The sequence below is a fragment of the Limimaricola soesokkakensis genome, assembly GCF_900172345.1.
Classification (GTDB): domain Bacteria; phylum Pseudomonadota; class Alphaproteobacteria; order Rhodobacterales; family Rhodobacteraceae; genus Limimaricola; species Limimaricola soesokkakensis.
This window is the reverse complement of the sequence record NZ_FWFY01000002.1, coordinates 217,850-273,797: the sequence shown is the minus strand read 5'-3', so window position 1 is coordinate 273,797 and position 55,948 is coordinate 217,850. Positions and strand designations below refer to the sequence as shown.

At 67.6% G+C, this 55,948-nt stretch carries 55 protein-coding genes, 1 tRNA gene and 2 pseudogenes (2 of these 58 cut by a window edge); 31 read left to right on the top strand and 27 right to left on the bottom strand.

The window, feature by feature from the left end:
- From LOS8367_RS04075 to LOS8367_RS04050, 6 genes and pseudogenes are all read left to right on the top strand, one after another.
- Positions 1-498: the 3' end of an NADP-dependent malic enzyme gene (locus LOS8367_RS04075; protein WP_085895170.1), read on the top strand. Its footprint begins 1,764 nt before the window's first position; 498 of the gene's 2,262 nt are visible here — the last part of the coding sequence; its start codon lies off the left edge, out of view; it ends in the stop codon at positions 496-498.
- Complete coding sequence (locus tag LOS8367_RS04070) at positions 495-1,367, top strand: ribokinase (protein WP_085895169.1); 873 nt, start codon at positions 495-497, stop codon at positions 1,365-1,367. The genes LOS8367_RS04075 and LOS8367_RS04070 overlap by 4 nt, the downstream gene beginning before the upstream one ends.
- Positions 1,368-1,386: 19 nt before the next feature.
- On the top strand, positions 1,387-2,157 hold the full coding sequence (locus tag LOS8367_RS04065) for a sulfite exporter TauE/SafE family protein (protein WP_085895168.1): 771 nt from the start codon (positions 1,387-1,389) through the stop codon (positions 2,155-2,157).
- Between the two features lie 74 nt (positions 2,158-2,231).
- A complete protein-coding gene (locus tag LOS8367_RS04060) occupies positions 2,232-3,020 on the top strand; it encodes a hypothetical protein (RefSeq protein WP_085895167.1) in 789 nt (262 codons plus the stop codon).
- Between the two features lie 85 nt (positions 3,021-3,105).
- A complete protein-coding gene (locus LOS8367_RS04055) occupies positions 3,106-3,936 on the top strand; it encodes a flagellar motor protein MotB (RefSeq protein ID WP_085895166.1) in 831 nt (276 codons plus the stop codon).
- A 69-nt stretch (positions 3,937-4,005) separates the two neighbouring features.
- Positions 4,006-5,298 (top strand): annotated as a pseudogene (locus LOS8367_RS04050) (flagellar hook protein FlgE); the annotation flags it as partial.
- Here LOS8367_RS04050 and LOS8367_RS19455 read toward each other — a convergent pair.
- The 3 genes and pseudogenes from LOS8367_RS19455 to LOS8367_RS04040 all read right to left on the bottom strand — a co-directional run.
- Positions 5,238-5,399: pseudogene (locus LOS8367_RS19455) on the bottom strand (flagellin N-terminal helical domain-containing protein); the annotation flags it as partial. The pseudogenes LOS8367_RS04050 and LOS8367_RS19455 overlap by 61 nt on opposite strands.
- A 221-nt stretch (positions 5,400-5,620) precedes the next feature.
- The gene (locus LOS8367_RS04045) at positions 5,621-5,965 is read right to left on the bottom strand and encodes a flagellar biosynthesis protein FlgN (protein ID WP_133056286.1); all 345 of its coding nucleotides are present in this window, start codon (positions 5,963-5,965) and stop codon (positions 5,621-5,623) included.
- Positions 5,962-6,210 carry a rod-binding protein gene (locus LOS8367_RS04040; protein ID WP_242665497.1) on the bottom strand — a complete coding sequence of 83 codons (249 nt, stop codon included), beginning with the start codon at positions 6,208-6,210 and terminating at the stop codon, positions 5,962-5,964. Before LOS8367_RS04040 ends, LOS8367_RS04045 begins: the two co-directional genes overlap by 4 nt.
- A gap of 814 nt (positions 6,211-7,024) precedes the next feature.
- On the opposite strand from LOS8367_RS04040, the gene fliK reads away from it, so the two are divergent.
- Positions 7,025-7,546, top strand: coding sequence for a flagellar hook-length control protein FliK (gene fliK / locus LOS8367_RS18980; protein ID WP_165761380.1), 522 nt, complete (start codon positions 7,025-7,027; stop codon positions 7,544-7,546).
- A gap of 11 nt (positions 7,547-7,557) precedes the next feature.
- Positions 7,558-8,220, top strand: a complete 663-nt coding sequence (locus tag LOS8367_RS04030; RefSeq protein WP_085895161.1) for a flagellar hook capping FlgD N-terminal domain-containing protein — start codon at positions 7,558-7,560, stop codon at positions 8,218-8,220.
- On the opposite strand, the gene ubiB is transcribed toward LOS8367_RS04030, so the two are convergent.
- Together ubiB and ubiE are read right to left on the bottom strand one after the other, a co-directional pair.
- Entirely contained in the window at positions 8,217-9,743 is a 1,527-nt protein-coding gene (gene ubiB / locus LOS8367_RS04025) for a 2-polyprenylphenol 6-hydroxylase (protein WP_085895462.1), read from the bottom strand. The genes LOS8367_RS04030 and ubiB overlap by 4 nt on opposite strands.
- Complete coding sequence (gene ubiE / locus LOS8367_RS04020; protein ID WP_085895160.1) at positions 9,740-10,537, bottom strand: bifunctional demethylmenaquinone methyltransferase/2-methoxy-6-polyprenyl-1,4-benzoquinol methylase UbiE; 798 nt, start codon at positions 10,535-10,537, stop codon at positions 9,740-9,742. The genes ubiB and ubiE overlap by 4 nt, the downstream gene beginning before the upstream one ends.
- Positions 10,538-10,567: 30 nt before the next feature.
- Here ubiE and mutM point away from each other — a divergent pair, with 30 nt between their 5' ends.
- From mutM to gyrB, 9 genes are all read left to right on the top strand, one after another.
- A complete protein-coding gene (mutM, locus tag LOS8367_RS04015) occupies positions 10,568-11,419 on the top strand; it encodes a bifunctional DNA-formamidopyrimidine glycosylase/DNA-(apurinic or apyrimidinic site) lyase (protein WP_085895159.1) in 852 nt (283 codons plus the stop codon).
- 54 nt (positions 11,420-11,473) lie between these two features.
- Positions 11,474-12,250, top strand: coding sequence for an enoyl-CoA hydratase-related protein (locus tag LOS8367_RS04010; RefSeq protein ID WP_085895158.1), 777 nt, complete (start codon positions 11,474-11,476; stop codon positions 12,248-12,250).
- Positions 12,251-12,346: 96 nt separating this feature from the next.
- Positions 12,347-12,613 (top strand): 30S ribosomal protein S20, encoded by a 267-nt coding sequence (gene rpsT / locus LOS8367_RS04005; RefSeq protein WP_085895157.1) that lies wholly within the window; start codon positions 12,347-12,349, stop codon positions 12,611-12,613.
- 704 nt (positions 12,614-13,317) lie between these two features.
- Positions 13,318-14,685, top strand: a complete 1,368-nt coding sequence (gene dnaA / locus LOS8367_RS04000) for a chromosomal replication initiator protein DnaA (protein ID WP_242665496.1) — start codon at positions 13,318-13,320, stop codon at positions 14,683-14,685.
- A 119-nt stretch (positions 14,686-14,804) separates the two neighbouring features.
- Complete coding sequence (gene dnaN / locus LOS8367_RS03995; RefSeq protein ID WP_085895156.1) at positions 14,805-15,923, top strand: DNA polymerase III subunit beta; 1,119 nt, start codon at positions 14,805-14,807, stop codon at positions 15,921-15,923.
- Positions 15,924-15,972: 49 nt separating this feature from the next.
- Positions 15,973-17,073, top strand: a complete 1,101-nt coding sequence (gene recF, locus LOS8367_RS03990) for a DNA replication/repair protein RecF (protein ID WP_085895155.1) — start codon at positions 15,973-15,975, stop codon at positions 17,071-17,073.
- On the top strand, positions 17,070-17,504 hold the full coding sequence (locus LOS8367_RS03985) for a VOC family protein (protein WP_085895154.1): 435 nt from the start codon (positions 17,070-17,072) through the stop codon (positions 17,502-17,504). Before recF ends, LOS8367_RS03985 begins: the two co-directional genes overlap by 4 nt.
- Positions 17,501-18,121 (top strand): LysE family translocator, encoded by a 621-nt coding sequence (locus LOS8367_RS03980; protein WP_085895153.1) that lies wholly within the window; start codon positions 17,501-17,503, stop codon positions 18,119-18,121. The genes LOS8367_RS03985 and LOS8367_RS03980 overlap by 4 nt, the downstream gene beginning before the upstream one ends.
- A 79-nt stretch (positions 18,122-18,200) precedes the next feature.
- Entirely contained in the window at positions 18,201-20,615 is a 2,415-nt protein-coding gene (gyrB, locus tag LOS8367_RS03975; RefSeq protein ID WP_085895152.1) for a DNA topoisomerase (ATP-hydrolyzing) subunit B, read from the top strand.
- 196 nt (positions 20,616-20,811) lie between these two features.
- On the opposite strand, the gene LOS8367_RS03970 is transcribed toward gyrB, so the two are convergent.
- The 6 genes from LOS8367_RS03970 to LOS8367_RS03945 form a co-directional block, all read right to left on the bottom strand.
- The gene (locus LOS8367_RS03970; protein ID WP_085895151.1) at positions 20,812-21,225 is read right to left on the bottom strand and encodes a response regulator; all 414 of its coding nucleotides are present in this window, start codon (positions 21,223-21,225) and stop codon (positions 20,812-20,814) included.
- Between the two features lie 18 nt (positions 21,226-21,243).
- A complete protein-coding gene (locus tag LOS8367_RS03965) occupies positions 21,244-24,294 on the bottom strand; it encodes a GAF domain-containing protein (RefSeq protein WP_242665507.1) in 3,051 nt (1,016 codons plus the stop codon).
- 194 nt (positions 24,295-24,488) lie between these two features.
- Entirely contained in the window at positions 24,489-25,472 is a 984-nt protein-coding gene (locus tag LOS8367_RS03960; protein WP_085895149.1) for a glycosyltransferase family 2 protein, read from the bottom strand.
- Positions 25,469-26,026, bottom strand: a complete 558-nt coding sequence (locus LOS8367_RS03955; RefSeq protein WP_085895148.1) for a class I SAM-dependent methyltransferase — start codon at positions 26,024-26,026, stop codon at positions 25,469-25,471. The genes LOS8367_RS03960 and LOS8367_RS03955 overlap by 4 nt, the downstream gene beginning before the upstream one ends.
- Positions 26,023-26,733, bottom strand: a complete 711-nt coding sequence (locus LOS8367_RS03950; protein WP_085895147.1) for a PIG-L deacetylase family protein — start codon at positions 26,731-26,733, stop codon at positions 26,023-26,025. The genes LOS8367_RS03955 and LOS8367_RS03950 overlap by 4 nt, the downstream gene beginning before the upstream one ends.
- Positions 26,726-27,955, bottom strand: coding sequence for an acyl-CoA dehydrogenase family protein (locus LOS8367_RS03945; RefSeq protein WP_242665495.1), 1,230 nt, complete (start codon positions 27,953-27,955; stop codon positions 26,726-26,728). The genes LOS8367_RS03950 and LOS8367_RS03945 overlap by 8 nt, the downstream gene beginning before the upstream one ends.
- 317 nt (positions 27,956-28,272) lie before the next feature.
- Here LOS8367_RS03945 and LOS8367_RS03940 point away from each other — a divergent pair, with 317 nt between their 5' ends.
- From LOS8367_RS03940 to LOS8367_RS03920, 5 genes are all read left to right on the top strand, one after another.
- Positions 28,273-28,758, top strand: a complete 486-nt coding sequence (locus LOS8367_RS03940; RefSeq protein WP_242665494.1) for a DUF421 domain-containing protein — start codon at positions 28,273-28,275, stop codon at positions 28,756-28,758.
- A 519-nt stretch (positions 28,759-29,277) separates the two neighbouring features.
- On the top strand, positions 29,278-30,363 hold the full coding sequence (locus LOS8367_RS03935) for a PAS domain-containing protein (protein WP_085895146.1): 1,086 nt from the start codon (positions 29,278-29,280) through the stop codon (positions 30,361-30,363).
- A 16-nt stretch (positions 30,364-30,379) separates the two neighbouring features.
- On the top strand, positions 30,380-30,769 hold the full coding sequence (locus LOS8367_RS03930; RefSeq protein ID WP_165761379.1) for a response regulator: 390 nt from the start codon (positions 30,380-30,382) through the stop codon (positions 30,767-30,769).
- 388 nt (positions 30,770-31,157) lie between these two features.
- Positions 31,158-31,433, top strand: coding sequence for a hypothetical protein (locus LOS8367_RS03925; RefSeq protein WP_133056283.1), 276 nt, complete (start codon positions 31,158-31,160; stop codon positions 31,431-31,433).
- 29 nt (positions 31,434-31,462) lie between these two features.
- Positions 31,463-31,723: a hypothetical protein gene (locus tag LOS8367_RS03920; RefSeq protein ID WP_085895143.1), complete on the top strand. Its 261-nt coding sequence runs from the start codon at positions 31,463-31,465 to the stop codon at positions 31,721-31,723.
- 53 nt (positions 31,724-31,776) lie between these two features.
- On the opposite strand, the gene LOS8367_RS03915 is transcribed toward LOS8367_RS03920, so the two are convergent.
- The 8 genes from LOS8367_RS03915 to leuC all read right to left on the bottom strand — a co-directional run bounded on the left by LOS8367_RS03915 (position 31,777) and on the right by leuC (position 39,766).
- Complete coding sequence (locus LOS8367_RS03915; protein WP_085895142.1) at positions 31,777-32,799, bottom strand: aspartate-semialdehyde dehydrogenase; 1,023 nt, start codon at positions 32,797-32,799, stop codon at positions 31,777-31,779.
- Between the two features lie 98 nt (positions 32,800-32,897).
- Positions 32,898-32,974 (bottom strand) — tRNA-Pro (locus LOS8367_RS03910).
- 53 nt (positions 32,975-33,027) lie between these two features.
- Positions 33,028-33,993, bottom strand: coding sequence for a DMT family transporter (locus LOS8367_RS03905; RefSeq protein ID WP_085895141.1), 966 nt, complete (start codon positions 33,991-33,993; stop codon positions 33,028-33,030).
- Between the two features lie 114 nt (positions 33,994-34,107).
- Positions 34,108-35,214, bottom strand: coding sequence for a 3-isopropylmalate dehydrogenase (leuB, locus tag LOS8367_RS03900; RefSeq protein ID WP_085895140.1), 1,107 nt, complete (start codon positions 35,212-35,214; stop codon positions 34,108-34,110).
- Positions 35,215-35,437: 223 nt separating this feature from the next.
- On the bottom strand, positions 35,438-36,550 hold the full coding sequence (locus tag LOS8367_RS03895; protein WP_085895139.1) for an endonuclease/exonuclease/phosphatase family protein: 1,113 nt from the start codon (positions 36,548-36,550) through the stop codon (positions 35,438-35,440).
- Positions 36,547-37,338: a hypothetical protein gene (locus tag LOS8367_RS03890; RefSeq protein WP_242665506.1), complete on the bottom strand. Its 792-nt coding sequence runs from the start codon at positions 37,336-37,338 to the stop codon at positions 36,547-36,549. The genes LOS8367_RS03895 and LOS8367_RS03890 overlap by 4 nt, the downstream gene beginning before the upstream one ends.
- Before the next feature lie 419 nt (positions 37,339-37,757).
- Positions 37,758-38,363: a 3-isopropylmalate dehydratase small subunit gene (gene leuD / locus LOS8367_RS03885; RefSeq protein ID WP_085895137.1), complete on the bottom strand. Its 606-nt coding sequence runs from the start codon at positions 38,361-38,363 to the stop codon at positions 37,758-37,760.
- Positions 38,363-39,766, bottom strand: a complete 1,404-nt coding sequence (leuC, locus tag LOS8367_RS03880) for a 3-isopropylmalate dehydratase large subunit (RefSeq protein ID WP_085895136.1) — start codon at positions 39,764-39,766, stop codon at positions 38,363-38,365. The genes leuD and leuC overlap by 1 nt, the downstream gene beginning before the upstream one ends.
- A 283-nt stretch (positions 39,767-40,049) precedes the next feature.
- On the opposite strand from leuC, the gene LOS8367_RS03875 reads away from it, so the two are divergent.
- From LOS8367_RS03875 to LOS8367_RS03835, 9 genes are all read left to right on the top strand, one after another.
- Complete coding sequence (locus LOS8367_RS03875; RefSeq protein WP_085895135.1) at positions 40,050-41,474, top strand: mechanosensitive ion channel family protein; 1,425 nt, start codon at positions 40,050-40,052, stop codon at positions 41,472-41,474.
- A 158-nt stretch (positions 41,475-41,632) separates the two neighbouring features.
- Positions 41,633-41,998 carry a ribosome silencing factor gene (rsfS, locus tag LOS8367_RS03870; protein ID WP_085895134.1) on the top strand — a complete coding sequence of 122 codons (366 nt, stop codon included), beginning with the start codon at positions 41,633-41,635 and terminating at the stop codon, positions 41,996-41,998.
- Entirely contained in the window at positions 41,998-42,468 is a 471-nt protein-coding gene (gene rlmH / locus LOS8367_RS03865) for a 23S rRNA (pseudouridine(1915)-N(3))-methyltransferase RlmH (protein ID WP_085895458.1), read from the top strand. Before rsfS ends, rlmH begins: the two co-directional genes overlap by 1 nt.
- A 97-nt stretch (positions 42,469-42,565) precedes the next feature.
- The gene (gene gpmI / locus LOS8367_RS03860) at positions 42,566-44,080 is read left to right on the top strand and encodes a 2,3-bisphosphoglycerate-independent phosphoglycerate mutase (protein WP_085895133.1); all 1,515 of its coding nucleotides are present in this window, start codon (positions 42,566-42,568) and stop codon (positions 44,078-44,080) included.
- Positions 44,077-45,195 (top strand): murein hydrolase activator EnvC family protein, encoded by a 1,119-nt coding sequence (locus LOS8367_RS03855; protein ID WP_085895132.1) that lies wholly within the window; start codon positions 44,077-44,079, stop codon positions 45,193-45,195. Before gpmI ends, LOS8367_RS03855 begins: the two co-directional genes overlap by 4 nt.
- A gap of 52 nt (positions 45,196-45,247) precedes the next feature.
- Positions 45,248-46,633 carry a S41 family peptidase gene (locus LOS8367_RS03850; protein ID WP_085895131.1) on the top strand — a complete coding sequence of 462 codons (1,386 nt, stop codon included), beginning with the start codon at positions 45,248-45,250 and terminating at the stop codon, positions 46,631-46,633.
- Positions 46,630-47,112, top strand: coding sequence for an RNA pyrophosphohydrolase (locus LOS8367_RS03845; RefSeq protein ID WP_085895130.1), 483 nt, complete (start codon positions 46,630-46,632; stop codon positions 47,110-47,112). The genes LOS8367_RS03850 and LOS8367_RS03845 overlap by 4 nt, the downstream gene beginning before the upstream one ends.
- A 23-nt stretch (positions 47,113-47,135) precedes the next feature.
- Positions 47,136-47,594: a hypothetical protein gene (locus tag LOS8367_RS03840; protein WP_085895129.1), complete on the top strand. Its 459-nt coding sequence runs from the start codon at positions 47,136-47,138 to the stop codon at positions 47,592-47,594.
- Complete coding sequence (locus LOS8367_RS03835) at positions 47,591-48,115, top strand: GNAT family N-acetyltransferase (RefSeq protein WP_085895128.1); 525 nt, start codon at positions 47,591-47,593, stop codon at positions 48,113-48,115. The genes LOS8367_RS03840 and LOS8367_RS03835 overlap by 4 nt, the downstream gene beginning before the upstream one ends.
- A gap of 13 nt (positions 48,116-48,128) precedes the next feature.
- Here LOS8367_RS03835 and LOS8367_RS03830 read toward each other — a convergent pair whose 3' ends face one another.
- The 8 genes from LOS8367_RS03830 to LOS8367_RS03795 form a co-directional block, all read right to left on the bottom strand.
- Positions 48,129-49,385: a lytic murein transglycosylase gene (locus tag LOS8367_RS03830; protein WP_370163143.1), complete on the bottom strand. Its 1,257-nt coding sequence runs from the start codon at positions 49,383-49,385 to the stop codon at positions 48,129-48,131.
- Positions 49,386-49,492: 107 nt separating this feature from the next.
- The gene (locus tag LOS8367_RS03825) at positions 49,493-51,007 is read right to left on the bottom strand and encodes an FAD-dependent oxidoreductase (protein WP_085895126.1); all 1,515 of its coding nucleotides are present in this window, start codon (positions 51,005-51,007) and stop codon (positions 49,493-49,495) included.
- Positions 51,008-51,086: 79 nt separating this feature from the next.
- Positions 51,087-53,351 (bottom strand): ribonuclease R, encoded by a 2,265-nt coding sequence (rnr, locus tag LOS8367_RS03820; protein WP_085895125.1) that lies wholly within the window; start codon positions 53,349-53,351, stop codon positions 51,087-51,089.
- Positions 53,352-53,404: 53 nt separating this feature from the next.
- Positions 53,405-53,833, bottom strand: a complete 429-nt coding sequence (locus LOS8367_RS03815; RefSeq protein WP_085895124.1) for a GNAT family N-acetyltransferase — start codon at positions 53,831-53,833, stop codon at positions 53,405-53,407.
- On the bottom strand, positions 53,830-54,978 hold the full coding sequence (gene dapE, locus LOS8367_RS03810) for a succinyl-diaminopimelate desuccinylase (RefSeq protein ID WP_085895123.1): 1,149 nt from the start codon (positions 54,976-54,978) through the stop codon (positions 53,830-53,832). Before dapE ends, LOS8367_RS03815 begins: the two co-directional genes overlap by 4 nt.
- 59 nt (positions 54,979-55,037) lie before the next feature.
- On the bottom strand, positions 55,038-55,403 hold the full coding sequence (locus tag LOS8367_RS03805) for a DUF8846 family protein (protein WP_085895122.1): 366 nt from the start codon (positions 55,401-55,403) through the stop codon (positions 55,038-55,040).
- Positions 55,404-55,507: 104 nt separating this feature from the next.
- Positions 55,508-55,765, bottom strand: a complete 258-nt coding sequence (locus LOS8367_RS03800; protein ID WP_085895457.1) for a GlsB/YeaQ/YmgE family stress response membrane protein — start codon at positions 55,763-55,765, stop codon at positions 55,508-55,510.
- Between the two features lie 90 nt (positions 55,766-55,855).
- Positions 55,856-55,948: the 3' end of a sodium:calcium antiporter gene (locus LOS8367_RS03795; protein WP_085895121.1), read on the bottom strand. 936 nt of this gene lie beyond the right edge of the window; 93 of the gene's 1,029 nt are visible here — the last part of the coding sequence; its start codon lies off the right edge, out of view; its stop codon occupies positions 55,856-55,858.

Below are 55,948 nucleotides of genomic sequence, written 5' to 3'. Positions count from 1 at the left end.
CGGATCGTGCTGATCGCCGACACGCTGGTGCATGAATGGCCCGACGAGGAGGATCTCGCCGACATCGCGACGCAGGGCGCGCAGGTGGCGCGTGAACTCGGGTTGGAGCCGCGCGTGGCCTTCGTCAGCTTCTCGACCTTCGGCTACCCGGTTTCCGAGCGCGCGACCAAGATGCATGCCGCCGCAGGCGTACTCGACCGGCGCAATGTCGATTTCGAGTACGAGGGCGAGATGGCCGTCGACGTGGCGCTGAACCCAAAGGGGCAGGAGAACTATCCCTTCTCGCGTCTCACCGGCCCGGCCAACGTGCTGGTGGTCCCGGCGCGGCACTCGGCCTCGATCAGCGTGAAACTGATGCAGGAGATGGCTGGCGCCACGGTGATCGGCCCGATCCTGTCGGGCGTCGACAAGCCAATCCAGATCTGCTCGACCGTCTCGACCGTCAACGACATCGTCAACATGGCCGTCATGGCTGCCTGCAAGGCGCGCCGCGCATGACGATCTGGAATCTCGGCTCGATCAACGCCGATCACGTCTATGCCGTGCCGCATATCCCGACCCCGGGCGAGACCTTGGCAGCGACCGCGCTGAATCACGGTCTTGGCGGCAAGGGCACCAACATGTCGGTCGCGGCGGCGCGGGCCGGGGCGCGAGTGGCGCATCTCGGTGCGGTCGGCGCGGATGGCGGCTGGATGATCGAGCGGCTCGAAGGCTACGGCGTCGATTGCACCCATGTGCAGCGCCGCGAGGGGTCGAGCGGCCATGCGATCATCGCCGTGGACGCGCAGGCCGAGAACGCGATCACGCTCTGGCCCGGCGCCAATCGCGAGATCGACCTCGACGCCGTGAAACAGGCTCTGGACGGGGCCGTCGCGGGCGATCTGCTGGTGACGCAGAACGAGACCAACGGCCAGGTCGAAGCGGCGGCGCAGGCCCGGGCGCGCGGTCTCACCGTGGCCTATGCGGCGGCCCCCTTCGCGGGCGAGGCGGTGCGCGCGGTGATGCCGCATCTCGACCTTCTGGTTCTCAACGAGGTCGAGGCGCGCCAGCTTTCGGAGGCGCTGGGCACGTCGATGGAGGAGTTACCAGTGCCGAATGTCGTGGTGACGCTGGGCGCGGCGGGCTGCGACTGGATCGAGACCGCGACGGGCACGCGCCACCATGTCGATGCGCCCAAGGTCAGGGCGGTCGACACCACCGGCGCGGGCGACACCTTCACCGGCTACCTGCTCGCCGGGCTGTCCGAGGGCCTGCCGATGCCGCGGGCGCTCGAACTGGCCGCGCGGGCCGGAGCGCTCAAGGTCGGTCGCCACGGCGCGGCCGATGCGATCCCCTCGCGCGAGGAGGTCGAGGCGGCGCGTTTCTGAGGCCGCCGCAGAGACGAGCATGCAGCAATTCGTCTTCTCAGAGCCTTCGGCCCAGCTCGCAGGCTGCGTCGCAGTGGTGCTCGTCGGGCTCTCCAAGGGGGGGCTGGGCGGCGCGCTGGCGCTTCTGGGCGTGCCGATCATGGCGTTGGCGATCCCGCCGGTGCAGGCGGCGGGCATCCTGCTGCCGATCCTTCTTGTGATGGACGCGATCAGCCTCTGGGCTTGGCGCGGCCAGTACCATTTGAGCACGCTGAAGCGGATGCTGCCGGGGGCCGCGATCGGCATCGGCATCGGCTGGCTGACGGCGGCGTTGGTCTCGGACGCGGTGGTGCGGCTGATCGTCGGCGTGGTGGCGCTGGCCTTTTCGGCACGCTGGCTGCTGTCAGGCCCCGCGCGCCGTGCCGCGCCCCGGTCCGAAAGCATCATGCGCGCTTCGCTCTGGGCCACGCTCGCGGGCTACACCAGCTTCGTCGCCCATGCGGGGGGTCCGCCGTACCAAGTCTACGCGATGCCGCTCCGGCTCGACCCGAGGCTCTATACCGGCACCAGCGTGATCTTCTTTGCCGTGGTGAACGCCATCAAGGTGATCCCCTACGCCTTTCTGGGGCAGTTCGACGCGGCCAATCTCATAGCGGCGGCCACCTTGCTGCCGCTCGCGGTCGGGGCGACGCTGGCGGGGGCCTTCGTGGTCCGCAGGATGCGGGCCGAGATCTTCTATCCGGTGATGTACGCCATGGTCGTCCTCGTGGGTCTCAAGCTGTGCTGGGACGGGCTCTCGGCATTGCTCTGATGCGTTTGGGGCTTTGACAGCCCCTCGTGGTCGGGCATGGTCCGCTTCCAGTAGAGCTTCGAGGTGTTCGTTTCATGCAGTTGTCCGTCCGTTTCGAGAATACCCGCGATACCGGTTCCAACAGCGGCCCGGTCACGGTCGGTTGGTGCCTGAACGAGACCAAGGCCGGCATCATCTATGCCCCGCCGGAACGGGTGCGCTCGGTGGATCTCGACCGCAGCCATGCCAAATCGGCCTCGCGCTGCCCGGCGGTAATCAACCTCGAAAGCCGCCATTTCCTGATCCGCTGCCCCTTCGACATCCATATCGGCTTCGCCCGTGACGATAAGGGCAAGCCGGTGTTGAAGAACCTGAACGGTGCGGCGAGCACGATCCGCGCCAGCAAGCTCGGCGACAAGCTGCATCTCGTCGGCGAGGCCGAATGGCGCCACCCCGGCGTGCCGACGCTGCAGCTCTCCTTGCCCTATCTGTTTCTGTGCGACGAGCCGGTCTACATGAGCCAGGTCGCGCCCTTCATGCATTACAGCCGCGAGCCTTTGCCCGGCACGATCTTCGGCGGCCGCTTTCCGATCAATGTCTGGCCGCGGCCGCTGATGTGGGCCTTCGAATGGCACGAGCCGCAAAAGCCCCTGAAGATCGCGCGCGGCGATCCGCTGTTCTATGCCTGTTTCGAGACTCTGCCGCAGGATCGCGGCGTGGCCATGGTCGAGGCGCAGCGCACGCCGGAACTGCTGGAATATCTCGAGCTGATCTCGGGCGCGGTGAACTACGTGAACCAGACCTTCTCGCTGTTCGAGGCGGCCGAGGCGCGGCGGCCCGAGACCCTGGTGACGCCGGTGGCCCGCAGGCCCCGGCAGGGATAGGCGCCGCCCCCTGCCACTACACCCGGGCTTAACCTCGGGGCGCTAGCCTTTGGGACTCGGGCCGCTCCGGCCCGGGGGAGAGCGCATGTCAGCCCAGAACGCGCCGGTCGTCATCAAGCGCAAGAAGGTCGTCGCCGGCGGCGGCCATCACGGCGGCGCCTGGAAGGTGGCTTATGCCGATTTCGTCACCGCGATGATGGCCTTCTTCATGCTGATGTGGCTGCTCAACGCCACCACCGAGCAGCAGCGCAAGGGACTGGCCGACTATTTCGCCCCGACCATCGCGATCAGCCGCACCTCGGGCGGCGGCGACAAGGTGCTCGCGGGCGATTCCCTGTCCAGCAGCGAACGGCTCAGCGCCTCCGGCGTCGATGGCGCGAGTTCCACGGCCCTGCCGCCTCTTGCCGAAGACCTGCCGCGACCGCCGGGCGAGGGGGCCGCCCTCGCCGAGGTGGCGGCGCTGCGCGACATCGAGGAGGTGCTGCTCGGCCGCGGTGGCGAAAGCCTCGTCGCGCGCGAGGCGCTGCGCCACGTGGTGACGCGGCTGACCGAGGAGGGGCTGGTGATCGAGATCTTCGCGCGCGCGGGCGCGCCGATCTTCGCCCCCGGCGAGACCGCGCCGCTGCCGGTCACGACCCAGCTTCTGGGGCTCGTGGCGCAGGCCGCCGCGCTGGTCGAGAACCCTGTCGCCGTGGCGGCGCATCTGGCCGCGCGGCCGGTGGTGCTGGCCGACAACCCGGTCTGGCGCCTGTCCTCGGGCCGGGCCGACGCGGCGCGCGAGGGGCTGGTCGCGGCCGGGCTCGCGCCCGCGCGGATGCGCCGCGTCACGGGTCTTGGCGACCGCGATCCCTCGGCCGAGGGGCCCGCCGCGCCGCGCAGCGACCGGCTCGAGATCACGCTGCTGCGCCCCCATTAGCGCCGCCTTAAGCCCGGCGCTGTAGGTCGGAAAGGGACAGGCTCCACCCGTTTCACCGGAAAGGTCACCATGACGATCTCCTCCTCTCTCAGCGCCGGCGTTTCCGGCCTCGCGGCCAATGCCCACCGGTTGGCGACGATCTCCGACAACATCGCCAACTCGGCCACATTCGGCTATCGCCGGGCCACTACCGATTTCCATTCGCTGATGATGGGCAGCGGCCCGGGCCGCTACGTGGCAGGCGGGGTCGCGACCACGTCGCAGCGGCTGGTCGACGAAAGCGGTGCGCTGTCCTCGACCTCGAACCCCACCGATCTCGCGGTGCGCGGCCGCGGCTTCCTGCCGGTCAGCGCCACCGCGATCATCGGCGGCGACGATGCGGACTTCCGGCTCGCCACCACCGGCTCGTTCCGCGCCGACGAAGAGGGCTACCTGCGCACGCCGGACGGGCAGACGCTGCTGGGCTGGCCCGCCGGGCTCGACGGGTCGATCGGCACCTTTCCACGCGACACGATCGGCGGGCTGCAGCCGGTGCGCGTGCCCGCCGGGCAGCTCTCGGGCATTCCCACCACCGAGGTGACGCTCGCGATCAACCTGCCCGCCACCTCGACGCAGGAGGGCGCCGAAGGTCTGCCCGAGGAGCTGACGGTCGAATACTACGACAATCTCGGCACCACGCAGCAGCTCGGCCTGACCTTCACGCCGAGCCTGCCGGCGGCGGGCGGCGCGCCGACGAACGAATGGGTGATGCAGATCACCGACGGCGCCGCCGGCGACACGCTGGTGGGCGAATACACCCTTACCTTCGAGGACAGCCGCGAGGCGGGCGGGGCGCTTCTCTCTGTCACGGCGACGCAGGGCGGCGACTACGATCCCGAAACCGGCGCCTTCGAGATCGAGGTGGCGGGCGGACCGATCTCGGTGAATATCGGCGCGGGAGACGTGTCCGGCGGGCTGTCGCAGCTCGCGGCGCTGTTCTCGCCCCTGACGATCAGCCGCGACGGCGCGGCCACCGGCAACATGACCTCCGTCGAGGTCGATCCCGGCGGATTCGTCCATGCATATTACGACAATGGCGCGAGCCGCCGCATCTATCAGGTGCCGCTCGTCGACGTGCCCAACCCCAACGGGCTCGAAACCCATGACGGCCAGTCCTACACCTTGACCCGCGACAGCGGCGACATGCTGTTGTGGAACGCGGGCGACGGCCCCACCGGTGACATCGTCGGCTTCGCGCGCGAGGAATCGACCGTCGACGTCGCGTCCGAGCTGACCCAGCTGATCCAGACCCAGCGCGCCTATTCGACCAATGCCAAGGTCATCCAGACCGTCGAATTGTCCTTCGCCGAGGAGACCGATTTGCCGGTCGAGATCTCGGTCTGGGTCTTGGAGAGGCTCGAATTGATCCCCTTGAGGGTCTGTAGCGCGACCATCGCGCCGTTATTGGTCAGAATGCTGGACATATGTATGGTCCCAAAGCTCGGCGGCCATCGCGCGCCGGGTTTCAATGCAGGCCCGCGCCGGGCGCGGACATTCGGACGGCCATTCTGACGTCGCGCGGACCGGGTCGTATCCCGCCGCCATCTGTCGCCGGCTGATCCGGTGACGGCTTTCTTGTCGCAAGCCGGGCTTAAGCGGGTCCTAATGTGCGGGGCCCGAATGCGGGGCATTCGACTCGAACCGTTCAGGCCCCGCGCCGCAGCGCCGGTGCGGCGGCCGTCGCGGCGGGGCGGGGCCGGCCGTTGCGGTCATAAGTGGCGAAGCCGCCCTCGACACGGCGCAGCGCGGCCGCCCGGGCCTCTCCCTCGCGCAGGCCCGCCAACGCCGCCTCGTAGAGACGGGCGTTGCGGGCCAGATCCGCTTCGATAGCGGCGAGCGCGCCCCGGTTCTGCGATTGCGTCGACAACGCTTCTACGAGAGCTGTCTTGGTGTCGAGCATCGGGCCAAGATCCGCCAGGCGCCCTGACAGGAGTGCCGTGCGCTCGGTCGCCAGCAGTTCGGCCAACCGGTCCGTCAGGGGAGGCTTCATCGATCCGGCCCGCCCATGGCGGCGTAGAGTTTCCGGGCCAGCCCGATGCCGCCGGCGGCAGTGATGCGCTCGCCCTGAGCCTCGATCAGGAAAGACCGGAACTGAGCTTCGCCCGGGCCCCCGCCAAAGCCCGCATCGGGGGTGCCGGGATCCGAGAGGCGCAGGAGTTCCGACAGGAACCCGGCCTCGAGCGCCTGGGCCGCGCGCCAGAGCGGGTCAGGGGCGGCTGGCCTGATGTCATGCACGGACGGTCCTGCCGACGGCGGTGAGAGGGAGGTCTGGGGAATCATGGCAAATCTCTTCTCCACAGGGATCGGCCTCGATCATTCCGTCACCCGGTAAAGATACGGTAAGCCTTTCCGGCCATGCTGCATCCAAGCCGACACGTCGAAGGGACGCCGCATGTTCGACCCGCTTCTTGGTCCGGGCAATAGGCCCATCCCGCCGCGGGGAGTGATGGCCGCTTCGACGGGCGGGAAGGGTTTCGCGGCGCTGGTTTCGGAGGGAGGCGAAGGACGAAACGGAACTCGGGAGGGCGGGGTCGAGGCGAGGCGCGAGGAAACCGAAGAGGTGGAAGAACCGGTACTCGCGGTTCCGGCACCCCGTTCGGCGAAACCTGCCCCAACCGCGAAGAAGGCAGGCCCCTCGGGTTGGGGGTCCAGCCCCATTCCCCCCGCCGCCGAGCTTGGGCGAGTCGGTTCGGAACCTGCTGAGGCGGGGGCTCCGGATTTTGAAGCGGATGCGATGCAGAGGCCGAACGGCCGAAGCGCGGCTGGTTTGGCAATATCCGGAACGCGGTTGGTCTCAGCGATGGATTCTGCCCATCGTGCTAGCGCAGTCGGGGAAGCGGGACTGGTGCCGCACTTTGAAGGGCCAGCCCGAGGCAGCTTGGTAACGGAGAGGGCTGGGATACGAAGCAGAACTGCCCCAACGAACCACGCCTCGCTTCCCGCCGCGCAGTTAGGAGATAGCGACAGGACTGACGTGGCCGGGGCAAAGGAGGCTACGGTGGCGGTCCGAAGAATTTCTGCTTTGGCGGGGGATTCCTCCCCGGGGCCGGTGGCCCCCGATCCTTCGGCACCCGGCAACGCCGACGTGCCGGGACCGGAGGGTTGGGGCGCGCTGGTCCCGGCGGATCGGAGCCAGGGGGCACCCGAAGAGATGCGGATTGCGACGACGCCGCGTTCGGTGGCGCAGCAGATGGCACAACAGACCGCTCAGATCAGCGCCATGGCGGGAGGGCGGGTCGACTTGAGGCTCGACCCGGAGGAACTGGGCCGCGTGGCGATGCAGATCCATACCGAGGGCGACCGGATCACCCTGATCATAGCTGCTGAACGCGGCGACACGACCGAGCTGATCCGGCGGCACCTGCAGGAGCTTGCCGGGGAGCTTCGCGCGCTGGGCTACCGTTCCGTCAGCCTCGGCTTCGAGGACGGACGGGGGGGCGATGGGACGCCGCCGCGGAAAAAGGGCGGCCTGGATCACCAGGACCCCTTGCCGCCGGGAGAGGGGCCAAGCGCCGCAATCCCCCACCCTTCAGTGGAAGCGCCCCTCACGGGCCTCGATCTCCGTCTCTAGGAAAGGCCGACATGACCCTGATACCAGATGCCACCGCCCAGTTGCCGGCGCCCGTTCGGGCCGAAGGCCGCCCCGGCCTTACCGATGCCGCGGATTTCCAGATGTTCCTGAAGATGCTGACGGCGCAGATCCGCAATCAGGATCCGCTCGAACCGATGGAGTCCGCCGACTACGCGGTGCAGCTCGCGACCTTTTCGGGAGTCGAACAGCAGGTGCGGACGAACGAGCTGCTGGCGGCGCTGTCGGAAAGCCAGGGGCAGGGGGAGCTGTCGCAGGTCGCGGTCTGGGTCGGGCGTGAGGTACGCGCCCCGCTGCCCGCCACATTCGACGGCGCGCCCCTGGATATCGGCTTCGAAACCCGGCCGGGGGCGGAGGCCGGTCTGCTGGTGGTGAGCGATGCCGCAGGCCGCGAGGTGATGCGCCACGAGGTCCCGCCCGGCCCGCAATCCTTTCAGTGGGCCGGTACGGATGCGCGAGGCATGCCGCTGCCGGCCGGTGACTACGGCCTTGCCATCGCCAGCCTGTCCGGAGAGGAAGAGATCGGCCGCGACGTGGTCGAAACCTATGGCCGCGTGCGCGAGGCTCGGCTCGAGGCCGGGGGCGTGATGCTGCTGCTCGATGGCGGGGGGCTGGTGCCTGTGGCGCAGGTCACGGCGCTGCGAGAGGCCTTCTAGACCAGCGAGGCGACCCAGCCCGCCGCCGCCGTCAGCGCCGCGCCGACGGCGATCCAGCCAAGCGGCGGCAACTCGCGCCGCCGCTCTTTCGGCTCGGGGTGGCTCTGCCGGACCAGCGCCGCCTCGGCCATCGCGGGCAGCCGCGGACCGAAGCGCGACAGCACCTGTATCGTGCGGCCGAGATCGCGGGCCACGGCCTTGGGGCCGATGCTTTCGCGAATGTAATCCTCGACCACCGGGCGCGAGGCCTCCCAGATGTTGATATGCGGGTCGAGCGTACGCGCCACGCCCTCGACCACCACCATGGTGCGCTGCAAAAGGATCAACTCGGTGCGGGTCTGCATGCCGAAGCGTTCGGTCACCTCGAACAGGTAGTTGAGCAGACGCGCCATCGAGATCCGCGAGGCGTCCATGCCGAAGATCGGCTCGCCGACGGCGCGCAGGGCCGAGGCGAAGGCATCGACGTCCCGGTCGGCGGGGACGTAGCCCGCCTCGAAATGCACCTCGGCGACGCGCTTGTAGTCCTTGCGGATGAAGCCGAAGATGATCTCGGCATAGACCCGGCGAGTGTATTCGTCGATCCGCCCCATGATCCCGAAATCGAGCGCGATCAGCGTGCCGTCGGGGCCGACCTTGAGATTGCCCTGATGCATGTCGCCATGGAAATAGCCGTCGCGCAGCGCATGGGCGAGGAACAGCTGCAGAACCCGGGCGGCGAGGCGCTTGCGGTCGTGACCGGCGGCGTCGATCTCGGCCACCTCGGCCGCGCCGATGCCGTCGACCCAGCCCATCGTCATGACCCGCCGCCCCGAGAGGTGCCAGCGCAGCGTCGGCACGGCGAAGCCCTCGTCCTTGGCGGTGTTGGCGGCGAACTCGGCCGCGGCCGCGGCCTCGAGCCGCAGGTCCAGCTCGCCCAGCACCACGCTCTCGAAATGCGCGATCACCTCCACGGGACGCAGCCGGCGCGAGGCGGGCGACAGCCGCTCGATCACCCGGGCCGCGAAGTAGAACGCCTCGATGTCGCGGCGAAACGCCTTTTCGATGCCGGGGCGCAGCACCTTGACCGCGACGGTCTCGCCGGTCTCGGCGAGGCGCGCCCGGTGTACCTGGGCGATAGAGGCCGCGGCGACGGGCTCGGAGAACTCCGAGAAGAGCTGATCGACCGGCTGGCCCAGCTCGATTGCGATCGCCCGCTTGGCCTGCGCGGTGGGGAAGGGGGCGAGCCGGTCCTGCAGCACCCGCAGCTGCACCGCGAGCTCGTCGCCCACCACGTCGGGCCGGGTCGAGAGGATCTGGCCGAACTTGATATAGGCGGGACCGAGCGCGGTGATCGCGCGAGTGGCGGCGGGCATCTCAGGGTCGCCCTCGTAGCCAAGCCAGCGGAACGGCGCGGCGAAGAGCCGGATCGCCAGCCGCAGCGGGCGCGGCGCGTCCATCGCGTCGAGCACCACGGCCATCGCGCCGGTGCGCTCGAAAGTAGCGCCGGTGCGGATCAGCCGGATCAGGTTGTGCGGGCCCCTCAGAGCTTCCACCCCGAATGCAGGCAGGCGATGCCCATGCTCAGGTTACGGTACTTCGCCTGCTCGAAACCCGCCGCCTCGACCATGCCGAGAAAGGTTTCCTGGTCCGGGAAGCGGCGGATCGATTCCACCAGATACTGGTAGCTGTCGCGGTCGTTCGCGATCAGCTGGCCCATCGCAGGAATGATGTTGAAGCTGTAGAGGTCGTAGACCTTCTGCATCATCTCGTTGGGGATCTGACTGAACTCCAGCACCATCAGACGGCCGCCGGGGCGCAGCACCCGGAACGCCTCGTCGAGCGCCTTCTGCGGCCGGGTGACGTTCCTGATGCCGAAGCTGATCGTGTAGACGTCGAAGCTGTTGTCGGGGAAGGGCAGCGCCATTGCGTCGCCCACCACCCAGTTGAGGCTGTCGCCCAGCCGCTCGGCCTCGGCCCGCTTGCGGCCCTCGACCAGCATGGATTCGGTGAGGTCGCAGACCGTGGCATGGCCATGCCCGGCGCGGCCGAGGAAGCGGAACGACACGTCGCCGGTGCCGCCGGCCACGTCGAGAAGCTTCTGGCCCGGACGCGGTGCCAGCCAGTCCATCATCGCGTCCTTCCAGAGCCGATGGATGCCGACGCTCATCACGTCGTTCATCACGTCGTAACGCGAGGCGACGGAGGTAAAGACCCCGCGCACGCGGCCTGCCTTCTCGTCCTCGGGCACCGTCTGGTAGCCGAAATGCGTGGTCTGGTCGTCGCTCAAGGGTCTTGTCCCGTGCCGCCGTGATGCCTTGATAGGGCTCAGTGGCGGCATATAGGCCGCGACAGCCGAAAGAAAGAACCCATGCCCGAATTGCCAGAGGTCGAGACGGTTCGTCGCGGGCTTGCCCCCGCGATGGAGGGGGTGGTGATCGAGACCGCCCATGTGAACCGCCCCGACCTGCGCTGGCCGTTTCCAGAACGCATGGCCGAGCGACTTTCGGGGCAGCGGGTCGAGCGGCTGCGGCGGCGGTCGAAATACATCCTCGCGGACCTGTCGGGCGGCGAGACGCTGATCGTGCATCTGGGCATGTCGGGGCGGATGACCGTGTCGGGCATGAAGCTCGGTAATTTCCATCATCAACATCCCGCGCCGGAAAAGCACGACCACGTGGTGTTCGACATGGCCAATGGCGCGCGGGTGACCTTCAACGACGCGCGCCGCTTCGGGGCGATGGATCTGGCCGCAACAGAGGCGGTCGAGGCGCACTGGCTTTTGCGCGAGATCGGGCCGGAGCCGTTGGGCAACCGCTTCGACGAGGCCTATCTCGTGGAGCGGCTCAAGGGGCGGATGGTGCCGATCAAGACCGCGCTTCTCGACCAGCGCGTGGTGGCCGGGCTTGGCAACATCTATGTCTGCGAAGTGCTGCACCGCGCCGGCATCGATCCGCGCCGCAAGGCCGGGCGGATCTCGGCGGCGCGGGTCGCCTCGCTGGTGCCGCTGATCCGGGTGGTGCTGGAAGAGGCGATCATCTCCGGGGGCTCCTCGCTCAAGGATTACAGGCAGGCCGATGGCGCGATGGGCTATTTCCAGCACGGCTTCAGGGTCTATGACCGCGAGGGCGCGGCCTGTCCGACCGCGGGCTGCGACGGTCGGGTGGACCGGATCGTGCAGTCCGGGCGTTCGACCTTCCTGTGCGCGCGCTGCCAGAGGTGACTTGATCGCCGGAGCGGGGCGGGTCAGGTTTCGCGAAAGCAGCCGGAGACAGCCATGGCCTATACCACCATCCTCGTCGAAACCGAGGACGACATCGCCACCATCACGCTCAACCGCCCGCAGGCGATGAATGCCATCAACTCGGTGCTGTTGCGCGAGCTGGTCGGCGCGCTCGAGGAGGCCGACCGCTCCGACAAGGTGCGCTGCATCGTGCTGACCGGCTCGGACAAGGCCTTTGCGGCAGGCGCCGACGTGGCCGAGATGGCCGATCTGTCTTTCGTCGAGATGTACCGCCGCGCGCTCTATGCCGGCGACATGGCGCGGCTGGCGCGGATTCGCAAACCGATCATCGCGGCGGTGGCGGGCTACGCGCTGGGCGGCGGCTGCGAGCTGGCGATGGCCTGCGACATCATCATCGCCGCCGACACCGCCAAGTTCGGGCAGCCGGAGGTCAATCTCGGGATCATGGCGGGGATGGGCGGCAGCCAGCGGCTTACCCGCGCGGTGGGCAAGCCCAAGGCGATGGACATGCACCTCACGGGCCGCTTCATGTCGGCCGAGGAGGCCGAGCGCGCCGGGCTGGTCAGCCGCGTCGTGCCGGCGCGCCAGCTCGAACAGGAGGCGCGCGCGGCGGCGACGAAGATCGCCGAGAAGAGCCAGGTCTCGGTGCTCGCGATCAAGGACGCGGTGAACCGCAGCCAGGAGCTGCCGCTGACCGAGGGGCTGGCCTATGAGCGACGTCTGTTCGAGGCGCTGTTCTCGACCGAGGACCAGGCCGAGGGCATGGCCGCCTTCCGCGAGAAGCGCGAACCGCAATACCGCGACCGCTGAGCTGTGGAAAAGGCGGCGCGACAGGTTGACTAGCGGCCGACTCGGGCTTAGAGACGCGGCTTCAGAACAGTTACCCCGCAAGTGGATTCTCGACACATGGCCAACACGCCCCAGTCCAAGAAGCGCGCTCGCCAGAACGAGCGCCGCTTCGCGATCAACAAGATGCGCCGGTCGCGCATTCGTACCTTCCTGCGCAAGGTCGAGGAGGCGATCGCCTCCGGCCAGCAGGACGCCGCTCAGGCCGCCCTGCGCGAAGCTCAGCCCGAGCTGATGCGCGGCGTCACCAAGGGTGTCGTTCACAAGAACACGGCCGCCCGCAAGATGTCGCGCCTGTCGTCGCGTGTGAAGGCGCTCGCCGCCTGATCTTGCCGCAAAGGCAAACGAATTCAGAGGGGTGCCCCGAAAGGGGCGCCCCTTTTTCATTGTCGATTTGCTGCCGTTGCGAAAGAATCGCGGGGTTTGGCGTCACCTCGCTGTCAAGTTGATCCCTTAGGATATCGGGGCCGTCCGGAACGTGCTGTGGCGGCCTCGCACGGCTCTTGCGCGCGGCCCTTAGGATTCAGGGGACCGGTGAAATCGGCGCGGATTCGATTCAGCGGAGTCCGTCGTCAAGCGCGTTGTTCGGTTGATGACCTCCAAAGCCAGCGGCTAACTTGCCCATGCGATTCACATCGTTCCTGGGGGAACATGGACGAGTCGGCACCACGGTGGTCCGAAGGCCAGCTGCACGGCCGATCAGATCGGGACCGCGAACGGGGTGCCTGCTCTCTGGAGCGTGACGGGTGCACGGCCTCGGCCGTGCCATTGGCCGTCCCGCGCTTGTCTGCATTGCGACCGCCATCCGGCGGGCGTCACATGCCGTCATGTCCCGATCCCGGGCCGAACTGCGATAGCGGGTCGGCGGCCTTGGCCGCTCCCGTTCGGGTCCGGAGGTTAGGTCAGTCCGGTGCGGAACAGCGTCGGCGCATGCGCGCCGGCGACCGCACTGCCTGTGCCCGGATGTGGATGGCAAGGCCGGGCGCGGCGGGCGCGCCCGGGTGACGATGAAGGCAGGTCGGGGACAGGTCATGACGAACGAAATCTGGGCGCAGGTCAGCGAAGAGCTCAAGCAGGCGGTGGGCGCCAACAACCACACCACCTGGATCGCGCCGCTGCGCTTCGAGGCGCTGGTCGACGGCGTCGCCCGGTTCCACGTGCCCACCACCTTCCACGGCAACTACGTGCTGCAGAATTTCGGCGACCAGATCCTGACGCAGCTGGCCCGCGCCGGCTTCGCCGTGCAGCGCCTGATCTTCGCCCAGTCCGCCAGCGCCGCCGCCGCGCCCCGCCCCGCGGCGCCCCAGCCGAAAACCGACGCGGCCTCCGCCCATCTCGCGCTCGAGGATGACGATGCCACCCCCTCGGCCACGCTCGACCCCCGCTTCACCTTCGACCGCTTCGTCGTCGGCAAGCCCAACGAGATGGCCCATGCCGCCGCGCGCCGCATCGCCGAGGGCGGCAGCCTGGGCTTCAACCCGCTGTTCCTCTATGGCGGGGTGGGCCTGGGCAAGACGCACCTGATGCACGCGATCGGCCACGAGCTGCGCGCCAGCCAGCCGCATCTGAAGGTCGTGCTCACCTCCGCCGAGCAGTTCATGTACCGCTTCATCACCGCGCTGCGCGACAAGCGCATGATGGATTTCAAGCAGCTGTTCCGCTCGGTCGACGTGCTCATGGTCGACGACATCCAGTTCCTCGGCGGCAAGGATTCGACGCAGGAGGAGTTCTTTCACACCTTCAACGCGCTGATCGACGCCGGCAAACGGATCATTATCTCGGCCGATCGCGCGCCGGGCGCCATGAAGGACGTCGAGGAGCGGATCACCTCGCGCATGGGTTCCGGCCTCGTCGTGGACCTGTTCCCCACCGATTTCGAGCTGCGCGTCGGCATCCTGCAGGCCAAGGCCGATTATTACCGCGCGCAGTATCCCGGCATCGTAGTGCAGCCCGGCGTCTACGAGTTCCTGGCGCATCGCATCTCTAACAACGTGCGGGTGCTCGAGGGGGCCCTGACACGGCTCTTTGCCTTTGCCTCGCTGGTGGGCCGCGAAATCTCGCTCGAGATGACGCAGGACTGCCTCGCCGACATCCTGCGCGCCAGCGATCGCAAGATCACGGTCGAGGAGATCCAGCGCCGGGTGTCGGAGCATTACAACATCCGCCTGTCGGACATGATCGGCCCGAAGCGGCTGCGCAGCTATGCCCGGCCGCGGCAGGTGGCGATGTACCTGTCGAAGAAGCTGACCTCGCGTTCGCTGCCCGAGATCGGCCGCCGCTTTGGCGGGCGCGACCACACCACGGTGATGCACGGGGTGCGCAAGATCGAAGAGCTGAAGGCCACCGACAGCCAGATCGCTGATGACCTCGAACTGCTGCGCCGCGCGCTCGAGGAATAGGCCGCGCCCCCGGCGCGAAGAGTGACGCCGCGCCGCCGCCGAAAATGCTTGAGGACGGGCTGAAAACAGGTAGTTTTCCAGTCCCGGCCCCGGTCGGCGACAACAGCGGAGCGATGCACATGAAATTATCGATCGAACGCGGCGTTCTGCTCAAGGCCGTCGCCCAGGCCCAGTCGGTGGTCGAGCGCCGCAACACCATCCCGATTCTCGCCAACGTGCTGATCGAGGCCGAGGGCGACACGGTCCGCTTCCGCGCCACCGATCTCGACATCGAGGTAGTCGACCGTGCCCCGGCCACGGTCGAGGCCGCGGGCGCCACCACCGTCGCCGCCGTGCTGCTCAACGAGATCGTGCGCAAGCTGCCCGACGGGGCGCTGGTGACGCTGACCGATCAGGGCGGCAACGGCCGCCTGTCGATCGAGGCGGGGCGCTCGAACTTCCAGCTCGCGACGCTGCCGAAGGAGGACTTCCCGGTGATGGCCTCCTCGGAATACGAGGCCAGTTTCACTGCGCCCGCGCCGGTATTGCGCCGGCTGTTCGACAAGGCGAAGTTCGCGATCTCAACCGAGGAGACGCGCTATTACCTCAACGGCGTCTACATGCATGTGGCCGAGGGCGAGCAGGGCCGCGTGCTGCGCTGCGTCGCGACCGACGGGCACCGGCTGGCGCGCATTGACGCCGAGCTGCCCGAGGGGGCGGAGACGATGGCCGGCGTCATCGTGCCGCGCAAGACCGTGAACGAGCTGCGCAAGCTGCTCGACGACGACGAGGCGCTGATCGAGGTGTCGGTGAGCGAGACGAAGATCCGCTTCACCACGCCGAACATCACCCTGACCTCCAAGGTCATCGACGGCACATTCCCCGATTACAGCCGGGTGATTCCGCAAAACAACCGAAAGCGGCTCGAGGTCGACGCGTCCGAGTTCGCCCGCGCGGTGGACCGGGTCGCCACGGTAAGCTCGGAGCGCTCGCGCGCCGTGAAGCTGTCGCTCGAGGAGGACCGGCTGGTGCTCTCGGTGAACGCCCCGGATTCGGGCGCGGCCGAGGAGGAGCTCGCCGTGGCCTATGGCGACGAGCGGCTCGAGATCGGGTTCAACGCCAAGTACCTGCAGGAGATCGCGAGCCAGGTGGACCGCGAGAACGCGGTGTTCCTGTTCAACTCCTCCGGCGATCCGACCCTGATGCGCGAGGGCGACGACCAGTCGGCGGTCTATGTCGTCATGCCGATGCGCGTGTGACGCGGGCAGGATTTGCGTATTTGAAGAACAAAGTCGGTGAGGGCCGCGCGTGAAGGCGGCCGTCACCGCGCTCGATCTGTCGCATTTCCGTTCGCACAAGCGCGCGAAGCTGGCGCTCGACGGTCGGCCGGTGGCGATCTTCGGCCCCAACGGCGCCGGCAAGACCAACCTGATCGAGGCGATATCGCTCCTGTCGCCGGGGCGGGGCATGCGCCGCGCCGGGGCCGAGGAGATCGCGCGGCGGCCCGAGCGGCTGGGCTGGAAGGTCTGGGCCGAGGTCGAGGCCGAGGGCGCGCCGCACGAGATCGAGACCCGCGCCGAGGCCGGGCAGAGCCGCACCGTGCAGATCGACGGCAAGACCGTGCCGCAGGTGGCGCTGGCGCGGGTGCTCAGGGTGCTGTGGCTGGTGCCCTCGATGGACCGGCTCTGGATCGAGGCGGCCGAGGGGCGGCGGCGATTCCTCGACCGGGCGGTGCTGAGCTTCGATCCCGGCCATGCCGAGCGGGTGCTCGACTATGAAAAGGCGATGCGCGAGCGCAACCGGCTGCTGAAGGACGGGGTGCGCGATCCGCATTGGTACGGCGCGCTGGAGGGCCGCATGGCCGAGGCGGGCGCGGCCATCTCCACCGCGCGTCGCGCCGCGATCGAGCGCCTTGCTGGCGCGCAGGACGAGACCGAGACCGCCTTTCCCACCGCTGATCTCGCGCTTATCTATCCCGACGAAACGCCCGAGGAGGCCGAGGCGCTCGGGGCGGCCTTCGCGGCGATGCGCGGCCGCGACATGGCGGCGGGCCGCACCCTGATCGGGCCGCACCGCGCCGATCTCGATGCGCTGTGGCGCGCCAAGGGGGTGGCGGCGCGCGACGCCTCGACCGGCGAGCAAAAGGCGCTGCTGATCTCGCTGATTCTCGCCAATGCCCGGGCGCTTGCCGCCACGGGGGGCGCGCCGCCGGTTCTGCTGCTCGACGAGGTGGCGGCGCATCTGGACACGCGACGCCGCGCGGCGCTTTATGACGAAATCTGCGCACTGGGGCTGCAGGCCTTCATGACCGGCACCGAGCCGGGGCTGTTCGAGGCTCTGGGCGAGCGCGCGCAACGCATCGAGGTGACCGAAACCGCCGGCGTCTCGAGGATCGGGAGCCAGACATGACATCACAGCGCGTGACGCTCATCACCCTCGGCGTGGACGACATGGCGCGCGCCTGTGCCTTCTACGAGGCTCTGGGCTGGTCGCCGCACCCGTCGAGCCAGCCCTCCGTGACCTTCTACCAGATGCAAGGATCGGTGCTGGGGTTGTTCGGCAGGGCCGATCTCGCCAAGGATCAGGGGCGGCCAAGCGCGAGCCTCGGCACCGGGGCGATGACGCTGGCGCAGAACTTCGAGACCCGCGCCGCGGTCGATGCCGCGTGGCGCAGGGCGCTCGATGCGGGTGCGACGGCGCTGAAGGCGCCCGAAGAGGTGTTCTGGGGGGGCTATTCTGGCTATTACGCAGATCCCGACGGCCATGTCTGGGAGATCGCTCACAACCCGTTCTGGCCGCTGGCCGAGGACGGGTCGCTGACGCTGCCCGACCCGGCATGACTCTCGCCGCGCATGACCTCGCGCTCTATGCGGGCGCGCTTTTCGTGCTGTTTCTCACGCCCGGCCCGGTCTGGGTGGCGCTGACCGCCCGGGCGCTGTCGGGCGGGTTTCACGCGGCCTGGCCGCTGGCGCTCGGCGTGGTGGTGGGCGACGTGCTCTGGCCGCTGCTCGCCATCCTTGGCGTGAGCTGGGTGCTCTCGGTCTATGGCGGATTTCTGGAATTGCTGCGCTGGGTCGCGGCGGCGATGTTCGTGACCATGGGGGTGCTGCTATGGCGCCATGCCGACGCCTCCATCGCCCGCGACAGCCGGCTGACGCGGCCCGGCATGTGGGCCGGTTTCGCGGCCGGTCTGGCGGTGATCCTGGGCAATCCCAAGGCGATCCTGTTCTACATGGGGATGCTGCCCGGCTTCTTCGACCTGTCGGGTCTGACCGGGCCCGACATCGCCGCGATCTGCGCGATTTCCTTCGTCGTGCCGCTTGCGGGAAACCTCGTTCTGGCAGCCTCGATCGACCGGGCGCGGGCACTTTTGACCTCGCCGCCGGCGCTGCGCCGGACCAACCGCGCGGCGGCGGTGATGCTGGTCGGCATCGGGCTGCTCATTCCCCTGCTATAGCGCAAAATATGGGGGAAAACCGTGACATCCCCCACCAGTATTCGTATATTCCGCCGGTAACGTCCCGAGGATTTCCCACATGGCTGAACCCGCTCTGCAACCCAACGTCTACGGCGCCGATTCCATCAAGGTTCTCAAGGGCCTAGATGCGGTCCGCAAGCGTCCGGGGATGTATATCGGCGACACCGATGACGGCTCGGGCCTGCACCACATGGTCTATGAGGTCGTCGATAACGGCATCGACGAGGCGCTGGCCGGTCACGCCGATTTCGTGCAGGTCAAGATCCACGCCGACAACTCGGTCAGCGTGCGCGACAACGGTCGCGGCATTCCGACCGACATGCACAAGGAAGAGGGCGTCTCGGCGGCCGAGGTCATCATGACCCAGCTGCATGCCGGCGGTAAGTTCGACCAGAACTCCTACAAGGTGTCCGGCGGCCTGCACGGCGTCGGCGTCTCGGTGGTCAACGCGCTGTCGGACTGGCTCGAACTGCGGATCTGGCGCGACGGCAAGGAGCATGTCGCCCGTTTCGAGCGCGGCGATACGGTCAAGCATCTCGAGGTGGTGGGCCCGACCGATCAGACCGGCACCGAGGTGCGCTTTCTGGCCTCGACCACGACGTTTTCGAATCTCGACTACGAATTCTCCATCCTCGAGAAGCGCCTGCGCGAGCTGGCCTTCCTCAATTCGGGCGTACGCATCATTCTCGAAGACGACCGCCCGGCGCAGCCGCTGCACACCGAGCTATTCTACGAGGGCGGCGTACGCGAATTCGTGAAGTATCTCGACCGCTCCAAGCATGCCGTCATGCCCGAGCCGATCTGGATCGAGGGCGAGAAGGACGGCATCGGTGTCGAAGTGGCGATGTGGTGGAACGACACCTACCACGAGACCGTGCTGCCCTTCACAAACAACATCCCGCAGCGCGACGGCGGCACCCACATGGCGGGCTTCCGCGGCGCGCTGACCCGGACCATCAACAACTATGCGCAGACCTCGGGCATCGCCAAGAAGGAGAAGGTCTCCTTCACCGGCGACGACGCCCGCGAGGGGCTGACCTGCGTTCTTTCGGTCAAGGTGCCGGACCCCAAGTTCTCGTCCCAGACCAAGGACAAGCTGGTCTCATCGGAGGTGCGCCCGGCGGTCGAGAACCTCGTCGGCGAAAAGCTTTCCGAGTGGTTCGAGGAAAACCCCAACATCGCCAAGCAGATCGTCGGCAAGATCGTCGAGGCGGCGCTGGCCCGCGAGGCCGCGCGCAAGGCGCGCGAACTGACCCGCCGCAAGACTGCGATGGACGTCAACTTCCTCGCCGGCAAGCTCAAGGACTGCTCCGAGAAGGACCCCTCCAAGACCGAGGTGTTCCTCGTCGAGGGTGACAGCGCCGGCGGCTCGGCCCAGACCGGGCGCGATCGCGGCACCCAGGCGATCCTGCCGCTCAAAGGCAAGATCCTCAACGTCGAGCGGGCACGCTTCGACCGGATGCTGGGAAGCCAGGAGATCGGCAACCTCGTGATGGCGCTCGGCACCGGCATCGGCCGCGACGAGTTCGACATCAAGAAGCTGCGCTACCACAAGATCGTCATCATGACCGACGCCGACGTGGACGGTGCGCATATCCGGACGCTGCTTTTGACCTTCTTCTTCCGGCAGATGCCGGAGCTGATCGAGGGCGGGCATCTCTATATCGCGCAGCCGCCGCTCTACAAGGTGTCGCGCGGCAAGTCCGAGGTCTATCTCAAGGACCAGGCCGCGATGGACGAGTACCTGATCCATCAGGGCACCGACGGCACCGCGCTCAGGCTCGGCACCGGCGAGGAGATCACTGGAAACGACCTGCGCCGCGTGGTCGAGGAGGCGCGCCAGCTCAAGCGCGTGCTCGACGCCTTCCCGACCCATTACCCGCGTCACATCCTCGAACAGGCCGCGATCTCGGGCGCCTTCGTGCCCGGCGCGGTCGATGCCGACCTGCAGGGTGTGGCCGATAAGGTCGCCAAGCGGCTCGACCTGATCGCGCTCGAATACGAGCGTGGCTGGCAAGGCCGGATCACCCAGGATCATGGCATCCGGCTGGCGCGCATCCTGCGCGGGGTCGAAGAGGTGCGCACGCTGGACGGGCCGATGCTGCGCTCGGGCGAGGCGCGCAAGACCGGCAGCTTCACCAAGTCGCTGCAGGAGATCTACGACCTGCCCGCGACGCTGGTGCGCAAGGACCGGACCCAGCTTATCCACGGCCCGCTCGATCTCTTGGCCGCGATCCTCGAAGAGGGCCAGCGCGGCCTGACGCTGCAGCGCTACAAGGGTCTGGGCGAGATGAACCCCGACCAGCTGTGGGAAACCACGCTGGACCCCGAGGCGCGGACGCTGCTGCAGGTGAAGATCGAGGATTCGCTCGAGGCCGACGACCTCTTCACCAAGCTGATGGGCGACGTGGTCGAGCCGCGCCGCGAGTTCATCCAGCAGAACGCTCTCAACGTCGAGCACCTCGACTTCTGAAGCCTTGTAGGATCGCGCATCATCATGCGCGATCCCCACGCTCTTGCGCGATTTGCCCATGGGCTTGCCTGCTAGGGATCATGCAGGGGCTTTTCTGACCAAGATCCGCTCTTGTTCCTGAAAACCCTCTGAACCTCCTGTCTGCCAGCCACTATAGGCAGCATTGCAGCCTTGCTTGGGGCTCTCCCACTTCCGCTTATGTCTCCTCAGGTGTTGGCCTGAGGCCGCCGCAGCGCCGGTTTTCGAGTTCATGATGGAGCCGTTCCGCAAGCTTGGTCGGCGTCGTCGGCTTGATGCAGACCTGCACCTCGGGATGTGCCCGGCGCAGGTGATCCGGCAGGCCTACCCCGGTATGCACGACCACCGGCACCTCGGGACGGAGCACGTCCAGCACCGGGCCGATATCGCCATCGGGTAGATCGACGTCGACGATCGCCGCATCGGGTCGTGCGGTCTCGATCAGAGCCAAGGCATGTGCCACGGTCGATGCCGGTCCGAGGGCCGTGCCGCCGGCGTCCTCGACACCGAGCGAGAGATCAAGCGCGATGAAAGGCTCGTCTTCCACGATCAGGACCTTGAGGCCGTGAAGATATCGATCAGGTTCGGTCAAGACGCCGCTCCATCCCTTTTACTGTGACAGCCGTTCGAGCATCGCGGTCAGGTGGATCTTGACGCCCTCCCGGCTCCAATCATGTTCGATCGTGCCGCCGAGTTGACCCGTGGCACTGAGACGCGCCAGTTGGCTGCCGAAGCCGCTTCGGTGCGGCGGTCCCATCAATTGCGGGCCGCCGGTCTCGGCCCAACGCAGGGAAAGCCTGTCTCCATCCGTGGTCCAATGGACCGTCACCCTGCCTTCGGGGGCGGAAAGCGCGCCGTATTTGGCGGCATTGGTGGCCAGTTCGTGCAGGATGAGCGCAAGCCCCGTCGTGGCGGTGGGGCCGAGTTCCACCGCCGGGCCGTCGAGTTCGATCGCCCCGTCCCGTCCGTCGATATGCGGCTCCATTACCACCTCGATCAGCTTGTCGAGCCCGCCGGTCGCTTCGGGGTTCTGGCGCGCGGTGATCGAGCTGCCGATCAATTCGTGCGCGCGGGCGAGCGCCATCACGCGGCCGGTGAGCGCGGCCGACAGCTCATCCACGCTGTTGGCGTGGCGCGCGGTCATCTTGATCATCCCGGCCGTGATCGAGAACAGGTTCTTCACGCGGTGGTTCAGTTCGCGCATCAGCAGCTGGCGCGCCTCTTCGGCGCGCTTGCGCTCGCTGATGTCGAGAATGTTGCAGACCGCGCCCTGCAGTTCCCCCTGCCAGATCACCGGGCGGACCCAGTATTCCACCGGGAAGGAGCTGCCGTCGGTGCGATGGAAGACCTCGTCATCGACATGCGCCATCTCGCCGGTCGCGGCGACGTGATAGATCGGACAATGTTCACGCGGGTAGGGCGTGCCATCGGCACGGGAGTGGTGGATGATCTCGTGCAATTGCTTGCCGATGACGTCCTCTTCCTTCTCGAAGCCGAGCATGCGCAGGAAGGCCGCATTGCACCGCGTCGTGTAGCCGTTCCTGTCGACGGCATAGAACCCGTCCGCCGTGGCATCGAGCAGCAGCGCCAGATCGGCCTCACGGCGTTCGAGGTCGCTCTCGATCCGGCGCCTTTGCTCGATATCCGTCAGGACCCCGGGGAAACGGATCGCTTGTCCGGCTGCGTCGTGCTCGCAAAATCCGACTGCCTCGACCCAGCGATAGCAGCCGTTGCTGTGCAAGGCCCTGTATTCGGCGCGGTATGTGCCGCCATCGCGGACCGCCTTGTCGATCAACCCGCGAACGCGGTCCCAGTCCTCCGGGTGAATGGAAGCTGCCGCCTCCGCGATTGGCATACCGGCCCGGCACCGCTCGGGGGGTAGGCCGAAGGCACGAGCAAACCGTTCGTCAGCGGTGACGGTATCGGTCGGGATATGCCAGATCCAGGTGCCGACGATCGCCCCGGCGGCCAGAGCCAGCTCGATACGCTCTTGAGCGACCTCCAGATCCTTCTTGGTCCTGAGCAGATCGCTTTCGGCGCGTCGCCGTTCCTCGATCTCACGTTGCGCCGAGCGGTAGAGGCGCGCGTTGTCCAGCGCGATCGCCGCCTGACCCGCGAGGCCATCCATGAGCTTTTCGTGATGGGTGGAAAACCGACCGGGCTCGGCGTGGCCGAAGAAAAGACCCCCCAGCACCTCCCCCGATCGCGAAATCACCGGGACGGCCAGATAACTGCGCACCGGTAGATGGCCTTCGGGCATGCCGCGATAGGGCGCGTTGTCTCCATAGCGCGGGTCGGTGGTGATGTCGTCGGAGCGGACGATGCCATCGCCCGCAAAAGTCGGGGCAAAGACCTTGGTGTTACGCGGCATCGGGAAGTCGCTGAACGCCGTGCGGTCGACACCTGACAGCGTATAAAGCATGTAGCTTTCGCCGGAGCCCCTGACGACATTGTAGAAGAACGCGCCGAACTGGGCGCCGGTCAGCTCGACCCCGGCATCGGTGACCATCTGCACCAGCGCCTCGTGATCCAGCTCGGCCGCCACACCCGCCCCGGTCCGGTTCAAGGTTTCCAAAAGCCGTGCCTGATCGTTCAGCGCTTCCTGGACCGAATACCTCTCGAGGATCAGGGCCGTGATCCGGGCCACCAGGTCAAGAAAATCATCCTCTCGCCTCGTCGGCAGTCCGGGATTGGGACTGTAGATCGCGAAGGTGCCCAGCACCTTGCCCCTGGCGCCCACGACTGGATGCGACCAGCAGGCGCGCAAACCATGCGGCAGGGCCAGATCGCGGAAATCCTTCCAGAGCGGGTCGGTCGCGATGTCGGCGACGTGGACCGGGGCGCCTTCGTAGGCGGCGGTGCCGCAGGACCCGACCGCCGGCCCAATCGCGACACCGTCAATGGCGTCGGTATAGGACTTCGCCAAGCCGATTGCGGCGCCGTGGTAGAGCCTGCGGCCCTCTTTGTCAGTTAAAAGGATCGAGCAGGCGGCCTCTCGGCCTACGAAGTTCCGAACCGCCCGCATCAGTTCGTCGAGGATCAGTTCGAGAGGCCGCTCCTGCAGCGTCAACTCCAGAAGCTTGTGCTGGAGAACCTGCAAATCGTCGGTTTTCTCTTCGGCGGGTTCCCCGACCGACGCATCGAGGAGCGTGCAGAGCACCCCCGCCGGCCGGCCGTGATCGTCTGCAACACGTGCGAGCGACATTTCGCGCGGTGGAGCATGACTGCCTTGGGGAGGCGGAGATATCGACCTCAACCGGGCCGCTTTTCCCTCCTCCATGACTCCGGCCAGAACCGGCTCCACCTCGTTCCAGAACGCCGCGAGGCCCTGCGCCGCCGGCTGTCCGAGAGCCTCGGGATGCGCCGTGCCAAGCAGTGAGTGGTAGGCGTCATTGTAGAACAGGTACTGCTCGGGGCCCCAGCACATCCAGCTCGGCAGGGGAGATGCCAGAATGATCTGAATTGCCGTCTTGAGGCTTTGTGGCCAGTCACACGGAGACCCCAGGGGGTGCCCGTGCCACCCCCATGCCTCGAGTATCGCCCCGACTTCGCCCCCGCCTTCGAGGAACATCAGTCGTTCGTCGGCACCTGAAAGCATGCACGTCCCTCCTGTTGGGGCGATGTAGCACGCCGCAAACGGACAAACTACTATGGGCACCACGCGGGGCAAGGAACTGCTTGAAAGGGGACGCGCCTACACGACCCGACTACTGACCCCGCTTCGGCCGCTCTTCGCGCGGTTGTCCTCAAGAAGCGGACATATGCCCCAAGTGCAGCGAGGCTTGGCTTCCACCCGAACCACCGGATTATGAGCTCCACTCGCGACGGACCGATCCGCGCATCTGAGATGCAGGTTCAATTCCAGCTTCCGACCGATCGCAGATATCGGTGCCGCTCGTCGGGGTCGCTCCTGTGCCGAAGCTGCTCCACATGCGCCGCAAGGATCGGCAGATCCTCCGCCGCCCGGTCCAAGGAGAAGTCGAATGGCTGCCTGCCTCCGCATGAGAACCTGGTCAGCATGGCGCTTATCGGAGCCAGGGCCGTATCGAGCGATGTCGCAGCGCCGGAAAGGCGTTCGGCGATCTTGTCCGCCATGCCACCGGGGGCCCGGCCCTCCGGGCGCATCGACGCCCGAACCACGGCCTCCTCGGCACGGGCAGGCCGATAGCCCGCCGCCATCACCCGGTCGATCAGGTCCCGGTCCTCGCGGCTCGGCAGAGCGCGAAAACCACCGACCGCGCGATAGACCTCCCGGCGTATTCCGAGATTGGCCCCGCCGGCGGTGTTGAGCCCGATCGAGGTTGCTTCGTCCTCCGACAGGAGGCGTGCGAACTCCATCGAGAGCCGCATGTAGTCGTCCTCGATCTGCCCGCCGCGCCGCACCGTCTCGAGCATCTCCGGAGGAAGATCGTCGAGCCCCTCGATGCGGCCCAGCACCGCCGGATGCGTCTCGAGCGCCGCTCTCATGGCGCCGATCCAGCCCGGCTCCGCCTGGCAGTCGGCATCGGTGGAAAGTAAGGCCGTGGCTTGCGGGCTGAACCGCATCGCCAAGAGATGCCCGAGCCGACGCGCCCGCCCGACGCCGCCATGCGGCAACCAAAGCTCGCTCAGCACTAGGGCCAGCCCATGCCGACGGGCGCGGTCGCGGACGATCTCCGCCGTATCGTCCTCGGTGTTGTTCACGCAGACATGGAAGGCGAAGTCCCGCCGCCCCTCCTGCGCCGCTATCGCATCGAGACAGGCGCCGATGCGCTCGGCCTCGTTGCAGGCGGGGATGACCACCACCACACCGGCGGTCGCGACCGCGTCTGCGCCGAAGACCTCGCAGAGCGGTTTCATCGCCCTCCCTCCGCTACATCAATGCGATAGAGGTCGGTCGACATCGCACACCGCAAAGCCCTTCGGCTACTGGCGCGGAAAATCTCGAGTGCCTCCGCGCCCTGAAGCGCATTGCCGCTTGGTCCAAGCCAGGTCACGCAGACCAGATCGGCGGCAGGCCAGCGCCGGTCGATCTGTTGCGCGAGGGCGGCAAGTCCCCGAGGGTCGAGGAAGTAGAGCACTTCCGACAGCAGCAGCAGGTCATGGTCTCCTTCCGGCAACGGGGCTGGCAGGAAGAGCCGGTGAAAACGCCCTTCCGGAATGGCCCGCCTGGCGGCGTCGAGCGCCGTCTGCACCGCGTCGACACCGGTATAGGCCGCGCAGCGTGGTGCGACATGGCGCGCCAACTCGCCATTGCCGCAGCCCAGTTCCAGCACGGAGCGGTAGGTGCGTCGCGGCAAAGCTGCGCAGGTGGCGCGAAACTTGGACTGCTCGTAGGCGCTGGTGCGAAACGACCACGGATCGTCGCCCACAGCGTAGATCCGTTCCAGTTGATCGCATGACACCGCGGTCATGCCGCCCCCTCGAAGTAGATCTCGTCGCCGGTCTCGAACTGGGTGCGGAAGGATTCGGGCAGGACAAAGCCGTCGGGATCGTCATGCACCACCTGTCCCAGCTGGCTGCGATGCGCGGCGATGGCCTCGGCCTTTGCTTCGCGCGATGCGGAGATGTCGAAGCGATGCTCGACGCGATGCGGAAGACGTGCCCGGTAGGAGGGATCGTGCCAGCCCGACCAGACGGGATAGAACAGCAGCCGCGTGCCGGCGTGCAGGGCAGCGATGCGGGCAATCTCGGCCGTGGCCTCGTGATCGCAATGCGGGTCGGTCGGGGCGGGCGCAATGAGAACCCGGGCACCCGCCGCATGAATGATCCGCACTACCGTTTCGGCGATCTCTTCGAAGCGGTGTGCGAGCTTGAGCATGCCCGCATCGGGCAGCCCGAGCCGGGTAACGCAGGCCGGATCGCCGCCTAGCGCTGCGATCCCCGCATCGAGTTCGCATGCCCGCAACTCGGCCAGCCGCGCCCGGGGCCATTCGAGCGACCCCGGATGCGAGGCACCGCCATCTGTCATGCAGATCACGCGCGCGCCCGGCCCCGCGAAGGCGGCGGCCAGCAGCGCGCCGCAGCCCAGCGACTCGTCATCGGGATGCGGTGCGAGCACGACCGGAGGGTGGCCCTCGGTAAGGTCATGGAGGTTCGCCCGGCGCGTGCGATCAACCATCGAGCCAGTCTCCCAACGGCTTGCTCCCCATCAGCAATGCGCGACCGACCTTCACCGAGAAGGCGTCTCGCGCCGCTTGGCGCATGTAGCAGGCGAGGTCGCGGGCCATGCGTCCGACCCGGTCCGCTTCGTCGAACATCGACAGGCCCACCGAGCGCTCGACCGCCGCGATCGCATCCTGGCCGATCTCCTCGCTGAGAAGCCGCACCGACAGCGAGCGCGTCGCGGCCGCCTCTGGCGCGGCGATCCCTTCGTCTCCGCAGGCGATCTCACCGGCGCGCATGATGGCGGGCCAAGCCGAGACCACGCGTCCGGCGATCGGCGCCAGCCGCAACAGATGTGCTTCGGCTTCCTCCTGACCGCGATCCCGCAACGCATCGGAGGCCCGTTCCAGCAGCCCGACAATCCCGCCCAGCGTCACGGCGGCGATACGCCAGGTGCCGCCAAGGAAATGCGGCTCACGCGTGTAGACATCTGGTTCGCCGAGCGGCCGCCCCGGCAGCCCTTCGCAATCGAAGCCTCCCGAGCGGCTCTGCTGCATGCCGGACATGCGCCAGACACCCGGATCGTGGCGCGCCGCATCCCGGGCATCGACGACGAACAGCCGCTGCCCTTCCGGTGACCTCGCACTCACGATGGCGCGGTCGACATGACCCAGCCCGGACGCGAAGCGCTTGGCACCCGAGAGCCGATCGCCGGTTGCGCTGACGGGTTTGGCACCGTCGGCACCCCACACCCCGAACAGCCACCCCTCCTCCATCTGTGCCAGGCATTCCGACCGCAGTTCCGGGTCGGCATAGGTCTCGATCAGGTGGCGGGCATTCACATGACCCTCGTAGAGCCGGCCGAGCGACAGGTCGGCCTCACCGATCCGGCGCATGGCCCGGGCCGCGGCTTTCCAGTTCGCCGCCCTAAGAAGACCGGCATATCGCAGAAGATGCACCGCTTCATCGAAATCCCGCTGCGCCGCCCGCTCCAGACGCGACTGCAAGGACCGGTCAACACCGCCCTCATCGGGCACGCCTCGGCTCGGGTCTTTCTCAAATTGTCGAGGCATGGCAGGTTCCGGTGCTTCCTTCGCCGCAACAACCTGCGGGGGGAGCCACCAGTTCCTAAGGCCGAATGACGCGGGAAACGCCGCGCCGTAGAAGATGAATGGGCGAGGATGAAGCCTCCGCCGATAAACTGAGTTCCTGCGCTTGGGATCATCGCCCGGCGCCACCCATACGCGCGCTCGTTGGATCGCAAGAGCCGACCGCCGATCCGGTTGGACAGGACGAACCAGATCGGCTTGGCGTTTCTTCCGATGGACCACCGCATTGGAGGGTAAGGAAGCCCCCCTGTAGGATGGGCAGGAACCGCTCCCTATGCGTTCGCCCCGTAATGGGCGAAGAAGCTGCAGGAGGATCAGGAGGCAAACGCCGCTCCGTGACATCGAGAGCCGCCTCGGGATCGACCGGAGACGTGTGGATAGAAATATGCCCCGTGCAGGGAACCGGGCCTGATAGACGCGACCACGGCAGGCACTATCTTCCCATCATGAATCTCACGAACCTTCTCGGTGACGCCTCATCGGACCTGACGGCCCTTCAACTGGCCTTGCGAGCGATAGTGGTCTTCGTTTTCGCAGTCGCTTTATTCCGCCTCCTGCCCCGGAAGTCGCTTGCCAACACCTCGGTCATCGACGTGGTGCTGACCGTGCTGATCGGCTCCAGCTTGAGCCGCGCTTTGACGGGCAATGCTCCGCTTGGGCCCGTGATGGTGGCCTGCATTGTCCTCGGAGGGCTTTGGGTCGCGATAGGCTGGCTCGCGATCCACAGCGAGGTGTTCTCGCGGCTGTTGAAGGGAAGGCCCCTCGAAGTGATCCGAAACGGGGCAGTGGACGAAGCCGTGCTACGTCGTGCCCAGATGGGACGGCGTGACCTTGAGCAGAAGATCCGTGGTCAGGGATATGCCCGTATCGAAGATGTGCCGCTGGCCTATATTGAGAGAAACGGCTCGGTCTCGGTGGTATCCAAGGATTGATTGGAGGCGTCCCACCAAGCCCTTCACCGCGGCCCGAAATCTGGAAGCGGAGCGAAGGCAGGCAGCGCCGAATGATCGAAGTTGGAAGCCTGCCACTTCGTCCATGCTGGCACGAGTAAGGGGCCTTGGATCATATACGGCTTGGGGGCGGGATAATGGATGCCTCGCGCCTTCAAGCCCGAGCCATGCTCCAGTTGAAGCACCCAGGTCTTCCCTGAAGTAGGCTTTCGCGCCGGGTGGGGATGCGGGAATGCTCTAGACCACGGTCGCGGAAAGCATCACGCGTCTAAGCCGAATGTCTCTCCCAAGGCCGAAGGTGCCATCGCCCTCAATTCGAACGCTTCATTGATCGGCGACCTCGTTTGGTCAATGCGGGCTTTGCTGCCGGTTTGTGCCATGTGAGCCGGGGCCGGTTCCGCAAGGTTCGGGGCCATGGCTCTGGATCGGCCCTTCAAGCGAACTAATTTCCGATCTCAGCGAATGACCATGGCGTATGCGACCGAGACGGATGGGTGAGAGATGAGCGATCAGGCGCATCGGACGGCAAGTGATCGGGAAACCGAGCGCGGGAACGACTTCGATCGGGCCCGGGATCAGGCGCAGCGTATGCAGATCCACTCCGAATCCGGGGTGCTGTTCGAGCAGGCGATGGCGCAGACTCGCATGGCGATCTGCCTTGCCGATCCCAACCAGGAAGATCAGCCGATCGTCTTCGTCAACCGCGCCTTCCGCGAACTGACCGGCTATGAGGAAGACGAGATCGTCGGCCGCAACTGCCGGTTCCTGCAGGGCCCCGGGACCGACCCGGCGCAGGTGCGCAAGCTGCGCGAGGCGATCGCCTCCGAGGACGTGGTTGTGGTGGAGCTGCTGAACTACCGCAAGGACGGCAGCACCTTCTGGAACGCGCTGCATCTGGGGCCGATCTACAACGAGGACGGCTCGGTCCGCTATCTCTTCGGCTCGCAATGGGACGTGACCGACGTCCATGCGGCGCGGGCCGACGAGAAGCACGCGCGGATGATGGAGCGCGAGATCAGCCACCGCATGAAGAACATGTTCGCGGTGATCTCCTCGATCGTCACCATGACCGGCAAGCTCGACGGGGCCGAGGGGCTGGCCGAGAAGATCAACGCGCGGATCAGGTCGCTGGGCCGCGCGCACGAGGCGATGCTCGAGGTCTCCTTCACCGAAGGGCCGACCGACCCGCGCAAGCTGTTCGAGGATCTCCTGACCCCCTATGCGCCGCAGGGGCGGGACAGCCTGACGCTGACCGGGGGCAAGGTGCCGCTCGACAGCAACGTGGTCTCGGTGCTGGCGCTGACGCTGCACGAACTGGCGATCAACGCGGTCAAGCACGGCGCCTTCGCCGCGCAGGAGGGACACGTGTCGCTGGAGTGGCAGGTGATTGACGGCTCCGAGGGGGACGGGCGGCTGCGGCTGCTCTGGACCGAAACCGGCGGTGCCGATCCGGGCCCCGGGCCGGAGCGCCACGGTGTCGGCATGACGATCATCGGTCGAATGCTCGCCATGGGCGAGGGCGAGATCCGCTACGACTGGCGCGCCGAGGGGCTGCACGTCGACATCCAATTCCCGACCAGTATCTGAGGCCGTAATGAACATGATGGACCGCTCGACCGATGCCGGCCGCGCCAGCCTTTCGGGCAAGACCATCCTCGTGGTCGAGGACGAGGTGCTGATCGCGATGGACATCAACGAGAGCCTCGAAGAGGCGGGCGCGCGGGTGGTCTATGGCCGCAACCTGCGACAGGGGCTCGAGCGGGTGGAACAGCCGATTGACGTGGCCCTGCTCGACGTCTCGCTCGGGCATTCGGAGACCTGCCTTCCGATCGTCGAGAGGTTGCGGGCGCGGGGCGTACCCTTCGTGCTGCATTCGGGCGATGTGCAGCGCCTCGGCGAGACGATCACCAATATCGGCGCGCCGGTACTGGAAAAGCCCTGCGACCTCGCGGTGATCCGGCGCGCCTTGGTCGCGGCGCTTGTGACCGGTTGAGCGCTCGGGCGAATCGCGAATTCACCAAACTGCAACTCGCGGTTATTTCGGTCAGGAACCAGAATTCCCCTGTGGTTGAGTTTCCCGGGGTCATTTCACGGCATTCGCTGGTGAATGACATTGCAATCGCCCCGCGAAAACCAACCTGCTGACAGAAACTTAGAGTGCAGCGATCCACTACTGGGTCATAACAATGTTACAACAATTCAGCCTCGAATGGTCGCATTGTTGCGAAATTCGCCAAAAAATAGTAGTTTGAGCCTACCGATGACGCGGCGTAGGTCGCTTTGAAGCTGCGCTGTCCTCGGATCACTCACCGTTAGATGGCTTTCCCCCGGTCGCGTATCGGAACGGGGAAGTCGTCCTTTAATTAACGATTGGAAACGCCATGAAAACGTTGCTTCTGGCGAGCGGTCTGTTTTGTGCCGCTCTGACAATTCCATCTCTATCCATGGGCCAAATGGCGGCTCAGCAAATTCCGACCTATTTCGACGGGGTGATCTCCAAGCTCACGGAGAATGGCTATCGTGACGCCCGGCTCGTCGATGCAGAGGCGCGCCGGATCGTCGCCTTCGACGCCACGGGCAGCGAGGTGTCCATGACCATTCATCCGCGCAATGGAAGCATCGAGACCTGGGATTACGTCAGGCTGCTCGACCATTGATCGATCACGGCACGAGGGAGGGGATTATCATGACATCGACCATTCGCATCACCACCGTGATCGGCCTGCTGGTCGCGGGCTCGATCGCCAGCGCGCAGGCGGCGCGGGTGCCGCAGCGCATTCAGGACTTCGCGAGCCTCGGCTGGACGATAACGGATCATCTGGGACAGTCGGAGGGGCAGGAACGGATGCTGGTCCGCGATTCCGAAGGGCAGGAGCGGATCGCGGTTCTGCATTCCTATTCGGGTCTCGTCACCTTCGAGAAACTGCCGCATCCGGCGGAACGCTGAGCCGGTCCCGCAGCGAAAGAGGGGCGGCCGGGAGGGCCGCCCCTCGGGACGTCTCAGCCCTTCTTCAGGGCCTTCTGGCCCAGCACTTCGGCGATCTGCACCGCGTTGAGCGCCGCGCCCTTGCGCAGGTTGTCGGAGACACACCACAGGTTCAGGCCGTTCTCGATGGTCGAGTCCTGGCGAATCCGGCTGATGAAGGTGGCGAAGTCGCCCACGCATTCGACCGGGGTCACGTAGCCACCGGGCTCGCGCTTGTCGATCACCATGACGCCCGGGGCCTCGCGCAGGATGTCGCGGGCCTCGTCCTCGTCGAGGAATTCCTCGAACTCGATGTTGATCGCCTCGGAGTGGCCGACGAAGACCGGCACGCGCACGCAGGTGGCGGTGAGCTTGATCGAGGGGTCGAGGATCTTCTTGGTCTCGACCATCATCTTCCACTCTTCCTTCGTCCCGCCGTCTTCCATGAAGACGTCGATATGCGGGATCACGTTGAAGGCGATCTGGCGCGGATAGACCGAAGGCGCAACCTCCTGGCCGGGCACGTACATGCCCTTGGTCTGGTTCCACAGCTCGTCGATCGCGTCCTTGCCGGTGCCGGAGACCGACTGGTAGGTCGAGACGACGACCCGCTTGATCTTGGCGCGGTCATGCAGCGGCTTGAGCGCCACGACCATCTGCGCGGTCGAGCAGTTCGGGTTCGCGATGATGTTCTTCTTGGTGTAGCCCAGCACGGCGTCGGCGTTGACCTCGGGCACCACCAGCGGGACGTCGGGGTCCATCCGGTAGAGCGAGGAGTTGTCGATCACCACGCAGCCCTGCGAGGCGGCCTTAGGGGCGTATTCCTTGGTGGCCTCGGAGCCCACGGCAAAGAGCGCGATGTCCCAGCCGGTGAAGTCGAAGGCGGCGAGGTCCTGGGTTTTCAAAGTTCGGTCGCCGAAGCTCACCTCGGTGCCGAGCGAGCGGCGGCTGGCGAGAACGGCGATTTCCTCGATCGGAAACGCGCGCTCGTCCAGGATGTTGAGCATTTCGCGACCCACGTTGCCCGTGGCGCCGACGACGACGACCTTGTAGCCCATGTTCTGGAGCCTCCTGAAAGTTCGAGCGGTCCCTACACGTTTCGCGACGGAAGGGAAAGCGCCCGGCTGCGCATCGAGGCTGTCATGTTGGGAAAAACTGGTCGGAGTGAGAGGATTCGAACCTCCGACCCCCTGCTCCCGAAGCAGGTGCGCTACCAGGCTGCGCTACACTCCGACCGTGGCGCCGACCTAACGCCTTGTTTGCGGCTTTGCAAGAGGGGGCGGCGATCATTCCTGGCGGAACCGTCCGGGCCGCAGGAACCGTTTGAGCACGCTGGCGCGCGGCGCGCTGCCGGTCTCCCAGCGCAGCCGCGTCTGCGAGACGGGACGGTGCGCCGACCTGCCGCCGCGGCCCTCGCGCAGCACGATGTAGATGCCTGAGGCGATGATGATTCCGGTGCCGAGGATGGTCGCCCCGTCGGGCAGCTCGTCGAAGAACAGCGCGCCATAGGCAGTGGCCCAGATGATCTGGCTGTACTGCATCGGCGCGACCACGACCGCCTCGCCGGTGGAATAGGCCGCGACCATGATCCGTCCGCCGATCCAGCCCAGCACCGCGATCAGCGCCATCAGCCCGAAATCCGAGATCGGCATCGGCTTGTAGACGAAGGCCAGAGCCGCGCCCATCAGCACGAAATTGGCGATCATCGGGTAGAGCAGCAGCACGACGGGGCGTTCGTCATGGCCGATCTTGCGCACCACGATCGACGCGGTGGAGCCGCCGATCGCCACGCCGAGCGCCGCGAGATGGCCCAGCGAAAGCTCGGTTTGGCCGGGCCTGAGCACCACCAGCACCCCCGCGAGACCCACCAGGACCGCCGCCCAGCGGTGGATGCCGACGGTTTCACCCAGCACGGGGATGGCCAGCACGGTGATCAGCAGCGGCGTCGCGAAGATCAGCGCGTAGACCTGCGCCAATGGCAGTTGCGAGAAGGCGTAGAAGGCCGATGTCGCGGTCAGGAAGCCGGCGGCGGTCCGCAGCGCGACCCACCAGGGGTGGCGCGGACGCAGGGTGCCGGGTTCGGGATCGCCGATGATCATCACCAGCGCCAACGGGAAAGCGAGCGTTACCGAGAAGAAGATCAGCTGCACCGGCGAGTAGCCGCTGCCCAGCACCTTGATGACCACGTCGTGCGTGGCGAAGACGCCGAAGGACACAAGCGCCAGCAGCGCGCCTCTCGCATTGTCACCCATGCGCGTTCTCCCGGTCGAAATGGCGATGATAGCGCCACCATTGTCCGAGCCCCGCGCGCGATGCAAGCCGGGGAGGGTGGATGCGGGCAGGTTTCCCCGCCCGCATGTCCAGTGTCAGATCGAGGCGTCGAGCGCGGCGATGATCGCGTCGCCCATCTCGGCGGTGGAGATCGGTGTGCCGCCCTCGGGGCCGAGCAGGTCGGCGGTGCGCTTGCCATCGGCCAGCACCCTCTCGACGGCCTGCTCGAGGCGGGTCGCCTCGTCGCCATTGTCGAAGCTGTAGCGCAGCGCCATGGCGAACGACAGGATGCAGGCGATCGGGTTGGCCTTGCCTTGGCCGGCGATGTCGGGGGCCGAGCCGTGCACTGGCTCGTAGAGCGCCTTGGGGCGGCCATTGGCCATCGGCGCGCCCAAGCTCGCGGACGGCAGCATGCCGAGCGAGCCGGTGAGCATCGCGGCAGCGTCCGAAAGGAGGTCGCCGAACAGGTTGTCGGTGACGATCACGTCGAACTGCTTGGGCCAGCGGCAGAGCTGCATGGCGCCGGCATCGGCATACATGTGGCTCAGCTCCACGTCCGGGTACTCGGCCTCGTGGATCTCGGTCACCACTTGGCGCCAGAGCACGCCCGATTCCATGACGTTGGCCTTCTCCATCGAGCAGACCTTGTTGTTCCGGCGGCGGGCCAGCTCGAAGGCGGAGCGCGCGACGCGGGCGATTTCGCTCTCGGTGTAGCGCTGGGTGTTGATGCCGACGCGCTCGTTGCCTTCCTTGTGGATGCCGCGCGGCTCGCCGAAATAGACGCCCGAGGTCAATTCGCGCACGATCATGATGTCGAGCCCGGCGACCACGTCGCGCTTGAGCGAGGAGAAATCGGCCAGCGCGTCGAAGCACTGCGCCGGGCGCAGGTTCGAGAACAGGTCCATTTCCTTGCGCAGGCGCAGCAGGCCGCGCTCGGGCTTCACCGAGAAGTCGAGCGTGTCGTATTTCGGTCCGCCCACGGCACCGAGCAGCACAGCGTCGGCGTTCTGCGCGCGTTCCATCGTCGCGTCGGTCAGCGGCGTGCCATGCGCGTCATAGGCGGCGCCGCCGACGAGATCCTCTTCGACGTCGAAGGCGAGGTCGCGCTTCTCGCCGTACCAGCCGATGATCTTCTTCACCTCGTTCATGACTTCGGGACCGATGCCGTCGCCGGCGAGGATCAGAAGGGAAGGATTGGACACGTTGCGGGCTCCGGATTGAAACGAATGGAATGGCGATGCGGTAGCCTGTGGTCGCCGCAGGGTCAAGTTCGCGCCCCGACCTCCGATGCTGCGCGCCCCGACCTATGGATGAGGCGCTGGGCCGAGATCGAACGACATAGGACGCCAGAGAATGGCAAAGGGGAAGGCATCCCATGGTTCATCTTTCCTGAAATACGCAGATCCCGCCGCCGGCCCGATGCGCTCACTCCAGTTCGAGGTCGACCCAGACCAGCCGGTGCGCCGAGGCCTCTGCCGCGGCTTCGGCCAGCGGGCCCGTGGCGGGCCAGGCCACGCCCGCGCCGGTGACGCGCAGCCCGGCGCGCGAGGGCAGAACGTAATCGACCCGCAGGTTGCCCGGCCCCTCCGGTGGGTCTTCCCAATCGGCAGTGTCGAGCGCCGGATCGCCCGCCTGGCCTGGCGTGGCGTTCGCGCGGCCGCCGGGGCTGCGGGGCTGGGGATCGACGAGGCGCGGATCGGCGAGCAGCGCGCGCATCTCGGCACGAAGTCCCGCGCCATCGGCCGGGTCGAGATTGGCGAGGCCGATGATCGCGAAGGGGGGCGCCGGTGGTGGGCCGAGATCGCCGTCCAGAAACCGCAGCCAGAGCCGGATCTCGTCGCGATTGCGCAGCCCATTGAGATCCTCGGGCCCGTCGAAGACCGGCGGCGTGGCGGCGAAGGCCATGAGGGTGAGGGGCCCCTGCGGCGTCTCGGCCCGCACCACCCAGTGCCCCGTGCTCGACAGGCGTCGGGCAGCCTGCGCCTCGGCCGAGGGGAAGGGGGCGTCGCCCGGGTTGGGCTGCGTCGCGCCGGGCAGGTCGCGCCAGAGCAACCCGGTGAAGTCGTGGACGAGGGAGACCGGAAAGCGCGACAGCAGCGCCATCGCGCCGTCGCCGGTGAAGCGGCCGTAGCCATGGGCATCGCGCGCCCGGTTGCGGCGGCCATCGCCGTCCAGATCCAGCCCGGAAACCAGCCCGGCATTCGAGGGCGGGGCGAGGAGATAGGGGTAATCCGGTCCGCCCGCCTCGCGCAGCAGCGCCGCGAAGGTGGCAAGCGCCACGCTTCGGGCATCGCGATCAAAGCCGGTGAGCAGCAGTATGTCGGGGGCGGTATCGACGATGACGCGGGCAGCGGCCGTGACCTGCGCCTCTTCCCGACGGATGTCACGCAGCAGCAGTCCGGGGCCGTCGCGGCTCAGCGCCGGGGCGTAGGTGGCAAGCCGCAGGGGTTCGGCCGAGAGGGGAGGCGCCAGAGGCGCGAGAGGGGCGGCAAGCAGGACGGCGAGAAGGGCGCGACCGAGGCGCGCCCCCGGCCTCACGCGGGCATCAGCCCGGCTTCGCGGGCCGAGGCCCGCTCGCGCTGGGCGCCGATCATGTCGGCGACGCGCTGCAGCGCCACGCCGCGCATCAGCAGGCTCGCGGGCAGAAAGGCCCAGCCGGTCATGGTCCAGATCAGCGTATGCGGGTTCGACAGGTCGATCGGCCCGAAGATCGGCGCGCCGATGTTGAACAGGGCCGGCACGATGAAGGGCAGCAGGAAGCCGAGCACGAGGTTGACCTGCCCGTCGCGGCGCAGGCGCCAGATCACGTCCGGGCCCGAGGTCGGATCGAAGGTCGGCAGGTTGATCCAGACGTTGAAATTGCCCGAGCGCATCGGCCAGCCCCGGAAGCGCAGCAGCGCCACGAAGATCAGCAGCGAGGCCAGCGACAGCAGGTAGCTCAGCGCGGCGCCGACCCGGACCTGGTCGGCCAGCGCGCCGGAGGTGCCTTCTGGCAGGGTCAGCATCACCAGCCGCACCGGCGAATAGGGCATGTCTAGCGCATGGCCCAGCGGCGTCGTCAGCGCCGCGATCAGCGCCGTGAAGGTGGAAGCGTCGTCGGCATGACCCGCCAGCAGCGACAGCAGGAACACCGAGAGCGCCGCCGTGGCGAAACGGATGCGGTTGAAGGGCGGCGCGTCGCGGAATTCGACCAGGCTCGGCGACAGCGAGGTGTATTCGACCGCGGTGAACAGCCCCGCGGCAAGCGCCACCAGCGCCACGATCTCCGGGGTGCCGGAGCCGCCCGTCTGCAGCAGCATCGATGGTGTTGCGATCAGCAACATCATCAGCACCGCCCGCAGGAGTCCACCTGTCAGTCGCGCGACCATAGTCTGCCCATTCCTGCGCCGGGCGGCCACGTTTTGATATCGCGGCTCTTTACCGGCGAATTTCGGCCCAAGCGGGCCGTCATGCCTCAATCCTGCCACTATTTGTGCCCTTTCCCAGTTCAGGCGGCAACGCATAGTTCTCAAGAAGCGCTTGAACTGCGGCGCTTTTGCGACGGAGTCGGCACTGGAATGGACCGATAATGGGACCTTCGATCAGCAACTTATGTCTTTTGGAGAGGGTATATAGTGGCTGTTCGGGCAGGTCCTACCAGACAGGGTAGGGCAGGCGTGACCTTACGGCACGAGCAACACTCCCTCGTCACAATGCGAAAAGGGCGGCCCGCCGGGCCGCCCTTTTCCTGTCCGAATCTTCGATCTCAGACCCAGGGTCGGGCTTGGGTCGCCTGGCTTTCGAAGCTGTCGATGGCGCTTGCCTTCTCCAGCGTCAGGCCGATGTCGTCGAGCCCCTCGAGCAGGCAGTGCTTGCGGAAGGGGTCGACCTCGAAGTGGAAGCTCTCGCCCTCGGAGGTGGTCACGGTCTGGTTCTCGAGGTCGATGTCGAGCCGCGCGTTCGAGCCCTTTTCGGCGTCCTTCATTAGCACGTCGACCTGCTCTTGGGGCAGGACGATCGGCAGGATGCCGTTCTTGAAACAGTTGTTGAAGAAGATGTCGGCGAAGCTGGTCGAGATCACGCATTTGATCCCGAAATCCTTGATCGCCCAAGGCGCGTGCTCGCGCGACGAGCCGCAGCCGAAATTGTCGCCGGCGACGATGATCTCGGCGTTGCGGTAGGCCGGGGTGTTGAGCACGAAATCGGGATTCTCCGACCCGTCGTCGAGGTAGCGCATCTCGGCGAACAGGTTCACGCCCAGCCCGGACCGCTTGATGGTCTTCAGGAACTGCTTGGGGATGATCATGTCCGTGTCGATGTTGACCAGCGGCATGGGGGCGGCGACGCCCGAGAAGCTTTCGAACTTGTCCATCACATCATCTCCCGCACGTCGGTCAGGTGTCCGGTGATCGCGGCGGCCGCCGCCATCGCCGGGCTCATCAGGTGGGTGCGCCCGCCCTTGCCCTGGCGCCCCTCGAAATTGCGGTTCGAGGTCGCGGCGCAGCGCTCGCCCGGGGCGAGCTGGTCGGGGTTCATCGCCAGGCACATCGAGCAGCCGGCGAGGCGCCACTCGAAGCCCGCCTCCTTGAAGATGTCGGCAAGGCCCTCTTCCTCGGCCTGGGCGCGCACGAGACCCGAGCCCGGCACGACCATGGCGCGCATGCCGTCCTTGATCTTCTTGCCCTTGAGGATCGCCGCGGCGGCGCGCAGGTCCTCGATCCGGCCATTGGTGCAGGAGCCGATGAAGACCGTGTCGATCTTGATCTCCTTGAGCGGCGTGCCGGCGGTCAGCCCCATGTAGTCGAGCGCCCGCTTGGCGGCCTCGACCTTGCCGCCCTTGAAGGCGCTCGGGTCAGGCACGACATCGGTGATCGGCAGCACGTCCTCGGGCGAGGTGCCCCAGGTGACGACCGGGGCGATGTCCTCACCGCGGATCGTGACGACCTTGTCCCAATGCGCGTCGTCATCGGAATAGAGCGTCTTCCACCAGTCCATGGCGGCTTCCCACTGCGCGCCCTTGGGCGCATGCGGGCGGCCCTTCACATAGGCGAAGGTGGTCTCGTCGGGCGCGATCAGACCGGCGCGGGCGCCGCCTTCGATCGCCATGTTGCAGACCGTCATCCGGCCTTCCATCGACAGCGCGCGGATCGCCTCGCCGCAATACTCGATCACGTAGCCGGTGCCACCGGCGGTGCCGGTCTTGCCGATCACCGACAGGGTGATGTCCTTGGCGGTGACGCCCGGCGCCAGCTTGCCGGTGATCTCCACCTTCATGTTCTTGGACTTCGACTGGATCAGCGTCTGCGTGGCGAGCACGTGCTCGACCTCCGACGTGCCGATGCCATGCGCCAGCGCCCCGAAAGCGCCATGCGTCGCGGTGTGGCTGTCACCGCAGACCACGGTCATGCCGGGCAGGGTCCAGCCCTGCTCGGGGCCGACGATGTGGACGATGCCCTGACGCACGTCGGAGACCGGGTAGTAGTTGATGCCGAAGTCGCGGGCGTTCTTGTCGAGCGCCTCGACCTGGATCCGGCTGTCCTCGTTCTCGATGACCTTGTCGCGGCCCTCGGTGGTGGGGACGTTGTGGTCCGGCACGGCGATGGTCTTTTCGGGCGCGCGCACCTGGCGGCCGGCCATGCGCAGCCCCTCGAAGGCCTGCGGGCTGGTGACCTCGTGCACGAGATGGCGGTCGATATAGAGCAGGCCGGTGCCGTCCTCGGCCTGATGGACGAGATGCGCGTCCCAGATCTTGTCGTAGAGTGTCTTGCCGGTCATGGAGTGGTCCTCTTGCGGCTGGATATGTCTGACAGAGCGCGCGGCTGCGCGCCGAAGGGTCGAGCGGGCGCCAAGGCGCCCCGCCGCGTCAAAGCCGCGCGAGGATCGTGCAGGTTGCGCCGAAGAACCGCCAGGGCAGGCGCGCGCGATCATCCATGTCGAAGACCCGAGTCATGGCGTTCAGATACTCCCTCGGACCCTGCGGCACAAGAGCCTGCGGCGGCTGGACCGAGGGGCGGCGGCACTACATGCTCTGCACATAAAAGAGAGGGCAGAGCGCACGATGGAGCCGGAGACCGGGGTGGAGGAGGTGGCGGAGACCGCCACGGTGGAGGCCGAGGCGGCCGCCGCCGAAATGGCGGAGCAGGCGACCGAGGCGCCGGAGGTTCTGGCCGAGGCCGCCGAGGATCTGGGCCATCGGCTCCTGAGCGATGCCGAGCGGGTGCTGCAAGGCGTGATGCAGCCCTGGAACGCGTGGCAGCTGCTGATCCTCTTCGGCGCCTTCGCGCTGGCGCATCTGGGCCGCGCCTGGCTTGGGCCGAAGCTGCATGACTGGATGCGGCACCGCGAGGGCTGGCCGCGCTGGCGGATGCGCTATGCGGTGACGCTGCACCGGCGGCTGCGCGCGGTGCTGTTCGTGACACTGCTGTGGATCGCCGTGGCGGTGGTACGGCAGCTCGACCCGCTAGCCGGCGCGGCGGTGCTGCGGATCGCGGCCAACCTCGCCACCGGCTGGCTCTTCGTGGCGCTGGTGTCGCGGCTGATCGTTAATCCGCTCTTGCGCGGCATCGTGCGCTACGGCGCCTGGGCGTGGATCACCCTGCGCATTCTCGATCTGACCACCGAGACGGCGCGGCTGCTCGACGGGCTCGCGATCCAGGCTGGCGATCTGCGGATCTCGGTGCTCTTGGTGCTCAAGGCGGCGCTGGTGCTGGGCGTCGCCTTCTTCGTGGCGCGGCTGCTGGCGCGCAGCTCGGCGCACCGGATCGAGAGCAACCGGGAGATCAGCCCCTCGATGCAGGTGCTGGCGGTCAAGCTCAGCCAGCTGCTGTTCTACGGCATCGCGGTCTTCGTCGGGTTGCGCGCGGTGGGGGTGGACCTCACCGGCCTCGCGGTGCTGTCGGGCGCGATCGGCGTTGGCCTCGGCTTCGGGTTGCAGAAGGTGGTGTCGAACCTGGTCTCGGGACTGATCATCCTGATGGACAAGTCGATCAAGCCCGGCGACGTGATCTCGGTCGGCCAGACCTTCGGCTGGATCTCGACGCTGGGCGCGCGCTACGCCTCCGTCGTCACCCGGGACGGCAAGGAATACCTGATCCCGAACGAGGACCTGATCACCACCCAGGTGGTGAACTGGACCCATTCCGACAATTCGGTGCGGATCGATCTCGATTTCGGCACCTCATATGGCGACGATCCGCATCTGGTGCGCCGGGTCGCGATCGCGGCGGCGGCGGGCTGCGGACGGGTTCTGGAAAAGCCGGCACCGGTCTGCCATATCACCGCCTTCGGCGATTCGAGCGTGAACTACCTGCTGCGCTTCTGGATCGACGACGCGACGGCGGGGCTCACCAATATCCGCGGCGACGTGTTTCTCGCTCTGTGGGACGCGTTCAAGGCCGAGGGCATCTCGATTCCCTTCCCGCAGCGCGAGGTCCGGGTGCTCGACGGCTCCGCCCTGCGTGTCGCGCGACCCACCGCCGAGTGATCGGATGCGAGGTGCGGGATCGTTGAAAACGACCCCCCCCCTTGCTACATTTGGAACATGCCCGGCGCCGGGGCAAAGTCGGCGGCGTGAAACCGGAGGATGATGACCTGTCCCTTTCCACCCAAGCGGCGCAAGCTGCTCCCCAGGGCGCGGGCCTGATGGCCGGGGCGCCCTCCGCGACGAGCGAAAAGCTGCTGGCAGCGATCCTCGTCTCCCTCGATGACGACAAGGCCGAAGACGTCGTGCAGATTGATCTGCGCGGGCGCTCCGAGATGGGCGATTACATGGTAATCGCATCGGGCCGCTCCTCGCGTCAGGTCGCCGCCATCGCCGAACACCTGACGGACAAGCTCAAGCAGGATTACGGCGTGCTCTCGAAGACCGAGGGCAAGGAGACCGGCGACTGGGTGCTGATCGATACCGGCGACGTGATCGTGCATGTGTTCCGACCCGAGGTGCGCGAGTTCTATCAGCTGGAGAAGATGTGGGCGCCCCAGGGGGCGGCCGCCGACGCCTTCCGCTGATGCGCGTCAGGATCTGCGCGGTGGGCCGGATGAAATCCGGCCCCGAGCGTGCCTTGGTCGAGGACTACACCGCACGGTTCGACCGGACCGGGCGGGCGCTTGGCCTCGGGCCGCTCATGATCACCGAGGTCGACGACCGCAAGGGCGGCGGCATGGCCGCCGAAGCGGCTCTGCTCGACCGCGCCATTCCCGACGGCGCGGTGATCTGTGCCATGGACGAGCGCGGCCGCGAGATGAGCTCGCCCGATTTCGCAAACATGCTGGCAGGCTGGCGCGACCAGGGCCGGGCGGAAGTGGCCTTCGTGATCGGCGGCGCCGACGGCATCGACCCGGCGCTGCGTTCCCGTGCCGATGCGATGCTGTCTTTCGGCCCGATGGTCTGGCCGCACATGCTGGTGCGCGCGATGCTGAGCGAACAGCTTTACCGCGCCGCCTCGATCCTCGCCGGAGCGCCCTATCACCGGGTCTGACGTGGGGCCCCACGGCATGCTCTGACCCCGCGTCAGTGGACAATCGGAACGCTTTGGCTCAGGACTGGCGCGAAACGTTCCCGAGGAGGCTTTCCCGATGGCGACACCCAAACCCGTGGTCCTGTGTATTCTCGACGGCTGGGGGCTACGCGCCGAAACGGAAGGCAACGCGCCGGCGCTGGCCCGCACCCCGGCCTTCGACCGGATCATGCAAGGCCCCCACGCGACCCTGACCACGCATGGCCCGGATGTGGGCCTGCCCTCGGGCCAGATGGGCAATTCCGAGGTCGGTCACACCAATATCGGCGCGGGCCGGGTCGTCGCCATGGATCTCGGCCAGATCGATCTCGCGATCGAGGACGGGAGCTTCTTCGAGGCCGAGGCGATCGCCGATTTCGCCAAGACGTTGCAGGATTCGGGCGGCACCGCGCATCTGTTCGGCGTCGTCTCGGATGGCGGCGTGCATGGTCATCTCGACCATATCGTCGCCGCGGCCCGGGCACTGCGCGACCGCGACGTGGCGGTGACGGTGCATGCCATCACCGACGGGCGCGACGTCGCCCCGAAATCGGCCGATGCCTATCTCGAGGACCTGATCGAGAAGCTGCCCGAGGGCACCCGCATCGCGACCGTGATCGGCCGCTACTTCGCCATGGACCGCGACAATCGCTGGGACCGGGTGAAGGCCGCCTATGACGCCATCGTCAAGGGCGAGGGCCACGCGGCCACCGACCCGCTGGCGGCGGTGAAGGCCGCCTGGGATGCGGGCCAGACCGACGAGTTCATCCCCGCCACGGTGATCGACGACTATGCTGGCATGCAGCCGCAGGACGGGCTGTTCTGCCTCAATTTCCGCGCCGACCGGGCGCGCGAGATCCTAGCGGCCATCGCCGATCCGGCGTTCGACGGCTTCGAACGCGGTGACGCTCCGGCGTTGGCCGCAAGACTCGGCATGGTCGAATATTCCGACAAGCATGTCGCCTGGTACGAGGCTGTGTTCCCCAAGCGCGACATCGTCAACACGCTGGGAGCATGGGTCGCCTCCAAGGGGCTGACGCAGTTCCGTCTCGCCGAGACCGAGAAATACCCGCATGTCACCTTCTTCCTCAATGGCGGCAAGGAGGAGCCGGAGGAAGGCGAGGACCGGTTCATGCCGAAATCGCCCAATGTCGCCACCTATGATATGCAGCCCGAGATGTCGGCCGGCGAGGTGACCGAGGCCTTCGTCGCGGCCATCGGCAAGGGCTACGACCTGATCGTCACCAACTTCGCCAACCCCGACATGGTCGGCCATACCGGCGATCTCGATGCCGCGATCCGCGCCTGCGAGGCGGTGGATCAGGGCTTGACCGAGGTCTGCGCGGCGCTGGAGAAGGCGGGCGGCGCGATGATCGTGACCGCCGATCACGGCAATTGCGAGATGATGATCGACCCCGAAACCGGCGGGCCGCATACCTCTCATACGCTGAACCCGGTCCCAGTCGCGCTGTTCGGCGGCCCCGAGGGGGCACGCCTGCGCGACGGTCGGCTCGCCGATCTGGCACCGACGCTTCTGGACCTGATGGGCCTCGACCTGCCGCCCGAGATGACCGGGCGCAGCCTCATCGGATGAGGGCGGCGCTTTTCCTCGCATTGGCGCTGCTGGCCGCGCCGGCGGCCGCGCAGGAGACGGCGGCGGCGGCGCGAGCCGCCGCCGAGCGTCTCGCTGCCGCTTCGGAGCAGCTCGACGCAGCGCAGGGCGCGCGCGACCGGGTATCGGCGCTGACCGAGACGGTGCGGGCCTACGAGGCGGGGCTGACGGCGCTGCGCGACGGGCTGCGCCGCGCCGCGATCCGCGAGCGGGCCATCGCGGTGGAACTGGAGGCGCGACGCGACGAGATCGCGGAGCTGCTGGGCGCGCTGCAGTCCATGTCGCGTGCCCCGGCGCCGTTGTTGCTGTTGCACCCGGCCGGACCGCTGGGCACCGCGCGCGCCGGGCTGATCGCCTCGGAGGTCACGCCGGCGCTGCAGGCCGAAGCCGAGCGGCTGCGCGCCGACCTGCAAGAGGCCGCCGATCTCGCGGCGCTGCAGCAAAGCGCGATCTCCACGCTTGAGGAGGGGCTTTCAGGGGCGCAAAGCGCGCGCAGCGCACTGTCCGAGGCGATCTCCGAGCGCACCGACCTGCCGATGCGCTTTACCGAGAACCCGGTGGCGACGGCGCTGCTGATCGCCTCGACCGACACGCTGGACGGTTTTGCCTCGGGTCTCGCCCAGACCATCGATGCCGAGCTGTCGAGCACGGTGCCGGACGCCACCGGTCTCAAGGGGCAGATCCCGCTCCCGGTGCAGGGGCAGGTGCTGCGCGGTTTCGGCGAGGCGGATGCGGCGGGCGTCACCCGGCCCGGTCTGGTGATCGCCACCGCGCCGCGCAGCCTCGTCACCACGCCGGTGGCGGCGACGCTGCGGTTTCGCGGCGAGCTGCTCGATTACGGCAATGTCGCGATCCTCGAACCGGCGGCGGGCGTACTGGTGATTCTGGCCGGGCTGGCCGAGGTCTATGGCCGCACCGGAGAGATCCTGCCGGCGGGCGCGGCGCTGGGCCTGATGGGCGGAGACCCGCCCGCACCGCACGAAATCTTGACCGAAACGGCGCAGGGCGGTGGCGCGCCGCGGTCGGAAACGCTTTATCTGGAAGTACGGGAGGGGGATGCCCCCGTCGATCCCGAAACATGGTTCGCGCCGGCCTGACCGGCGCGCGCCCGAAAGGCGGCCCGGGCCGCAGGCAGAGGGAATGTTGCGCATGAGGAAACTGGTACTGGCGGCGCTTGGCGGAACCGCGCTCGGACTGATCGTCACGACGCAGGTGGCCGGACCGCTCGTCGCTCAGGAGGCCGAGCGCAATGCCAGCGTCTATGAGCAGCTCGACCTGTTCGGCGACATCTTCGAGCGGATCCGCGCCGAATATGTCGAAGAGGTCGATGAGGGCGACCTGATCGAGGCCGCGATCAACGGCATGCTGACCTCGCTCGACCCGCATTCGAGCTACCTGTCGCCCGAGGATGCGGCCGACATGCGCACCCAGACGCGCGGCGAGTTCGGCGGGCTTGGCATCGAGGTCACGCAGGAAGAGGGGATCGTCAAGGTCGTCTCGCCGATGGACGGCACCCCGGCCGATGCGGCGGGTATCCTTGCGGGCGATTTCATCACCGCCGTCGACGGCGAGAGCGTGCTGGGCCTGACCCTCGACGAGGCGGTGGACCTGATGCGCGGGCCGGTCGGCTCGGAGATCGTCATCACCGTGGTGCGCGACGGCGAGGACGAGCCCTTCGACGTCTCGATCATCCGCGACACGATCAAGCTCAACGCGGTGCGCGCGCGCACCGAGGGCGACACCATCGTGATGCGCGTCACCACCTTCAACGACCAGACCTTCCCGGACCTGAAGAAGGGTCTGGCCGAGGAGATCGAGAAGGCGGGCGGGCTCGAGAACGTCAACGGCGTGGTGCTTGATCTGCGCAACAACCCCGGCGGTCTGCTGAACCAGGCGATCTACGTCTCCGACGCCTTCCTCGAGGCGGGCGAAATCGTCTCGACCCGCGGCCGCGACGTCGAGCAGTCGGACCGCAACAACGCCACGCCCGGCGACCTGATCGATGGCAAGCCGATGGTGGTGCTGATCAACAGCGGTTCGGCCTCGGCTTCGGAGATCGTCGCCGGTGCGCTGCAGGACCACCGCCGCGCCATCGTCGTAGGCACCCAGAGCTTCGGCAAGGGCTCGGTGCAGACTGTGATGCCGCTCAGGGGCGAGGGCGCGATGCGCCTGACCACGGCGCGCTACTACACCCCCTCGGGGCGCTCGATTCAGGCGCTGGGCATTTCGCCCGACATCATCGTCGAGCAGCCGCGCCCCGCGCCCGTCGAGGAGACCGAGGAGGACACGACGGCGCGGCCGCTGCGCTCGGAGGCCGACCTGCGCGGCAGCCTCGACAATGACAGCCTCTCGGAGGACGAGCTGAAGCAGCTCGAGGCGGATCGCGAGCGCGCCGAGAAGGCCGCCGAACTGCGCGAGCAGGACTACCAGCTCGCCTATGCGATCGACATCCTCAAGGGGCTCTCGGCGCTCGGCCCACGCGCGCTGCCCGATCCCGAGAAGCGCGCCGAGGCGGCGGGGGAGGCGGCTCAGTGAGGCCTGCCAGCATCGCCGCCCTGCCGTTCCGCCCCTGCGTGGGCGTCATGCTGGTCAACAAGGCGGGCCGCGTGTTCGTCGGCCAGAGGATCGACCGCGACCAGGATGCCTGGCAGATGCCGCAGGGCGGCATCGACCCCGGCGAGGACGTGACCACGGCGGCGCTGCGCGAACTGCGCGAGGAAACCGGCATCCCGGCCGACAAGGTGGTCATGATCGCCCAGACCGAGGAGCCGCTGCGCTACGACCTCCCCTCCGACGTGGTGCCGCATATCTGGGGCGGCCGCTATCGCGGTCAGGCACAGACCTGGGTGCTGATGCGCTTCACCGGGACGGACGGGGATATCGACATCGCCACCGAGCACCCGGAGTTCAGCGCATGGAAATGGATCGACCCCGCCGAGCTGGCCTCGGCTATCGTGCCGTTCAAGCGGCGCGTCTACGAACAGGTTCTCGAGCAGCTCGGGCCGCTGGTCTGAGCCTAGCCCCGGCTCTGGCACTGATGCTCGCGGCGCCACCCGTGGCGGCGCTGTCCTGCCTCGTGCCGGACCCGATCCGCAGCTTTGCGGAGATCCATGCGGCGCCCGAAAGCTATCGCGCCTATATCGGCAGCTTCGCCTTCGACGCCGACAAGTTGCCGCCGATGCAGGATCTGTCGCAGCCGGTAACCGCGACCCCGAACCCGGTGCCGGCCGAGTTCACCGGCCACCAGTTGGGGCCGACCGGCTTCGACACGCCGGTCGTCGAGGCGGCGATGCTGCTGCAGCCCTCCTGCGCGGGGCCGTGGTGCGGCAGCCTCGCCCCGGACGACAAGGTACTGGTCTTCGCGCGGGTGGAGGACGGGCAGCTGATCGTCGATCTCGATCCCTGCCCGGGCAAGGTGCAGGCCGCGCCAGACGCGGCCACGCGCGAGAGGCTCGCCGCCTGCATGCGCGGCGAAGAATGCCGGGAGGCCCGATGAGAGACGACGGCCCGTCGACGCGGATCGCGCCGATCACCCTCGATGACGTCGAGGGCTTCCACGCCGCGCTCGATTCGGTGGCGCGCGAACGGCGCTTCCTCGCCTCGTTCGAGGCCCCGCCGCTCGAAGCCGCGCAGGTCTTCGTCGAGGCGAACCTGCGCGAGGGCAACCCGCACTTCGTGGCGCATGAGGGCGGTCGCATCGTCGGCTGGTGCGACATCAAGCGGTCGGGCCGACCGGTCCACGCGCATTGCGGCGTCATGGGCATGGGCGTCGTCGCCGATCGCCGCGGCGCCGGGATCGGCCGGGCGCTGCTGGGCGCGACGCTCGCGGCGGCGCGCGCGGCGGGGCTACTCCGGGTGGATCTCGACGTGCGGGCCGCCAACACTCCTGCGATCGCTCTCTACGAGCGCATGGGGTTTCGCCATGAAGGCCGGAAGGTGGCGGCCTACAACGTCGATGGCGCGTTCGACGACCTGCTGGTCATGGGGCTGGTCTGGCCCGAGGGGGCGGCGGGCTAAGCCCGCCGCGCGCTCAGCGCAGCCGCTTCAGCAGGCTCTCGGAGGCGAAGCCGTCCACCGGCAGGCCGTTGGCCTGCTGGTAGCTACGGATCGCGGCGATGGAGTTCGGGCCGATGATGCCGTCGGCGCCACCGGTGTCGTAGCCCAGCGCGGTGAGGCGGCGCTGGATCTCCGAGCGCTCGGCGCGCTTGAGCGCCCGGCCCGTCGCCATCTTGGTCCTGAGCGGCCCCGCGCCGGCGATCCGGTCGCCCAGATGCCCCACGCCGATCGCGTAGGCATCGGCGGCGTTGTAGCGCTTGATCACGTCGAAATTGCGGAAGGTCATGAAGGCCGCGCCCTGCGCGCCCTCGGGCACGAGGATCTCGGCGGCACCGAAATCACCGATCCGCCCGCCGCTGGCGGCCTGCACGCCCAGACTCTGCCATTCGGCCGCGCTCTTCTTCGTGCCGCCCGCGAGGCCGTAGTTGAAGCCTTGCGGCAGCACCACCTCGACCCCCCAGGGCTGGCCCTTGCGCCAGCCGAAATTCGACAGGTACTTGGCCGTCGAGGCGAGCCCGTCGGTCGGGTCGTCCGACCAGATGTCGCGGCGGCCGTCGCCTCGGAAATCGGCGGCATAGGCCTCGTAGCTCGTCGGGATGAACTGGGTATGGCCCATCGCCCCGGCCCAGCTGCCCTTCATGTTCTCTGGGCTGACATCGCCGTTCTGCAGGATCTTCAGCGCCGAGGTGAGTTGCTGCTCGAAGAAGCGGCCGCGCCGCCCCTCATAGGCCAGCGTCGCCAGAGCCGAGACCACCGGTACGTCGCCGCGTCGCTTGCCGAAATTGCTCTCCATGCCCCAGACCGCGAGCACGGTCTGCCGGTCGACGCCGTAACGGGCCTCGATCTCCGACAGCAGGCTCGAATATTGCGACAGCATCGCCCGCCCGGTCTCGACGCGCGTGTCGGAGGCGGCGGTGGAGAGGTATTCGCCGAGCGTCTTGGTGAATTCGGCCTGGTTACGATCCTTCTCGATCACGCCGGGGATGTAGCCCGCGGAGGCGAAGGCACGATCGAAGGTGGCGCCGGAAACGCCGGCCGAGAGCGCGCGGGGGCGATAGCCCGCGACCCAGTTGGAAAAGCCGGCATTGGGGCGGGGGCGCATGTTCTCGTCCATCTGTTCCGCACGGGCCGGAGGGCGAGGCGAACTGTCGAGGGGGCCCGAGACCGCCCCGCATGATGCCAAGGCCGCGAGTGCGAGGCCCAGAAGGCCCGCCCGTGGAAGTGTCGTCAAGATCCGCACCGACTGCTCCTTTTCGTTTGTGGCAGCACTACCGCGATGCGGGTGAGTCGCCACAGGGGGACGGGGCGGGGCGGCGGGAAACCGCTCAGTCGCGCGGCTCATCCGGACAGCGGACCTGCGGCCCGGATCATCTCGGCATGGGCGCGCGCGATCTCAAGGTCGCGCCCGGCACCGAGCAGCGCCATCACCCTTCCGTCCTTGAGGTAGCGGGCGGTGAAATCGGCCGTGGGGTCGCCGTCTATACGGATCTCGTCCCAGCCCTCGGCATGGCCCAGATAACGGTACTGCCGCCCCAGAGCAGTCCAGAAGAAGGGGACGTCGATCTCGCTCGCGGGCTTGCCGAGCATGGCGCGGGCCGCGCGGGCGCCGTGCTGACGCGCGACACGCCAATGCTCGATCCGGACCCGGCCCCATGGCGTCGGTACGCGCGCCACGTCGCCAGCGGCCCAGACGCCGTCCAGACCCTCGACGGCGAGGTCCGGCCCGGTGCGCAGCCCGCCATCCTCATCGGGCGACAGCCCCTCGATCGCGGTGGCCGGGCGGACGCCGATCGCGAGCAATACCAGATTGGCCTGCAGCCGCTCGCCGTTTTCGAGCCGCACCGCCGAGACGCGACCCTCGCCCTCGAAGCCCGCGACGTTGGCGCCCGTGACGAAGCGTACGCCCTTGGCCTCGTGCTCGGCGCGGATCGCACGCCCGATCTCCTCGCCGATGATCTTCGCGAGAGGCGTCTCCTCGCGCAGCACCACCGTCACCTCCAACCCGCGCTTGGCAAAGCTCAGCGCCGCCTCCAGCCCGGTGAAGCCACCGCCGACCACCACCACGCGCTTGGCCTCACCGGCGGCGCGGGTAAGGATCTCGGCCTGCTGCCGCGAGCGCAGGTGGTGCAGCCCGCCGAGATCGGCGCCGGGCAGGTCGAGCAGGTTGGCGGTGCCGCCGGTGGCGATCAGCAGCGCGTCATAGCCATGAGTTGCGCCGGTCTCGGTGCGGATCTCCTTCGCGGCGGCGTCGATCGCTGCCACGCGTCCCTCGACAAGGTCAATGTCGCGCTCGGCCAGTGCTTCGGGCGGGGTGAGGGTGAGATGGCGTGGCAGTTCGCTGCTCGCCAGCACTCCCTTGCTGAGCAGCGTCCGGTCATAGGGCGGTTGCCCCTCCGGCGAGATCATCGAGATCGATCCCTCGAAGCCTTCCTCGCGCAGCGTCAGGGCACATGCATCGGCAGCCGCCCCGGTGCCAGCGATGACGACGCGGCGCGCCTCCTTGCCGCGCCGGACATGCGCCGGGGCGGGGTGGGGGTCGGCCGCCTCCGGCACCTCCACGAAGACATGGCCGTCGCGGTGCTCCACCGCGTAGCGGCGCAGGTCGCCATGGCCCGGCGGCTGCGTCTGACGGCCGGAGGAGACGTCGAAACAGGCGTGGTGAAAGGCGCAGATCAGCCGGTCGCCGTCAAGATGCCCCTTGGAGAGCGGCAGGCCGAAATGCGGGCAGGCATGGGCCAGCGCCGTGACCTCCGAGCCGCGCCGGATCACCAGGATCGCGGTTTCGCCGGCCATGACCTTGAGCGGGCGGTTCTCTTCGAGATCCGCGAGTGCGCCGATATCATGCTGTGCCATGGGTCCCTCCACCGGTCGGTCACTGGGCGAACCGGCCGGGTGGGGATGGGTTCCATGCCGGGCCCTGGCCCGGCGCGGCTCAGCGCTTGCGGGTCACCTTGCGCTTTTCCTTCTTGGCCTTCACCGCGTTCTTCTTCTTGGCGATGCCGGCCTTGCGGCGCGGCGGCTTGCCGGGGCGGCGCGAGGGGCCGCGCGGCATGGTCGCGCCGTCGATCTCGACCAGTTCGGCGATCAGCCCGCCGGAGATCGGCGCCGCCTCCACGAGCCGGGCGGTCACCCGCTGCCCCAGCCCGATCACCCGGCCGCTATCCGAGCCCATCAGCGTCTGGCTCTCGGCGTCGAAGTGGAAGAACTCGTTCCCGAGCGAGCGGATCGGCACCAGCGCGTCGGCGCCGGTCTCGTCGAGCTTCACGAAGACGCCGAAGCGGGCGATGCCGCTGATCCTTCCCGGCAGCTCGACGCCGATCCGGTCGGACATGAAGGCCGCGAGGTAGCGGTCGGTGGTGTCGCGCTCGGCCAGCATGGAGCGGCGCTCGGTGTCGGAGATCTGCTTGGCGGTCTCGTCGAGCCGTTCGAGATCGGTGTCGCTGAGACCGTCCTTGCCCCAGCCATGCGCCGAGATCAGGCCGCGATGCACGATCAGGTCGGAATAGCGTCGGATCGGCGAGGTGAAATGCGCATAGTCCCTGAGCGCGAGGCCGAAATGTCCAAAATTCTCGGCATTGTAATAGGCCTGCGTCATCGAGCGCAGCGTCGCGAGGTTGATCAGCTCGTCCTGCTCGGTGCCTTCGGCCTGCGCCAGAAGCTGGTTGAGATGCGCGGTCTTGAGCACTTGGCCCTTGGCCAGCGTCAGCCCCGAGCCCTTCACCACCTCGCGTAGCGCGTCGAGCTTGTCGGGGTTGGGCTCCTCGTGGACGCGGAACAGCAGCGGCTGGCGCTTGGCGATCAGCGTCTCGGCGGCGCAGACATTGGCCAGCACCATGAATTCCTCGATCAGCCGGTGCGCGTCGAGCCGGTCCTTGAAGGAGATCGAGGTGACCTGCCCCATCTCGTTCAGCTCGATCCGCCGCTCGGGCAGGTCGAGCTCCAAGGGCTGGCGCCGCTCGCGCGCCTTCTTGAGCGCGCCATAGGCGGCCCAAAGCGGGCGCAGCACCGGGTCGAGCAACGTGGCGGCGCGGTCGGTGGGCTGACCGTCGATCGCGCTCTGCGCCTCCTCGTAGGACATCGAGGCGGCCGAGCGCATCAACGCCCGCTCGAAGCGGTGGCCGATCTTCTCGCCATTCGCGTCGATGCGGATGCGCACCGCGATCACCGCGCGCGGCACGCCTTCGTGCAGCGAGCACAGATCGCCAGAGAGCCGATCGGGCAGCATCGGCACGACCCGGTCGGGGAAATAGGTGGAATTGCCGCGCTTGCGCGCCTCGCGGTCAAGCTCCGAGCCCGGCGTCACGTAATGGGCGACGTCGGCGATGGCGACCCAGAGGATGTGGCCGCCCTCGTTGTCGGGCGCGTCGTCGGGCTGCGCCAGCACCGCGTCGTCATGGTCGCGCGCGTCGCTGGGGTCGATGGTGATCAGCGGCAGCTCGCGCAGGTCGGTGCGCCCCTTGAGCCCGGCGGGCTTCTTGCCATCGGCCTCGGCCAGCACCGCGTCGGGGAAGTGGTCCGGGATGCCGTGCTGGTGGATCGCGATGAGCGAGACGGCGCGCGGCGCGGTCGGATCGCCCAGCCGCGACATCACGCGCGCCTTGGGCAGGCCGAGACGGCCCTTGGGTCCCGACTGCTCGGCCTCGACCAGCTCGCCGTCCTTGGCGCCGTGCTCGGCGCCTTCGGGGACGATCCACTGCTTGTCGACGCCCTTGTCGATCGGCACGATGCGCCCGCCCTCGCTGGCCTTCTTGAAGATGCCGAGGATGCGCAGCGGGTTGGTACCGATCTTTCGGATCAGCCGCGCGGTATAGTCGTGCTCCTCGCCCGGCGTGGCGGTGAGCTTTGCGAGGATGCGGTCGCCCGCGCCCATGGCGGCGTCGCTCTCGCGCGGCAGGATCAGCACCTTGGGCTCCTCGCCGTCGCCGTGCCATTCGAGCGGCCGCGCCCAGAGATCGCCATCGGCATCGGGCGGCAGCACCGAGAGCACCGAGACGGGAGGCAGCCGGTCCGGGTCGCGGTAAGTCTTGCGCTTCTTCTGCAGGTGCCCTTCGTCCTCGAGCTCGCGCAGCAGGCGCTTGAGGTCGATCCGCGCCGCGCCCTTGATGCCGAAGGCACGGGCAATGTCGCGTTTCGCGGTCTGGGTCGGGTTGTCGGAGATCCATTGCAGGACCTCCTCGCGGGAGGGCAATCTGTTCATGCGCAGCAGGTAGCACGCGCATGGGGGGTCGTCACGCGATCAGGTGACCCGTCCTAGCGGTCGAGCCGCTTCTCCATGTCGCGATGCGGGATGCCGGCGTCATCGTATTCCGGGCCATAGGCGACATAGCCGAGCTTCTCGTAGAAGGGCAGGGCGTGGGTCTGGGCCGAGAGATAGAGCCGCGTCACCCCCGGGCGCGAACGCAGCGCTGCCTCGGCCTGCCGCATGATCGCCGCGCCGAGCCCGGTGCCGCGATGCTCGCGCAGCACCGCGACGCGACCGATCTTGCCGGTCTCGCCGCGGATCAGCAACCGCGCGGTACCGGCGGGCTTGCCGTCGCAGGTGGCGATGAGATGGATCGCCTCGGCGTCGAGCCCGTCCATCTCCTCGGCCTCGGAGACGTTCTGCTCCTCGATGAAGACGGTACGGCGCAGCGCGTGGCAATGGGTGAGGTCGGTGGTCTCGGTGATCTCGTGTTTCACGTGAAGTAGTCCTTGAGGATCCGGGCATAGACGGATTTCAGCCGGTGGATCTGGGCGATCTCCACCCGCTCGTCGACCTGGTGCATGGTCTGGCCGACCAGCCCGAACTCGACCACCGGGCAGTGATCCTTGACGAAGCGCGCATCCGAGGTGCCGCCCGTGGTCGAAAGCTCCGGCCGCAGCCCGGTCTCGGCCTCGACCGCCGCCGCCACCAGATCCGACAGCGGTCCCGGCGGCGTCAGGAAGGATTCGCCCGAGATCTTCACCTCGACGCCGATCTCGACGCCGAACTCATCGGCCACCCAATCGGCCTCGGCGCGCAGCCACTCGGTCAGCTTGGCGCCCGAATGCAGGTCGTTGAAGCGGATGTTGAGCGTGGCACGGGTCTGGCGCGGAATCACGTTGGTAGCGGGGTTGCCGGTGTCCATCGTCACCACCGCCAGCGTCGAGGCGTCGAAATGATCGGTGCCCTGATCGAGCGGGTGGCTCGACAACCGGTCCACCAGCCGTGCCATCGCCGGGATTGGGTTGTTCGCCCGGTGTGGATAGGCGGAATGCCCCTGCGTGCCGGTCACCGTCAGGAAGGCGTTGAGCGAGCCGCGCCGACCGATCTTGATCATGTCGCCAAAACGCTCTGGGCAGGTCGGCTCGCCGACGAGGCACAGATCCATTTTCTCGCCGGTCTCGTCCATCCAGTCGAGCAGCGCCCGGGTGCCGTCGACGCCCTCGCCCTCCTCGTCGCCGGTGATGGCGAGGATCACCGCGCCGTCGGGGGGCGTGTCCCGCACGAAGTCGATGGCGGCGGCGGCGAAGGCCGCGACGCCGGATTTCATGTCGCAGGCGCCGCGCCCATAGAGCTGGCCGTCCTTCTCCTCGGCACCGAATGGATCGACCGACCAGTCATCGCGATTGCCCACCGGTACCACGTCGGTATGGCCGTTGAAGCCAAAGCTGCGCGCCGCGCCCTTGTCGCCCCAGCGGGCGAAGAGGTTGGCGATGCCGCCGCGATCGACGCGGGTGCAGTCGAAACCGGCCGCCTCCAGCATCCCCTGCAGCAGCACCAGCGCGCCGCCCTCCTCCGGGGTGACGGAGGCGCAGCGGATCAGCCGCGCGGTCAGATCGACGGGGTCTGTGGTCTGGGACATCCGGTCACTCCTTCGGTTGAGGAAGGGGTAGCGCGGGGGAAGGGCGGTTTCAATCGGGGCTAGTGCAGCGTGTCCGTGCCGCCCTTGGCGTCCTCGAAGAACGGCGTCATCTGCGCCACGATCACCGAGTTCTCCTCGAGCGCGCGGCCCATCAGCGCGCGCTCGTCATCGTCGATGTCGTGCCCCTCGGCCAGCCGCTCGTCGAGCGTGCCATAGCCGGTGACGTCGAGCGGCGCGAGATCGGCCTGCTTGAGGATCGCCACGGTCTCGCGCACGGCCTCGGCCTCGTCGACGCCAGAGGCGTAGCACATCAGCGCGGCACCGGTGGCGCCCTCGGGCAGACCGTCGCCGGTCTTGCGGCCGACCTCGACCAGCAGCGTGTAGACCTGCTGGGTGCGCTTGGGCTTGTCCTGCTTCTGGGCCATGATCCTCTCCGTTCCCGTCCCGACGCAGGTGGCACCCATGCACGCAATGCGCAAGACCCCGCGCCATCAGCGCGGGGTCCCGAAAGTCTCATCGAGACGGCGGATCAGCCGTGCTTTTTGCCGCGGATCATCCGCGCGATGCCGATCAGGATGCAGGCGCCGATGAAGCCGGCGATCAGCGAACCCCAGAACCCGGTGAGCCCAGCGCCCATGAGGCCGAGGAGGAAATTGAACAGCATCGCCCCGAGAATGCCGAGGATGATGTTCATCAGCAGGCCCATATCGGCCTTCATGAATTTTTCGGCCAACCACCCGGCGATCGCGCCGATGATGATCGCCGTGAACCAACCCACACCGCTCATGTCGTCCACTCCAGTATTCCGACCGGTCCCCCCGGTCCTTCAGGGTCTGAACACGCGAAGGTGAGGATGCGTTCCGCGCCCCGCTCGTCTTCAACCAATCACCTCGATCGTCGCGGCGATCGCGTAGACCCCCAGCATGGCGACGCTCTCGAAGCCGATCCGGGCCGGGCCCTCGCGCTGCCG

Excerpts from the sequence above, each read along its gene's own strand:
- LOS8367_RS04070 (WP_085895169.1), top strand. The coding sequence starts at position 495 with ATGACGATCTGGAATCTCGGCTCGATCAACGCCGATCACGTCTATGCC.
- LOS8367_RS04065 (WP_085895168.1), top strand. The coding sequence starts at position 1,387 with ATGCAGCAATTCGTCTTCTCAGAGCCTTCGGCCCAGCTCGCAGGCTGC.
- LOS8367_RS04060 (WP_085895167.1), top strand. The coding sequence starts at position 2,232 with ATGCAGTTGTCCGTCCGTTTCGAGAATACCCGCGATACCGGTTCCAAC.
- LOS8367_RS04055 (WP_085895166.1), top strand. The coding sequence starts at position 3,106 with ATGTCAGCCCAGAACGCGCCGGTCGTCATCAAGCGCAAGAAGGTCGTC.
- LOS8367_RS04045 (WP_133056286.1), bottom strand. The coding sequence starts at position 5,965 with ATGAAGCCTCCCCTGACGGACCGGTTGGCCGAACTGCTGGCGACCGAG.
- LOS8367_RS04030 (WP_085895161.1), top strand. The coding sequence starts at position 7,558 with ATGACCCTGATACCAGATGCCACCGCCCAGTTGCCGGCGCCCGTTCGG.
- ubiE (WP_085895160.1), bottom strand. The coding sequence starts at position 10,537 with ATGCCGCCACTGAGCCCTATCAAGGCATCACGGCGGCACGGGACAAGA.
- mutM (WP_085895159.1), top strand. The coding sequence starts at position 10,568 with ATGCCCGAATTGCCAGAGGTCGAGACGGTTCGTCGCGGGCTTGCCCCC.
- LOS8367_RS04010 (WP_085895158.1), top strand. The coding sequence starts at position 11,474 with ATGGCCTATACCACCATCCTCGTCGAAACCGAGGACGACATCGCCACC.
- rpsT (WP_085895157.1), top strand. The coding sequence starts at position 12,347 with ATGGCCAACACGCCCCAGTCCAAGAAGCGCGCTCGCCAGAACGAGCGC.
- dnaA (WP_242665496.1), top strand. The coding sequence starts at position 13,318 with ATGACGAACGAAATCTGGGCGCAGGTCAGCGAAGAGCTCAAGCAGGCG.
- dnaN (WP_085895156.1), top strand. The coding sequence starts at position 14,805 with ATGAAATTATCGATCGAACGCGGCGTTCTGCTCAAGGCCGTCGCCCAG.
- LOS8367_RS03985 (WP_085895154.1), top strand. The coding sequence starts at position 17,070 with ATGACATCACAGCGCGTGACGCTCATCACCCTCGGCGTGGACGACATG.
- LOS8367_RS03980 (WP_085895153.1), top strand. The coding sequence starts at position 17,501 with ATGACTCTCGCCGCGCATGACCTCGCGCTCTATGCGGGCGCGCTTTTC.
- gyrB (WP_085895152.1), top strand. The coding sequence starts at position 18,201 with ATGGCTGAACCCGCTCTGCAACCCAACGTCTACGGCGCCGATTCCATC.
- LOS8367_RS03960 (WP_085895149.1), bottom strand. The coding sequence starts at position 25,472 with ATGAAACCGCTCTGCGAGGTCTTCGGCGCAGACGCGGTCGCGACCGCC.
- LOS8367_RS03955 (WP_085895148.1), bottom strand. The coding sequence starts at position 26,026 with ATGACCGCGGTGTCATGCGATCAACTGGAACGGATCTACGCTGTGGGC.
- LOS8367_RS03950 (WP_085895147.1), bottom strand. The coding sequence starts at position 26,733 with ATGGTTGATCGCACGCGCCGGGCGAACCTCCATGACCTTACCGAGGGC.
- LOS8367_RS03940 (WP_242665494.1), top strand. The coding sequence starts at position 28,273 with ATGAATCTCACGAACCTTCTCGGTGACGCCTCATCGGACCTGACGGCC.
- LOS8367_RS03935 (WP_085895146.1), top strand. The coding sequence starts at position 29,278 with ATGAGCGATCAGGCGCATCGGACGGCAAGTGATCGGGAAACCGAGCGC.
- LOS8367_RS03930 (WP_165761379.1), top strand. The coding sequence starts at position 30,380 with ATGGACCGCTCGACCGATGCCGGCCGCGCCAGCCTTTCGGGCAAGACC.
- LOS8367_RS03925 (WP_133056283.1), top strand. The coding sequence starts at position 31,158 with ATGAAAACGTTGCTTCTGGCGAGCGGTCTGTTTTGTGCCGCTCTGACA.
- LOS8367_RS03920 (WP_085895143.1), top strand. The coding sequence starts at position 31,463 with ATGACATCGACCATTCGCATCACCACCGTGATCGGCCTGCTGGTCGCG.
- LOS8367_RS03915 (WP_085895142.1), bottom strand. The coding sequence starts at position 32,799 with ATGGGCTACAAGGTCGTCGTCGTCGGCGCCACGGGCAACGTGGGTCGC.
- LOS8367_RS03905 (WP_085895141.1), bottom strand. The coding sequence starts at position 33,993 with ATGGGTGACAATGCGAGAGGCGCGCTGCTGGCGCTTGTGTCCTTCGGC.
- LOS8367_RS03890 (WP_242665506.1), bottom strand. The coding sequence starts at position 37,338 with ATGATGTTGCTGATCGCAACACCATCGATGCTGCTGCAGACGGGCGGC.
- leuD (WP_085895137.1), bottom strand. The coding sequence starts at position 38,363 with ATGGACAAGTTCGAAAGCTTCTCGGGCGTCGCCGCCCCCATGCCGCTG.
- leuC (WP_085895136.1), bottom strand. The coding sequence starts at position 39,766 with ATGACCGGCAAGACACTCTACGACAAGATCTGGGACGCGCATCTCGTC.
- LOS8367_RS03875 (WP_085895135.1), top strand. The coding sequence starts at position 40,050 with ATGGAGCCGGAGACCGGGGTGGAGGAGGTGGCGGAGACCGCCACGGTG.
- rsfS (WP_085895134.1), top strand. The coding sequence starts at position 41,633 with ATGGCCGGGGCGCCCTCCGCGACGAGCGAAAAGCTGCTGGCAGCGATC.
- rlmH (WP_085895458.1), top strand. The coding sequence starts at position 41,998 with ATGCGCGTCAGGATCTGCGCGGTGGGCCGGATGAAATCCGGCCCCGAG.
- gpmI (WP_085895133.1), top strand. The coding sequence starts at position 42,566 with ATGGCGACACCCAAACCCGTGGTCCTGTGTATTCTCGACGGCTGGGGG.
- LOS8367_RS03855 (WP_085895132.1), top strand. The coding sequence starts at position 44,077 with ATGAGGGCGGCGCTTTTCCTCGCATTGGCGCTGCTGGCCGCGCCGGCG.
- LOS8367_RS03850 (WP_085895131.1), top strand. The coding sequence starts at position 45,248 with ATGAGGAAACTGGTACTGGCGGCGCTTGGCGGAACCGCGCTCGGACTG.
- LOS8367_RS03840 (WP_085895129.1), top strand. The coding sequence starts at position 47,136 with ATGCTCGCGGCGCCACCCGTGGCGGCGCTGTCCTGCCTCGTGCCGGAC.
- LOS8367_RS03835 (WP_085895128.1), top strand. The coding sequence starts at position 47,591 with ATGAGAGACGACGGCCCGTCGACGCGGATCGCGCCGATCACCCTCGAT.
- LOS8367_RS03825 (WP_085895126.1), bottom strand. The coding sequence starts at position 51,007 with ATGGCACAGCATGATATCGGCGCACTCGCGGATCTCGAAGAGAACCGC.
- rnr (WP_085895125.1), bottom strand. The coding sequence starts at position 53,351 with ATGAACAGATTGCCCTCCCGCGAGGAGGTCCTGCAATGGATCTCCGAC.
- dapE (WP_085895123.1), bottom strand. The coding sequence starts at position 54,978 with ATGTCCCAGACCACAGACCCCGTCGATCTGACCGCGCGGCTGATCCGC.
- LOS8367_RS03805 (WP_085895122.1), bottom strand. The coding sequence starts at position 55,403 with ATGGCCCAGAAGCAGGACAAGCCCAAGCGCACCCAGCAGGTCTACACG.
- LOS8367_RS03800 (WP_085895457.1), bottom strand. The coding sequence starts at position 55,765 with ATGAGCGGTGTGGGTTGGTTCACGGCGATCATCATCGGCGCGATCGCC.